Source organism: Streptomyces kurssanovii (genome assembly GCF_040677245.1).
Taxonomy (GTDB): Bacteria; Actinomycetota; Actinomycetes; order Streptomycetales; family Streptomycetaceae; genus Streptomyces; species Streptomyces kurssanovii.
This window is the reverse complement of the sequence record NZ_JBFAQK010000045.1, coordinates 1-57,671: the sequence shown is the minus strand read 5'-3', so window position 1 is coordinate 57,671 and position 57,671 is coordinate 1. Positions and strand designations below refer to the sequence as shown.

Genomic DNA, 57,671 nt, shown 5'->3' with positions numbered 1-57,671 from the left:
CCGCCCCGTCCTCCCCGAACCGCTCGGGCCGCTCAGCGACCTCGCACGCAATCTGCGCTGGTCCTGGCACACCGAGACCCGAGAGCTCTTCCGGACCGTCGACCCCGAGGGGTGGCGGGCCGTCGGCGGCGATCCCGTACGGCTCCTCGGGAACGTGTCCGCCACCCGTATGGCCGAACTGGCCAAAGACCGGCGCTTCCTGCGCAGACTCGCCGCCGCGGCCGACGACCTGGACGACTATCTGCACGGCCGCAGGTGGTACCAGTCCAACGGCGGCGACGGCGGCCCCGACACCCCCGCGTTCCCCGCCGCCATCGCCTACTTCTCACCCGAGTTCGGTGTCACCGCCGCCCTGCCGCAGTACTCCGGAGGCCTCGGCATCCTCGCCGGCGACCACCTCAAGGCGGCCAGCGACCTCGGCGTACCGCTGATCGGGGTCGGTCTGCTCTACCGGCACGGCTACTTCCGCCAGTCCCTGTCCCGGGACGGCTGGCAGCAGGAGCACTACCCCGTGCTCGACCCGAACGAGCTGCCGGTGAGTCTGCTGCGTGAGGTGGACGGCACCCCGGCCCGGGTGTCCCTCGCCCTCCCGGGCGGCCGGTCTTTGCACGCGCACATCTGGGTCGCGCAGGTCGGCCGGGTACCGCTGCTGATGCTCGACTCCGACATCGAGGAGAACGGGCCGGGCGCCCGCGACGTCACCGACCGGCTGTACGGCGGCGGCAGCGAGCACCGCCTGCTGCAGGAGATGCTGCTGGGCATCGGCGGAGTGCGGGCGGTCCGCGCCTACTGCCGCCTCACCGACCGTCCCGCGCCGGAGGTGTTCCACACCAACGAGGGCCATGCAGGCTTCCTCGGCCTCGAACGCATCCGCGAACTGGGCGAGCCGCCCGAGCACGGCGGCAGCGGTCTCGGCTTCGACGCGGCGCTGGAGGCGGTGCGGGCGGGCACCGTGTTCACCACCCACACCCCCGTGCCGGCCGGCATCGACCGTTTCGACCGCGAACTCGTCGCACGCCACTTCTCCGAGGGCGCGGAACTGCCGGGTGTACCCGTCGACAAGGTGCTGCAGCTCGGCATGGAGACCTATCCGGGGGGCGAGCCCGGGGTCTTCAACATGGCCGTGATGGGACTGCGGCTCGCCCAGCGCGCCAACGGCGTCTCGGAACTGCACGGCGCGGTGAGCCGCAGCATGTTCGCCGGACTGTGGCCGGGATTCGACGCCGCGGAGGTGCCCATCACCTCCATCACCAACGGTGTGCACGCCCCGACCTGGGTGGCGCCGGAGGTGTTCCGCCTCGGCGCCCGGCAGATCGGCACAAGCCGTGCGGAGGACGCCCTCTCCGTGGGCGGCTCCGGGCGCTGGGACTCCGTCGGGAACATCCCCGACGCCGACATCTGGGAGCTGCGCAGGTCGCTGCGCGAACAGCTGGTCATGGAGGTGCGGGAGCGGCTCCGCGCCTCCTGGCGCCAGCGCGGCGCGGGCGCGGCCGAACTCGGCTGGATCGACGGGGTGCTCGACCCGGACGTGCTCACCATCGGCTTCGCCCGCCGGGTGCCCTCGTACAAGCGGCTCACCCTGATGCTCCGCGACCGGGAGAGGCTGACGGAGCTGCTGCTGCACCCCACCCAGCCGATCCAGATCGTGGTCGCCGGCAAGGCCCACCCGGCGGACGACGGCGGCAAGCGGCTGGTGCGGGAACTGGTGCGCTTCGCGGACGACCCGCGGGTGCGCCACCGGATCGTCTTCCTGCCCGACTACGGCATGGCGATGGCGAAGAAGCTCTACCCGGGCTGCGACGTCTGGCTGAACAACCCGCTGCGGCCGCTGGAGGCGTGCGGCACCAGCGGCATGAAGGCGGCGCTCAACGGGGCCCTCAACCTCTCGGTCCTGGACGGCTGGTGGGACGAGTGGTTCGAGCCGGACTTCGGCTGGGCGATCCCCACCGCCGACGGCGCGTCCACCGACGAGGACCGCCGCGACGAGCTGGAGGCGGCGGCGCTGTACTCGCTGATCGAGGACCGGGTCGCCCCGCGGTTCTACGACCGGGGCGCCGGCGGGCTGCCCGACCGCTGGATCGAGATGGTCCGCCGCACCCTGACCACCCTCGGCCCGAAGGTGCTCGCGGGCCGCATGGTGCGCGAGTACGTGGAGCGGCTGTACGCCCCGGCGGCGCGGGCGCACCGCGCCCTGGACGCCACCAGCGCCCAGGACCTCGCGGCCTGGAAGTCCAGGGTGCGTTCCGTCTGGCGCCAGGTGACCGTCGACCATGTGGAGGCCGTCGACCAGGACGCGGCCGCGGGTCACGTGGCGTCGGCGGGTCTCGGCTCGACGCTCACGCTCCGCGTACAGGCGGCGCTCGGCGAACTCCAGCCGGACGACGTCGAGGTGCAGGTGGTCGCCGGCCGCGTCGACTCCGACGACGCCATCCGCGACGCCCAGACCTTCCCCCTGAAGCCTGCGAGCGGCCCGGACCTCGAGGGGCGCTGGGTGTACGAGGGGCCCCTCGCGCTGGACCGCACGGGCCCGTTCGGCTACACGGTCCGCATCCTGCCGGCGCACCGTCTGCTGCCGGCGGGTACGGACCTCGGGCTCGTCGCCGTGCCGACGGAGACGGCGGCCGAGGACGCGGGCGTGCTGATGCGCTGATCTCCGACGAGGGCCGCGAGGCCGTCGGTGCGTGGTGAGGGCACCCCCTGTGCCGGGGACCGGGTCGCACCGGTATCCGGGCAGGGGGTGCCCTTCTTCATGCCGTGAACCGCGAGCCTTGACGTGTCCGCGGGACGCCCTGGCTTCCTCGCCCGGTACGGCGTTCACGATCGCACTCGATGTGCATGAAGGCCGCAGGGGCCACGCCATGACGGACACACAGCGCCTGGCCGAGCAGCAGCGGCCGGCCGGGTCCGACAACCTCTTCGTGGCCTGGGGGACCCCGACCCGACCCCGACCCACGACGGCAACCCGGCGTAGGGCGGGGGATCCGTGCGGCCGCGCCTCGGGGCGGCCGCACGTCCGTTGTTTCCGGTACGCGCGCACGTATCCCTTTGTGAAGGAACTGTGACGCCACGTCAAAGACCGTGTGACCAACCTGTGTTCGTGACCGATGGCTCCATGTCGGACATGTGATCTTGTGATGATCGACGTGGCCATGCCATAGTCCCGTTCCGCTTCCGTGGATCGTGGGGGCAGGGAACCGGGCGGTGAGGAGCCCGCGGGGCGGGGAGGCTCTGCGGAAACGCTTCTCCGTGTTCGGACACGGTCTGCCGGAGCACGGGGCTTTCCTGGCCAAGAGCCGGAACGCCCCGACGACCGGTCAACCGAAAGGCCGTCGCCGCTCCTCGCGGAGGCACGGCGCGCGGGGTGGGGGAACTATGCCGTACATCGGCACACGAACGACCCGTGGTGTGACGGCGCTGGCATTCGCCTGCGCCGTCACCCTCCTGGGAAACGGCGCGGCACCGCTGACACAGGCGGTCGCCGCCACCGGCTGCGCCGGCGCCCAGCACGACTTCAACGGTGACGGGATCCGCGACGTCGCGATCGCCGACCCGGAGGCCACGGTCGCGGGCCAGGAGCGCGCCGGGCAGATCCACATCGTCTACGGCGGAGGCAAGGGCACGGTCGCGCTCTCGCAGGCGTCGCCGAACGTCTCGGACGGGGCGGAGGCAGGCGACCAGTTCGGCTTCTCCTACGCCGTCTACGACGCCAACTCCGACGGATGCAGCGACATCGCCGTCGGCATCCCCTTCGAGGACATCAACCTGGCCGACCGCACCGTCAAGGACGCGGGCCTGGTCCACCTGATCTACGGCTCACCGGCCGGCATGGCCGGGAACGGGCTCGGCACCATCGGCTTCCGGCAGGGCAGCGACGGCAAACTCGCAGGAGGCTACGAGGCCGAGGACTGGGTCGGATACGCCGTCGCCGCAGGCAGGTCGGCCACCAACATCCCCTTCCTCGTGATCGGAGCGCCCGGCGAGGACGGCGCCGAGGGCAAGGACATGGGGATGTTCCACTACGTCTACGGCACCGCCTACAACGTCGCGCACGTGGCCCAGGACAGCACCGGCGTCTGGGAGGACCCCGAGCCCAACGACCGCTTCGGCGCGTCGATCGCCGCCACCGACCGCCACTTCGTCGTCGGCGCACCCGGCGAGTCCATCGCCACCACCTCCACGAACGTCGAGTTCGCGGGCGCCGTGGTCGCCTTCCGGCCGTCGATCAACACCTACGGCATCCCCGCCCCGCTGTTCGGCATGGGCCAGGGCCGCAGCGGCAGCGGTGACACCACCGCACAGGCCGGCGACCAGTACGGCACGTCCCTGGCGATGGCGCCCTACCGCCCCGCCGGCGCCACATCGAACTCCGACTCGCTCCTCGCGGTCGGCGTCCCCGGCGAGGACCTCGCGACCACCGTCGACGCCGGCGCCGTGCACACGTACCACCTCAAGGCGGACGGCACCGTCCAGCCCATCACCTGGATCGACCAGAACCAGCCGGACACCGAGGGCGAGGCAGAGGCAGGCGACTTCTTCGGCCAGCGCCTCGCCGCGGTCAACACCGCCCCTACCGCGACCGGCACCGCGGCCACGATGCGTCTCGCCGTGGGCGTGCCGGGTGAGGAGTCCTCCGAGGAGTTCCCGGAGGAAGGCGGCGTGCAGATCCTGCCGCTGCTCGGCGCGCCCGGCGCCGGCGACAGCTGGCTCTCGCCCGGCAACGGCATCCCCGCCGGCCGCGCGCCCCGCATGCTCACGGGCATGGGCCTCGGCACGAGCCCCGGCTCGCTCTACGTGGGTGTCCCGTACGGTCCCGTCGCCGACCGGGCCGTCCACGCCTTCCCCTGGAACACGCCCAACGGCGGTGCGCCGACGCAGAGCTGGCGGCCCGGCGAGGGCGGGATCCCGGTGGGCGGCGTCGCCTTCGGCGCGTACCTGAGCTGACGGCAGGCGGCCGGTCCGCGCCGTGGCCGAAGGGCCACGGCGCTGGTGGACCGTGCCGTGCCGGTGGGCCTCGTGCGCCCCGGACCGACGAGCTGCCTCCGTAACGGAGTTCCCGACAGGGCAGTCCCCCGACCCGGTGTGCCCTCGGCCACGTGTGCCCGTCGTGAAGACCGCCGCCGGGCCCCCCACCGCGAACGGCTCCGTCCCCGGACCGGCCCCTCGACACACGTGGGCGCCGCACGGGCGCCGACGCCGAGAACCTCCGGCGGAAGCCGCCGGCAGCAAAGGGGAGGAACCAACGCAGTGACCAGTCCAACGCGTCGGCCACGACGCACCACGCGACGACGGACGGCGCTCGCCGCCGGCGCGCTCGTCCTGACCGCCTCGGCCCTGGGCGCCGGGCCGGTGACGCCCGCCGCGGCCGTCGCCGCCGCCTGCTCAGGCGTGGAGTCCGACTTCAACGGCGACGGAATCCGGGACACGGCGATCGCCGACCCGGAGGCGACCGTCGGCACCGTGCCCCGGGCGGGGAAGGTCCACATCGTCTACGGCGGCGGCAAGGGCGCCATGGAACTGTCCCAGGAGACCGCGGGCATCCCGGGCGGCGCGGAACCGGACGACCAGTACGGATTCGCACTCGCCGTCTACGACGCCGATGCCGACGGCTGCGCCGACCTGGCCGTGGGCGCCCCCTACGAGGACATCTCCACCAACGCCGACGCCGGCATGGTGCACATCGTCTACGGCTCGGCCGCCGGTCTGAACGGCGGAAAGGCCGCCAAGGAGCACCTCCAGGGCGAGGGCACCACGATCGGCGGCGCCGCCGAACCCGGCGACTGGCTCGGCTACGCGCTCGTCGCGGGCAAGACGTCCACCGGCTCGCCGTACCTCGTCGCCGGAGTGCCGGGGGAGTCCATCGGCACGGTGGAGGACGCCGGAGGCTTCGTCTACATCCACGGGACCGCGCAGACCGTCGTCGGCGTCATCAGCCAGAACGTCGAGACCGGCGGCGCCGTCCCCGGGGACGCCGAGATCGACGACCGGTTCGGCGCCTCGCTCGCCGCGACACCCACGCACTTCGCCGTCGGGACACCGGGCGAGGCACTCGGCACGGTGACCTTCGCCGGCGGAGTGGCCGTCTTCAGCCACACCCTCTCGTCCGGTCACCCGAAGCCGCTCTTCGGGCTGGGCCAGGACCAGGACGCGGTCGCGGGCGCCGAGGAGGTGGGCGACGGATTCGGAACGGCGCTCGCCATGGTCCCCTACCGTCCGAGCGGGGCGACATCGACCACAGAGTCGCTCCTCGCCGTGGGGGTGCCGGGTGAGGACCTCTCCACGACGGTCGACGCCGGCGCCGTCCAGGTCTTCCGCGTCACCGCCGCGGGCTCCTTCACGTCCCACATGTGGATCGAGCAGAACACCGCCGACGTCGAGCAGGCGAGCGACGCGGGCGACTTCTTCGGCCAGCGCCTCGCGGCCGTCAACACCGCCCCGGGCAGCACCAGTTCCGGAACCAACACCCGGCTCGCCATCGGCGTCCCCGGTGAGGAGTCGGCCGAGGAGCACCCGGAGAAGGGCGGCGTCCACATCGTCCCCCTGGTCGGCGCGCCCGGAGCGTCCGACGCGTGGCTCGACCCGGGCTGGGGCATCCCCGGCGAGCCCGCGCCCACCCAGCTCGCCGGCCTGAGCCTCTCGGGCAGCACCGCTGGGCTGTACGTCGGCATGCCCTACGGGCCGGCGGCGGACCACGGCGTGCACCTCTTCCCGTGGGGCACGGCCGGTGGCGGCGCCCCCACGAAGACCTTCAAGCCCGGCTGGGACGGAATTCCCGCCGGTGACACCGCATTCGGTGCGGCGGTCCGCTGATGAACGACAGGGAGAACGGACACGTGTCCAGACGTATACGACGCGGCCTCGTGCTGCGCGGCGCGATCGCCGCCGTAGCGGCCGGCGCCGTACTGACCGGCGGCTTCAACGCGCTGCCGGACGCCTCGGACGGCAGCGACGCCGCACCCGAGCAGGCCGCGGTCGGCACCGGCAGCCCCGTGCAGACGGAGGCGGAGGCGCTCGCCGTCGCGAAGAAGAGCGGCAAGAAGATCGAGATCCTCGGCATGCGCACGGCACGCCGGGAGATCTACGCCGAGCCCAACGGCACCTTCACGGCCCGCGAGTACACCGACCCGATCCGCACCTTCCAGGGCGGTTCATGGGTCGACATCGACCGGACCCTGGTCCGGGGCGCCGACGGCAGCGTGGCGCCGAAGGCGGCCGCGGTCGGCCTGTCGTTCTCCGACGGCACGGCGGGCAAGCCGTTCGTCACCATGAACCAGGCGGGCCGTGAACTGTCGCTGACCTGGCCGCACGGGAAGCTTCCCGCGCCGGTCCTCGACGGTGACACCGCCACCTACCGGGACGCCCTGCCCGGCGTCGACCTCGCGGTGCGCGCCGAGGCGGACGGCTTCGGCCACCTCCTCGTCGTCAAGACCCCGGAGGCCGCCGCCGATCCGCGCCTCGCCAGGCTCGACCTCGGTCTGAAGACCGACGGTCTGAAGGTCAAGGAGGACGCCACCGGTGCCCTCAAGGCCGAGGACGCCGCCGTCGGCGGCACCGTCTTCGAGGCCGGCAGGCCCGTGATGTGGGACTCGGCCGCCGTCAAGGAGGCTGCGGCCAGGAAGCAGGGCCCGAAGGCCGTTTCCAAGGCGCTCGCCGCCGCGTCCGCGGACGCGGCCCCGGCCCCGTCCGTCGCACCCGAGGCCGCGCTCGCCGGCCCCGGCGGCGGTGGCAGGACCTCACCTCTCGGCCTCGAGGTCGGTAAGGGCAAGCTGTCCCTGGTGCCCGACCAGAAGCTGCTGAAGGGCAAGGACACCGTCTTCCCGGTCGTCATCGACCCGATCCAGCGCACCACTTCGCGGACCGCGTGGACCGGCGTGATGTCGGGCATGCCGAGCGAGCAGGACTGGAAGTACTCCGGCAGCGCCGGTGTGGGCAAGTGCCCCACCGACTACAGCCCGGTGTCCTGCAACGGGGTGGGTGTGCGGCGGCTGCTGTTCACCATGCCCATGTCGTTCTACAAGGGCAAGCAGATCCTCGGCGCGACCTTCTCCGCCCGCGTCGAGCACATCTACAGCGCCTCGCCGACCGCCGAGCCGATCCGGCTCTACCGCATCGGCGGCAAGAACTACAGCATCACGTCCTCCTCCAGCTGGTCCAACACCTCGGACGACTGGCTGGACCACATCGGCACGGTCGACAAGGCCATCTCGCCGACCAGCTGCTCGAGCCAGGCCAACCTGCACTTCGAGGCCGGTGCCACCGGTGAGCTGACCAGCGAGGTGAAGACCGCGGCGGCCGAGGGCTGGTCCTCGATGACGCTCGGTCTGCGCGCCGCCGACGAGACCCGGCTGCCCGAGTGGAAGCGGATCTGCGGCAACGCGTACCTGTCGATCAGCTACAACAACCTGCCGCGGAAGATCACCACGCTGTCGCAGAACCCCGGCGGTGTCTGCACCTCCGGCGCCGGCCGTCCGTACGCCGAGGTCCCGCCGCAGCTCCAGGCCGTGGCCAGCGACCCCGACCACACGAGCAGCAGCACCGACAAGGTCAAGGTCGAGTTCAAGGTCGACTGGACCGACCCGGTCACCAAGGAGGCCAAGAGCTACACGTACCTCACGCCCTCCTGGCTGGCACCGACCTCCGGCACCAAGTTCACACACACCGTGAAGTCGACCATCCCGCAGAACACCGTCATCTACTGGAGCGCCCGCGCCTACGACGGTGACGGCTACGGCCCGTGGAGCTACGACGGAGACTCCGTCCGCTGCGAGTTCATCTACGACCGGACGCTGCCGGGCAGGCCGAACGTGCTGTCCAAGCAGTACCCGTCCGACACCGTCTACCACGACGGCGTCGGCACCTACGGCTCCTTCACCTTCTCGCCGAACCCGAACGACTCCGTGCCGGACACGGACGTCGTCAAGTACCGCTACGCGTTCGACAGCACGGCCACGCCGACGACCACGGTCAACGCCACCTCGGCCGGTGGACCGGCGACGGTGAGCTGGATGCCGACGCGCGCCGGACGTCACTGGGTCGACGTCATCGCCGTCGACAAGGCGGAGAACCCGAGCACCAAGGCGCACTACGAGTTCCTCGTCACCGAGGGAACGCCCGTCGCCGCCCAGTGGAACCTCGCCGACGCGCCGACCAGCACCGAGGCGCACGACGAGACCGGAGCCTTCTCCGCGGACGCCGGAACCGGTGTCACCTTCGGGGTGGAGGGCCCCGGCGGCAAGGTCGACTCCGCCGCCCGCTTCGACGGCACCTCCGCCGCCTACGCCGACGTCAACGAGACGGTCCTCGACTCCTCGAAGAGCTTCAGCGTCAGCGCCTGGGTCCGCCCGAAGGGCACGCCCACCCGTGACATGGCCGTCGTCAGCCAGGACGGCACCGGCGAGCCGGGCTTCACGCTCGGCTACGACCAGACGGCCGGCACCTGGGCGTTCTCCGTTCCGGTGACCGACGTGGACACGCTGGGCGAGTGGAAGGCCGTCGCCACCGGCGTCAGCGTCGTCCCCGACCAGTGGGTCCTGTTGACCGGCGTCTACGACGCCACCAAGTCCGAACTGCGGCTCTACATCAACAAGGACTCCAAGGGCGTCGCCTCCCGCCGCTCGGTGTGGCGCTCCTACGGCCCGCTGCAGCTGGGCCGCACCACGGCGAAGAGCGGCTACCGCGACAACTTCCACGGTGACCTCGCCGAGGTCCGCGTCTTCGACCGCGTCCTGCCCGCCGCGCAGGTGGCGGAGATGATGACCGTCAAGCCCGAGCGCAAGAACTACTGGCAGCTCGACTCGGCCACCTCGGGCTCGTCCCCGGACACGGGGGCGGGGCAGGCGCTGACGCTGGCGGGCAACGCCTCCATCCACCTGGCGCCCACCGACCCGCTCTCGGCGGACCCCTTCCCGATGGTCGGGAACGGGCACATGGTCCTCGACGGTGACGGGGACTACGCGACGACGGCGACCGCCCCGGTCACCGGAGCCGCGAGCTTCACGGTCACGGCCCGCACCCAGCTCACCACGCTGAACCCGGAGAAGGCCCAGACCGTGCTCTCACTGCCCGGCACGGCCGCCAACCGGCTCACCGTGCGCTATCGGCCCGGTCCGGACGCGGAGACCCCGTCCATGTGGGAGCTCGCGGTCGCCGAGTCCGACTCGGCCACCGCGTCGGTGAAGTCGTTCACCGACGACCAGGAACTGCCCGACACCGACCCGGCCGGACAGCACCTCGCGGTCGTGTACGACGCGTTCGCCAACGAGATCCGGCTGTACGTGAACGGCATGCTCGCCGACATCGCGCACGGCAGCGACGACACCCTGTGGGCCGCCACCGGCGCGCTCCAGGTGGGTCGTTCGGCACTCGGCGGCGGCAGCGAGTACTTCGCGGGCGCGATCGACGAGGTCCGTGTCTACAGCGGAGCCGCGGACAAGACCGCGATCCAGCAGATGTCCAACCCGATGGCTGTGCCGGACATGTGATCCCAACGGGCGGGTGTGCCGGACTGCCCGGCACACCCGCCCGTTGCCTGTCCCATCCCTATCTACGTGCGGAGACACGAGATGCCATTTCGTGGCCGGTTGATGAACCGGCGCATACCCGGGCGGTTGCTCGCAGCAACCGCCCTCGGGGTGACCATCGCCTTGACCGGCACCACGGTCGAGGCCGTGCCGATCGAGGAACCGGGCCGCGGCCGGCCCGGCGTCCAGGATCTCGACCCGCTCAAGGGCAGGGACGCCAAGGCGAAGCCCCGGCCGGGTGACCCGGCGAAGAAGGCCGCCGTCACCCGCCTCGACAAGGCCACCTGGCCGAAGGGAGGCAGCGGCGAGGTCGCCGTGGCCGCGAGCACCGCGCGGGCCGTCGAGGTCGGCGGCCTGCCTGTGGCGGTCGCCGCCGTCCGGCCGAAGGCGAAGACGGGCCGCGCGGCGGCCTCCGGCGCGCAGTCAGGGCCCGGCCGGGTCAAGGTCGACGTCCTGCCTGCGAAGCGGGCCGCGGACCTCGGTGCCGGTGCGGTACTGCGGGTCCAGCGTACGGACGACGCGAAGACCGGCGCCAAGGTCCGCCTGTCCGTGGACTACTCGGCCTTCGACGAGGCATACGGCGGCTCCTACGGAGCCCGGCTGCGCCTCGTACAGCTGCCGGCGTGCGCCGCGGTCGCCGAGCCGGGCAGCAAGGCGTGCCCCGAGCTCGCCACCCCGCTGCCCACAGAGAACGACCCGGTGCGCAACACCGCGTCGGCCGAGATCACGGCCGCGGCCGCCGACCCGGCCGGCACCTCCACGATGGCGGTGCAGGGCGCGTCCCTCGTGGCACTGGCCGCGGGGACCTCCTCGTCCCAGGGGACCTACGGAGCGACTTCCCTCTCGCCGTCGGCGAGCTGGAGCGTCGCGCGCTCCACCGGTGGCTTCTCCTGGTCCTACCCCATGCGCACGGTGCCGGTGGCCGGAGGGCTCGCACCGTCCGTCGGGCTCTCGTACCAGTCCCAGTCCATCGACGGGCGTACGTCCGCCACCAACAACCAGGGCTCCTGGATCGGTGAGGGCTTCAGTTACGAGTCCGGGTACATCGAGCGTCAGTACAAGCCGTGCACCGAGGACGGCCACGACGGCTCGGCCGAGCAGTGCTGGGCGTTCGACAACGCCACCATCATGCTCAACGGCAGCGCGTCCCAGATCATCAAGGACGACGCGACCGGCCAGTGGCGGCTGTCGAACTCCGACGGCTCCAAGGTGGAGAAGCTGACCGGAGCCACCAACGGCGACAACGACGGTGAGCACTGGCGGATCACCACCCCGGACAGCAAGGAGTACTACTTCGGTCTGAACCGGCTTCCGGGCTGGGCGGCCGGCAACGAAGAGACATCGTCCGTGTGGACGCTGCCCGTCTTCGGCGACGACTCCGGGGAGCCCTGCTACAACGCGACGTTCACCAGCGCCCACTGCAAGCAGGCCTGGCGCTGGAACCTCGACCACGTCAAGGACCCCCACGACAACGTCGTCTCCCACTACTACGCCAAGGAGGTCAACCACTACGCCCTGAACAGCAAGACCGACGTCAACGGCACGGCGTACGACCGCGGCGGGTACCTGAAGCGGATCGACTACGGTCAGCGTGACGGGCAGGCGTACGCGGCCAAGGCACCGGCGCGCGTCGTCTTCGACGTCACCGAGCGCTGTCTGCCGGACACCTCCTTCGACTGTGACGAGAGCAAGCGGACATCGGCCAATGCCGCACGCTGGCCGGACGTGCCGATCGACCGGGAGTGCAAGGCGTCGGTCAAGTGCGGCTCCGACCAGGTCTCGCCGACGTTCTTCACCACGAAGCGGCTCAAGGCCGTCGTCACCCAGATGCGCAAGGACGCGACGGCCTATCAGGACGTCGACGCCTGGCTGTTCACGCACCTGTTCCTGGACAACGGTGACGACTCGAAGACGCTGTGGCTGTCCCGGATCGACCACGAGGGCCGGGTCGGAACCGTGGCCAAGGTGCCCTCGCTGGAGCTTTTCGGCGAGCAGCTCGACAACCGGGTCGACGCGATCGGCGACAACATCGCACCGTTCAAGCGCTACCGTCTGGCGACGGTGATCAGTGAGACCGGCGCCCAGCTGGACATCAACTTCGCCCCCGCCGAATGCACCGTGCCCACCCTGCCGCAGCCGGGTGGGTCGACCAAGCGCTGCTACCCCGTCAAGTGGGCGGCCCCCGGGCACATCGAACCGATCGACGACTGGTTCCACAAGTACGTCGTGGCCGAGATCGTGGAGACGGACCGCACGGGCGGCGGCGACAAGATGGTCACCCGCTACGACTACAACGGCCCCGCGGGCTGGCGGCACTCGAAGCCGGACGGCATCACCCCCGAGAAGTTCCTCACCTGGGGTGAATGGCAGGGATACGGCAAGGTCACGGTCACCAGCGGCTCGGAGGACGTGCAGCGCAGCCGCGTCGACTACACGTACTTCCAGGGCCTGAACGGTGACAAGAAGGCCGGCGGCGGTACGGTCGCCGCCACGGTCACCGACTCCACCGGAACCGTTCACACGGACGACGAGGACTTCACCGGCTTCGAGCTCGAGACCCAGGCGTTCAACGAGGGTGCGGTCGCCACCAAGGTGATCAAGAAGCCGTGGAAGCATCACAGCGCCACCCAGACCAAGAGCTGGGGCACCCTGCGGGCGACGCTCGTCAAGCCTTCCGTCACGCGGGGCTTCACCGCCCTCAAGGCCGGTGGATGGCGCGAGTCGCGCTCCGAGACGACGTACGACACGGCGACCGGCACGGGACGCGTCACACAGCTGAACGACTTCGGCCGGGTCGTCCCGGCGGGGGCCACCCAGGCCGAGAAGGACGCCGCCGCGAAGGACGACACCTGTACCCGCACCTGGTACGCGGACAACACCGGCGCGGGTCAGAACTTCCTCGACCGCGTCAAGCGGGTGGAGGAGGTGTCCGTCGCCTGCTCGGTCACGCCCGACCGTAGGACCCAGGTGCTCTCCGACGTCCGTAGCTACTACGACAACCTGGCCCACGGCGCGGCCCCGACGCGCGGTCTCGAGACGTCCGCCGAGCGTCTGGCGTCGCACGACGGCACCACGGCGACCTACCAGGAGTCCTTCAAGAACGGCTACGACAGCTACGGACGCCCGACGTCCGCCACCACCCCCGGCTCGGGGCGCACCACGACCAGCTACACGATGGTCAACGGACTGACGACGCAGGTCAAGGCGACCAACAGCCTCGGCCACGCCACCCTGACGGACTACGAGCCGGCCTGGGGGCAGTCGAAGGGCCAGCAGGACCCCAACGGCAAGCGCACCGACATGACGTTCGACGGCCTCGGACGCATCTCGGGTGTCTGGTTGCAGGACCGCAAGAAGGCGGAGAACCAGACCCCCAACACCAAGTACAGCTACCTCGTCCGCAAGGACGCACCCTTGGCCGTCAAGACGGAGATCGTCGAGGAGGGCGGCTCGTACTCCACCGAGTACAGCCTCTACGACAGCCTTATGAGAGCGCGTCAGCGCCAGGCCCAGGGGCCGAACGGCACACGGCTGGTGGCCGACACCTTCTACGACAGCCGCGGCAAGCTCAAGGTCGCCTATGACACCTACAACGCCGCCGGAGCGCCGTCCGATCAGCTGCTGATCGTGCGGAACGGCGAGGTCGAGTCGCAGACGCGCCAGGAATACGACGACATGGGGCGTCTGACCGCGACCGTCTTCGCGGTGGCCGGTGTCGAGCAGTGGCGTACGACCACCGTGCACGAAGGCGACCGTACCCACGTCGTCCCGCCGCAGGGCGGTGTGCCCACCACTTCGCTGACCGACGCGTCCGGGCAGGTCACGGAGGTGCGTCAGTACCAGAGCGGCAGCCCGCTGTCCTCGGGCCCCTCGTCGTACACCGCGACGAAGTACACCTACACCCCCTCCGGGCAGCTCGAGACGGTGACCGACGCCCAGCAGAACGTCTGGTCCTTCGACTACGACCAGCGCGGCCGCCAGGTGAAGAGCGTCGACCCGGACGCGGGGACCAAGACCACCGCTTACGACGACGCGGACCGGGTCGTGTCCGTCACGCACGAGGGTCGCAGGACCACCGTGTCGACGGCCTACGACGGTCTCGGCAGGGTCCTGGCCACCTACGACGGTCCGGTCTCCGGGGGCAAGAAGCTCACGGAGAACCGCTACGACCGCGTCGGCGCGCTCGGCAAGCAGTACGCGTCGCTGCGGTACACCAGCGCCACCGAATACTTCGGAACGGCCGTCCAGGCATTCGACGATCAGTACCGGCCCTTGAAGACGGCCCACGTCGTGCCGGCCTCCGAGGGGGCCCTGGCGGGCACCTATCTGTTCACCAACACCTACAACAGGGACGGCACAGTCCAGACCGCGGGCCTTCCCGCGGCCGGCGGCCTCCAGGCCGAGGTGCTCACCTACGGGTACGACGAACTTCAGCGTCCCGTGACCATGCAGGGCCTGTCCACGTACATCACGGGGACCGTGTGGTCGCCGACCACCGATCTGCTGCAGCTGGAGCAGAACACCGGCGGCAAGAAGGTCTGGCAGACCTTCGACTACGAACGCGGCACCAAGCGCGTCACCCGCTCCGTGGTCGACGTCGCGGGCTCGACGGGCGGACCGGTCAAGGAGACCGGGTACAGCTACGACAAGTCCGGCAACGTCCTCGCCATCTCCGACATCGGCGCTGGGGCGCCGACGCCCGACGTCCAGTGCTTCCAGTACGACCAGAACCGGCGACTGTCGGAGGCGTGGACCCCGGCCGCGAACACCGAGGCGGCCACGGGTTCAGGCACGGTCGGCACGACCGCGCCCGTCGACGGAACCGCGCCCGCCGCGTGCTCCGCGGCGCCGGGCAGCCAGGCCCTCGGAGGCCCGGCCGCCTACTGGACGTCGTACCGGAGCGACGAGATCGGGAACCGCACCCAGGACGTGTCGCACGACATCGGCCTGGACGCGGCCAAGGACGTGACCCGGACCTTCACCTACGGTGAGGGCCCGGCCGGACCGCACGCGGTGACCAAGGTCGTCGAGCAGACGCCGACAGGCGACCGCCAGTCCTCGTACGGCTACGACGCCGCGGGCAACACCGAGACCCGGACCATCGGCGGCAACACCGAGACGCTGTCCTGGGACGTCGGAGGCAAGCTGACCAAGGTCGCACACCCCGACGACGTCACGACTCCGCAGAACGAGGCGTCGGAAACCACCTTCGTCTACGGCCCCAACGGTGACCGCCTCAAGCGCAAGGACGCGGACGGCACCACCGTCTACCTGCCGGGCATGGAGCTGCGCCTCAAGCCCGGGGCCACCAAGGCCGAAGCCACCCGTACCTACTCGCACGCGGGCCAGGACGTCGCCGTACGCACCGACGACAACATGGTCACCTTCCTGTCCGCCGACCACCACAACACCGGTGACCTGTCCGTCCACGCGACGACCGGCGCCGTGACGCAGAGGCGTTTCGACCCGTACGGCAACGCACGTGGTGCGGAGCCCGGTTCGTGGCCCAACGAGAAGGGCTTCGTCGGAGGCACGCTCGACAGGAGCACGGGGCTCACACACCTGGGCGCACGTGAATACGACGCGTCCCTGGGCAAGTTCATCTCCGTCGACCCGCTGATCGACTTCGGCAACGCGCAGCAGATGAACGGCTACGCGTACGCCAACAACTCTCCCGTCACGTTCTCCGACCCGACGGGTGCGATTCCCGCCGAGTGCTGGGAAGGGCTCATCACCTGCCGTATGGGCCCGAACGGATGGGAGTTCGGGGACCCGAAGCCCCAGCCGTCCGAGGAGGAGAAGGAAGTCGCGGCGGCGGAGTCCAACCACCGGGCCGCGGAGTACGCCGTCTCGCAGGTGACCGAGAAGATCATCGAAGAGGTCAAGGACATCGTCGGGGTCAGCGCGCTGCAGGACTGCGCCTCGAACCCCGCGATCGGGACCTGCCTGAAGGCCGCCGCGGAAGTGGCGTCCCTCCTGCTCGGATCGGCGCTGAAGGTGCTGATCAAGGGCAAGAAGGTCTACAAGGCCCTCTCGCTGATCGACGACCTGTACGACTCGATCAGCAATCTGCGCAAGGCGGAGAAGAGGGTCGACAAGGCCAAGGACGCCCTCGAGAAGTCCAAGAAGGCGAAAGCCAAGGAGGACAAGAGGAAACGGGACAAGGACTCATGTGAGAACCACAGCTTCCTGCCCGCCGCGAAGGTGTTGATGGCCGACGGGTCGACCAAACAGATCAAGGACGTCGTACTCGGTGACAAGGTCACCGTGACGGACCCCGGCACGGGAGAGAACTCGGCCCGCGACGTCGTCCGGACGATCGTCACGGAGGACGACAAGCACTTCGTGGAGCTGAAGGTCGCCGCCCCCGACGGCGTCTCCCGGCTCACCACTACGGTCACCCACCCCTTCTGGGTGGCGTCCGAGCAGAAGTGGATCGAGGCGGGCGACCTGCGGCCCGGTATGGAGCTGCTCACTCCGGAGGGCCGGCGGATCCAGCTCACCGGTCAGGACTTCTTCGACCAGCGGCAGCGCACGCACGACCTCACCATCGCCGGCGTCCACGCCTACTACGTGGCGGCCGGGACGACTCCCGTCCTCGTCCACAACTGCGACGACATCGCCCTCGGCAAGCAGGATGTCGACGGCGACGAGATGGCCCTGGACATCTTCGCCATGGAGCGCGGGGCCACCACGTACAAGGAGTGGGACGACAGCTCCTGGTGGTACGAGCACATCAACAACTTCCTCAAGGACGGGAAGACCCGCATCCACGTCAACCTCGACGGCATCGACGACCCCGTGGCCTATGCCAAGCTGGGAAGTTCGCTCAAGCCGGCCCCGGAGATGCAGGGAGCGACGCGCTGGGAGATGTACCGGCTGAGCCAGTCCTCGGGTGCCTGGAACCGGGTCACCTGGTACCGCAACGGGAGAAAGGTGGCGAATCCCTTTGAATGACGGCCCGAACGCCGGGGGGCACGTCCTCTGGTCGAGTCCACTCAGGTTCCGCCTGTGGATCTACGGGGTGGGGCACTCGCAGCTCCTCATCCGTACCCCGGGTGGACAGGGACAGGACATGGAACCGATCGGTCTCCGTTTCGAAGCCGTGGAGCGGATGAACATCGGCCGGTCCTTCCGCGGCCTCAGCCTGGAGACGGCTGATGACACCGTCATGGCGGAGATCGCCGCCACGGGAGTTCTGAAGCCGCGTCCGAACCCGCTGCTGGCACTCGTGCTGCGCAGCGAGGACTCGCTCAGCTGGGTCGTCTGCTCGAAGGTGGCCGTCGGGGTGTCCCGGTTCACGGACGATCAGCCCGGTTTCCGGCTCGATCCCGTGCACTTCGCCACCCGGGCCGTCCGGACGCAGTGACCTGAGCCGGCGTACGGCCGGAGAGGACCGCCCCGGGGGGCACCCCGGGGCGGTCCTCCTTGGTACCTGGCGGATCGCGCACGGTACGCGGACCCCACGGCCCTGACGGCCCGTCGCACCGCCCGCGCTGGGCGGACCGACGGGCCACAGGGCCCGCCCTGTCCCGGAAAGGACAGGGCAAGGCAGCAGTGCTCCGGTGCGCCCCGCGCACGGCCGGCAGGTCCGGGCGGGGACCGTCCGCACTGTGCCTCCGGACAGCCGGCGGAAGAGGCCGCCGGCCCAGGGGAGGGATCACATCAGTGAGCAGTCCAACACGCCCGCGCTCGCGGCCGGTCCGGCGACGGGGCGCGCTCGCCGCGAGCGCGCTCGTCCTGACCGCGTCCGCCCTCGGGCTCGCCCCTGCGCCGGTCGCCGCGGTCGCCGCCGGATGCTCCGGCGTGGAGTCGGACTTCAACGGCGACGGCATCCGCGACACGGCGATCGCCGACCCGGAGGCGACCGTCGCCGACCGGGCGGAGGCGGGGCTCGTGCGGATCGTCTACGGCGGCGGCAAGGGAACCTACGAACTCACGCAGGACTCGCCCAACGTTCCGGGCGGGCCGGAGGAGGGTGACCGGTACGGCTTCGCCCTCGCGGTCTACGACGCCGACCTGGACGGCTGCGCCGACCTCGCCGTCGGCATGCCCTACGAGGACATCGGCACCGCCGCGGACGCCGGCGCGGTCCACATCGTCTACGGCTCGGCAGCGGGCTTCAACGGTGGCAAGGTGCCCAAGGAGCACATCCAGGGCGAGGGAAGAACGCTCGCCGGGGCGGCCGAGGCGGGTGACTGGGTGGGCTACGCGCTCGCCGGGGGGAAGACCTCCACAGGTGTCCCGTACCTGATCGCCGGCATCCCGGGCGAGTCGATCGGCACGGTCGAGGACGCCGGGGGCGCGGTCTACATCCACGGCACGGTACAGACCGTCGCCGGCATCAACCAGGACTTCGAGAACGCCGGCGGAGCGGTGCCCGGCTCCGCGGAGACCGACGACCGGTTCGGCACGTCGCTCGCGGCCACCCCCACCCATTTCGCGATCGGGTCCCCCGGGGAAGCCCTCTCCACCACCACCTTCGCCGGCTGCGCCACGGTCTTCAGCCACACGCTCGTGTCCGGCTGGCCCAAGCCCCTCTTCGGGCTCGGCCAGGACCAGAGCGACGTCGCCGGCGCGGAGGAGTTCGGCGACGGCTTCGCCACCGCCCTCGCGATGGTTCCGTACCGGGCGTCCGGGGCCACGGTGACCAACGAGTCGCTGCTCGCGGTCGGCGTGCCGGGGGAGGACCTGTCCTCCACCGTCGACGCGGGGGCGGTGCAGGTCTTCCGGGTCACCGCGTCCGGGACGTTCACCGAGATCGCGTGGATCGCGCAGGACACGGCGAACGTCGAGCAGGAGGGCGAACCGGGTGACTTCTTCGGCCGGCGCCTCGCCGCGGTCAACACCGCCCCGAACAGCACCACATCGGGCACGACCGCGCGCCTGGCGATCGGCGTCCCGGGTGAGGAGTCGGCCGAGGAGCACCGCGAGAAGGGCGGTGTCCACGTCGTTCCCATGGTCGGCGCGCCCGGCGCGTCGGACTCCTGGATCGACCCGGGACAGGGCATTCCCGGCGAGCCCGCCCCGGTGCAGCTGGCAGGCCTGAGTCTCGCGGGCTCCACGGCGGGGCTGTACGTCGGCATGCCCTACGGCCCGCAGGCCGGTCACGCCGTCCACCTGTTCCCGTGGAACGTCGCGAGCGGCGGCGCCCCCACCCAGACTTTCAAGCCCGGCGAAGGCGGTATCCCCGCAGGCGGCACCGCCTTCGGCGCGACGGTCCGCTGATGAACAGCGCGGCGGCGCCGCGCCATCGAACGAACCTGTCCGGCAGGGCCGCACGGCCCTGCCGGACAGGTCGGCAGGAGGGGCGAATGCCGCGGCCGCCGAGGCCGGGGCATCCGCCCGACACCATCCGTCCCTTATCGACGTGCGGAGACACGTGATGCCATTTCGCGGCCGGTTGATGAACCGGCGCATACCCGGGCGGCTGCTCGCAGCGACCGCCCTGGGGGTGGTCGTCGCCCTGACCGGCAGTACGGTCCAGGCGATGCCGCTCACCCTGGAGGAACAAGGCCGGGGCAGACCCGGTGTGCAGGACTTCGGCGATCCCGTCGAGGGCAGGAACGCCAAGGCCGCGCCCCGCCCGGCCGACCCGGCGAGGAAGTCCGCGGTCACGGCGCTCGACAAGGCGGTCTGGCCGGGCGGCGGCAGCGCGGAGCTCGCCGTGGCCTCCGTGGCGCCGAAGGAGACGACCGTCGGCGGTCTGCCGGTCACGGTCACCAAGGACCCGGCGAAGCCGGCACGCGCCGGCCGCACCTCCCGCCCGGCCGCGCCCACCGAGGTGCAGGTCGACGTGCTGCCGGCGAAGCGGGCCGCGGAGCTCGGCGCCGGCGCGTTGCTGCGCGTCGAACGCTCCGACGGACAGGCCCATGAGGCCCCGGTCCGGCTGACCGTCGACTACTCCTCCTTCGCAGAGGGCTACGGCGGCTCCTACGCCTCCCGTCTGCACCTCGTGCAACTGCCCGCCTGTGCGGCCGTCGCCGCACCCGGGAGCAAGGCGTGCCCGGAGCTGCCGAAGCCGCTGCCGACGGTGAACGACCCCGAGGACCGCACGGTCTCGGCCTCCGTGACCGCGGCCCCCGCGCCGGAGTCCGGTCCGTCGACGATGGCCGTCGAGGCCGCGCCGCTGGTCGCGCTGGCAGCCGGCCCGTCCTCCGCCCAGGGCAGCTACAAGGCGACCTCCCTCGCGCCGTCGGCAAGCTGGAGCGTCGCCAACTCCTCCGGCGGGTTCAGCTGGAACTACCCGATGCGGACGGTGCCCACGCCGGGCGGGCTGGTCCCGACGGTCGGTCTCGGCTACTCGTCCCAGTCGGCCGACGGCCGCACCGCCGCGACCAACAACCAGGGTTCGTGGATCGGCGAGGGCTTCTCGTACGACGCCGGCTACATCGAGCGCCGCTACAAGCCGTGTGCCGACGACGGCCACTCGACCTCCGGTGAGCAGTGCTGGGCGTTCGACAACGCCTCGATCATGCTCAACGGAAACTCCAGTGAGCTGATCAAGGACGACAAGACCGGCGACTGGAAGTTCTCGTCCGACGACGGCACCAAGGTCGAGAAGCTCACCGGGGCCACGAACGGCGACAACGACGGCGAGCACTGGAAGGTCACCACCGCCGACGGCACCCAGTACTGGTTCGGGCTCAACCGCTTGCCCGGCTGGGCCACGGGCAACGAGACCACCGGCTCCGCCTGGACGGTCCCCGTCTTCGGTGACGACTCCGGCGAGCCCTGCTACAACGCCACGTTCACCAGTGCCCACTGCAAGCAGGCCTGGCGCTGGAGCCTGGACCACGTCAAGGACACCCACGGCAACGTGATGTCCTACTTCTACGCGCCCGAGACGAACCACTACGCCCTCAACGGCAAGACGGACGTCAACGGCACCGCGTACCACCGCGGCGGCTACCTGAAGCGCATCGACTACGGCCAGCGCGACGGCTCCGTGTACGCGGCGAAGGCTCCCGCCCGTGTCGTCTTCGACGTCGCCGAGCGCTGCCTCCCCACGACGGACTTCGACTGCGCCGAGGACAAGCGGACCAAGGCGAACGCGGCGCACTGGCCCGACACACCCGTCGACCAGGAGTGCAAGGCCGCCACCAAGTGCACCGTCGGCCAGACCTTCTGGACCACGAAGCGCCTGACGGGCATCACCACGCAGATGCGCAAGAGCGCCACCGAGTACCAGGACGTGGACGCGTGGTCGTTCACGCACCTGTTCACGGACAACGGTGACGACTCGAAGACCCTGTGGCTGTCGAAGCTCGACCACGAGGGCCGGGTGGGCACGGCGGCCAAGCTGCCCGCGCTGGAGCTCTACGGCGAGCAGCTCGCCAACCGTGTGGACGCGATCGGCGACAACATCGCGCCGTTCCACCGCTATCGCCTCGCGGCCGTCCTGAGTGAGACGGGCGCCCAGCTCGACATCAACTACGCGCCGACCGAGTGCACCAAGGAAACGCTTCCCAGAGCGGGCGCGTCGGTGAAGCGCTGCTATCCGGTCAAGTGGGCCCCGCCGGGCACCATCGAGCCGATCACGGACTGGTTCCACAAGTACGTCGTCGCCGAGATCGTCGAGACCGACCGCACAGGCGGCGGCGACTCCCTCGTCACGCGCTACGACTACAACGGTGACGCGGCCTGGCGGAAGGCCGAGCCGGACGGCATCACCGAGGACAAGTACCTCACCTGGGGCGGCTGGCAGGGCTACGGCCAGGTCACCGTCACCTCCGGCAGTGCCGACAAGCAGACCACCCGCATCGACTACACGTACCTCCAAGGCATGGACGGGGACAAGGACCCGGACGGCGGCACCCGCACCGTCAAGGTCAAGGACTCGACCGGCGCCGAGTGGACCGACTCGGAGGAGTTCACGGGCCACCAGCTGGAGGCGCAGACCTGGGACGGCGGCAAGGTCGTCTCCAAGGTCATCAGCACCCCGTGGAAGGTGAACACCGCGACGCAGACGCGCAGTTGGGGCACCACCCACGCGTCGATCGTGCGCACGGAGACGGAGCGCGGCTTCGAGCTGCGGTCCGGCGGGACCTGGCTGGAGTCCAGGTCCGTCACGAAGTACGACACCGCGAACGGCACCGGCCGGGTCACGGAGGTCGACGACCAGGGCGACGTCTCCACGCCGTCCGACGACACCTGCACCCGCACCTGGTACGCCGACAACACGGCCGCCAACATCCTCACGCTGCCCTCGCGCAGCGAGTCGGTGGGGGTGAACTGCTCGGCCACGCCCGACCGGAAGACCCAGGTCCACGCCGACGAGCGCACCTCGTACGACGGCCTGGCCTTCGGAGCGGCCCCGACCAGGGGTCTCGCCACCACCACCGAGCGTCTGACCGCGCACAACGGCACGACCGGCACCTACCAGGTCACCGGCACGACCACGTACGACGCCTTCGGCCGCCCGCTGTCCCAGACGGACGCATCGGGCGCTGTGACCAAGACGGCGTACACCGACGTCAACGGCCTGATCTCGCAGGCCAAGAACACCAACGCGCTGGGCCACGTCACGACCACCGACTACGTCCCGGCCTGGGGCATGTCGGCCGGCCAGACGGACCCCAACGGAAAGCGCACGGACCTGGCCTACGACGGCCTCGGCCGCCTGACCTCGGTCTGGCTCCCCGACCGCGCGAAGACGCAGACGCCGAGCATCAAGTACTCGTACAACGTCCGCCGCGACAAGGTCACGGCGATCAGGACGGAAAAGATCGAGAACGACGGCTCGTACGGCTCCGAGTACGAGCTGTACGACAGCCTGCTGCGCCCGCGCCAGCTCCAGACCGAGGGCCCGGGCGGCACCCGCATGGTCGCCGACTCGTTCTACGACGGCACGGGCAAGGTCAAAAAGACCAACGCCACCTACAACGCGGCGGGTGCGGCTTCCGGCGAGCTGCTGATCGTCCGCAACGGCGAGGTCGGTCAGCAGAGCCTGATGGAGTACGACGGCCTCGGCCGTCCGACGGCGCAGATCATGGCGGTCTCGGGCGTCGAGCAGTGGCGCACCACCACGATGTACGACGGTGAGCGCACCACGGTCGACCCGCCGAAGGGCGGCGTGCCGACGACGTCCATCACGGACGCCAAGGGCAACACCAAGGAGATCTGGCACTACCGGGGCGATTCTCCCGACCCGCTGTCCGGCTACGACGTCACGAAGTACACCTTCACCCCGAAGAACGAGCTGGAGACCGTCACCGACGCCAAGGGCAACGTGTGGCGCTACGAGTACGACCTGCTGGGGCGGAAGACGAAGAGCGTCGACCCGGACGCGGGGACGTCGACGACCTCGTACGACGCGCTCGACCGTCCCGCCTCGGCCACCGACGGCCGGGGCAAGAAGATCTCCACGGTCTACGACAAGCTGGGCCGGACGCTCTCCACCTGGCAGGGCGAGCCCACCACGGGAACCCGGCTGACCGAGACCCGGTACGACAAGGCGGGAATGCTCGGCCGTGCGTACGCCGAGCTCAGCTATGTCACGCCTACGGAGTACTTCGCCACCGTCACCCAGACCGCGGACGACTTCTACCGCCCGCTGCAGACCAACTACATCGTTCCCGCCTCGCAGGGCTCACTCGCCGGGACGTACTCCTTCACATCGGCGTACAACCGGGACGGCACCCTGCAGTCCAGCGGCATGCCCGCCGCCGGCGCCCTGCCGGCCGAGGTGCTCGTCAACGGCTACGACGACCTCCAGCGCCCGAAGACGCTCACCGGTGCCACGTCGTACATCACGAACACGGTCTACTCGAACAAGAGCCACGTCCAGCAGCTGGAACTGAGTAACGGCGGCAAGAAGGTCTGGCAGACCTTCGACTACGAGACCGGCACGGACCGTCTGAAGCGCATCGTGGTGGACGTCTACGGCGCGCCGGCCCCGGTGAAGGAGGCCAACTACTCCTACGACCAGGCCGGGAACGTCCTGTCCATCGCCGACACGTCCGACACCGCCTCACCGGACGTGCAGTGCTTCGGCTACGACTCGCGCAAGCGCCTCGCCGAGGCGTGGACACCCGCGGCCACTGTCGCGGAGGCCTCGGGCAGCGGTTCAGCAGGCTCGGTCGCCCCGGTCGGGGGATCGGGACCGGCCGCCTGCCAGGCCGCCCCCGGAGCGAACCCGCTGGGTGGCCCGGCTCCGTACTGGAAGTCGTACGTCACCGACGCCATCGGCAACCGTACGTCGGAGACGATCCACGACACGGGCCTCAACCCGACGAAAAACATCAGCCGCACCTACACCTACGGCGGGGCGGGCGCGCTCGGCGACGGTCCTCACCAGGTGACCAAGGTCGTCGAGAACACCCCGACGGGAGACCGGCAGTCGACGTACGAGTACGACGACTCGGGCAACACCACCAAGCGCACCATCGGCGGTGACGCCCAGACGCTGACGTGGACCGATACGGGCAGTCTCGCCGGCGTTGCGAAGGGCGACGGTTCCGCGACGACCTACCTGTACGACGCCGGAGGCAACCGGGTCCAGCGCAAGGACTCCACCGGCACCACGGTCTACCTGCCCGGCATGGAACTGAAGCTCTCCGCCGACGGCACGAGGAAGACGGCCACCCGTTACTACTCGCACGCCGGCCGGACCGTGGCCGTGCGAACGGACGGCGGCACGGTGTCGTTCCTCGCCTCCGACCACCACGGCACGGGTGAAGTCGCCGTCGACGCCACGACCGGCGCCGTCAGCCGGCGGCGCTTCGACCCGTACGGCGTCGAACGGGGTGCTGCGACCGGCACATGGCCGGGCGAGAAGGGCTATGTCGGCGGCACGATCGACAAGTCGACCGGCCTGACCCATCTCGGCGCGCGTGAATACGACGCGGTCCTCGGCAAGTTCGTCTCCGTCGACCCGATCATCGAATACACGCAGCCTCAGCAGATCAACGGATACGCCTACGCCAACAACACGCCGGTGACCCATGCCGACCCCAGCGGTATGGCGATTCCGGAGTGCATGCAAGGCCTCATCGAGTGCCGGGGCGGTCTGCCGGTGTCGGGAGGCAAGTCGGACCCCGTCAAGACGGCTTCCAACAACGTCGACGGCGCCTCGAACGTCCTGGCCGGCGCCCAGGAGCAGCAGTCGGCGGCCAAGCAGCGGATCAAGTCAGCGGGCAAGGCGCTCGTCAAGATCGCCCGGGACATCCTGGGCGTGGACGCCGCGCTCGACTGCGTCTCCAGCGGGGACATGGGCGCCTGCGGCGAGACGCTGCTCAACATCGCGGGCAGCTTCGCCGGCGGCCTCGCCGGCAAGATCCTGGCGAAGTACGGCGCGCCGTGGAACTGGGCGAAGGGTGCCAAGCTCGCCAAGCGCGTCGTCGGCCTCGTCGGCGACCTGATCGGTGGCGTCAAGGACCTGTGGAAGGCGAACAAGGCCGTCGACAAGGCGGCGGACGGGTTGTCCAAGGCCAAGGACGCGCTGGCGGCGGCGAAGAAGAAGGCCGCGGAGACGCTCAAGAAGAAGAAGGTGGAGGCGGATTCGAAGCCGGATGCGGACCCGGATCCCGGACCGGCGTGTCACAGCTTCCTGCCCGGCACCACGGTTCTCATGGCCGACGGTACGTCCAAGCCCATCGAGGACGTCGAACTCGGCGACAAGGTGACCGTCACCGATCCGGAGACCGGCGAGACGACGGTCCGCGAGGTCGCGGGCACGATCGTCACCGAGGACGACAAGCACTTCGTCGACCTCACGATCACCGGTGGGTCCGGCTCGGCAGAGGCTCTGATCTCCACCACGACGCACCCGTTCTGGGTGCCGTCGGAGGGCGAGTGGGTCGAGGCGGGTGACCTGCGGGCCGGCATGACCCTGCGCACCGCGAGCGGTGGAACGGCGGAGGTCACGGACACGCGCCACTTCGACAGGCGCCAGCGCACTCACGACCTCACGGTCACCGGAATCCACACGTACTATGTGTCGGCGGGCAACACGCCGGTCCTCGTGCACAACTGTGACATTTCGATGGACGAGGCCGTGAACCGTGCCGTCGCGCACGTGGGCGACGATGCCACGGTGGTGCGGTCCGGAAGCGGCGGCGTTCAGTTCATGAGCGTGACGACCGACGATGCGGGCAACGCGGTCAGGAAGATTGCGCGGTTCGATGTGAACCCCCACAGTCCTCATGTCCAGAAGCTCGGACCGCACCTCAATCTGGAAACCCAGGTCAACGGAAAGACAGTGACAAGTGGTCCACTCAAAGACCCGCACACCCCCATCGATCCATCCACGATCCGGCCGGGTGACTACTGGCCGTAGACGACCGGCGGAGACGTGATGCTGAAAGTCCTTCGCGAGGATGCGACCCGGGAGACGGAAATCTCCGGTACGCGCTCCGAGTTGCTGGCCCTGGGGCAGTTGCTTCGGAGCGGTCATGGGGAGCTTCCCGCGGCGACGGTCCCGAACCCGGCCCCGTACGGCAGATCCCTGTCGCGGATCGGACTCCTTCGAGCGGACGGAAAGGCAAGGGTCGCCCTCTCCGAGGACGGCGAATCCCTGGAGATCCAGGGCGATGCGGAGTCACTTGCTCTGTTCGCCGACAATCTCGAGGGGTTCGCCCTGGAAGCGGATCAGGACGACCATCTCCACGTGGAGTATTTCCCCGAACACGACTATCTGGCCGAAGAGTCGCAGCCGTTGGTCTTCGGCATGGACTCGGATGCGCCGCAGCCGTCGTGAGGCGGCTGTGACGCAGTGATCCGTCAGTGAGTTCACCACGCAGAGGGACCGTCCCCGGTGTCACCGGGGGCGGTCCTCCTCGTTCGCCTGGTACGGCCCGCAGAGATACGAGTCCCGCCTGGACCTGACGACCGTCTCCCGTCGCGACTTGCGGTGGCACTGCTTCCAGGGACTCGTCCTCGGTGCGAGACAGAAGCCCCTGCCTCTGTGTGAAGCAGCTCCGTAGCCGTTCGGCCGCGCGCCCCGCTCAGTGGTCCGGGAGCAAGGTCCAGAAGTGGTCGACGATCTCGTCGAGGTAGCGCCGTCCGTCCTCGCCGGAGGCCGTGCTGCCGCCGGCCCGGCTGAGGGTGGCCGCCAGGAGGGTCTGGTAGTCCTGCTGCATGGTGCGCAGGGGGTCCTTCAGGTCGCGGCGGTCGATGGCGACGAGCTTGGCGATGGCGCGGATGTGGGCCTGCCAGCGGGTGGAGACGGCCTCGGTGAGGAGGCGGGCCAGTTCGTTCTCGAGTCCGGTGATGGCGATGAAGTCGCGTGCGGGAAGGCCGAGAACGCTGCCGAGAGCGGCGGACTGGCGCGTGTCCCCGGTCCACACGCCGGTCTCTTCCATGTGGTGGTAGGCGTCGAGCGTCAGTCCCGTGGCGCGTGCGACGTCCTCGACGGGAAGTCCGCGGGCGAGGCGGTGCTCGCGCAGGGTACGGGCGTGACCCATGAGCTCGCCGGGGGCGCACCACAGGGCACCGGCCAGGGCGGTGAGTTCGTCTGCGGTGGGCAGTGCCGTGCCGCGTTCCCACGCCGCGACGTGGTCGGATGTGATGTGGGTCATGCCGTAGGAGGCGCGCATGCCGTAGGCGACGTGGCCGTGCGCCATCCCGAGTTTCTCGCGCAGAGTGCGGGCGGCGCGCGCGTTGAAGGGGAGGGGTGGATGCACGGTGCGAGAGTAGGCAGTTACTCGCCGCTACTCCATGGCCACTGTCGCCTGCATCCCGTTATGCGGGATAGGTCGTCAGGGATTTCGTAGGAAGCCACAGGGGGTCGCCGAGCAGCCGAATTCCCTTTCGTTACGGCCTGGTTGTGTACCGCGTCGCGCCACGTATGATCCGCTCGCGAGGTGCCGCATGTGTGTTCGCACAACAGTCGTGAACGCTCTTTCCCCGCGGCGCCGTCATCCTTCTCCCTCCCACTTGCAGGCCCAGGAGACGCCGTCATGCAGAACAGCGCGACCAGCCCGGCCGACGCGCCGCCCACCGGAACCGGCGGCCCGTTCGACCGGTTCTTCGGCATCACCGAACGTGGCTCGACGTACGGCCGGGAGATACGCGGCGGCTTCGCCACGTTCTTCACCATGGCGTACATCCTCGTGCTCAACCCGATCATCCTGAGCAGCGCGAAGGACAAGTTCGGTGAGCAGCTGGACGCCGGTCAACTGGCCACCGTCACGGCGCTGGTGGCGGCGGTCATGACCCTGATCATGGGTGTGGGCGGCAATCTGCCGCTCGCCCTGGCCGCGGGCCTGGGCATCAACGCCGTCGTCGCCTTCCAGGTCGCCCCCCTGATGGGCTGGGACGACGCGATGGGCCTCATCGTGCTGGAAGGCCTGCTGATCTGCGTCCTGGTGGTGACCGGTCTGCGCGAGGCCGTCATGCACGCCATCCCGCAGCCCCTCAAACAAGCCATCAGCGTCGGTATCGGCCTGTTCATCGCGTTCATCGGGTTCGTGGACGCCGGGTTCGTCACCCGTATCCCGGACGCCGCGAACACCACCGTGCCCGTGCAGCTCGGCACCGGCGCGCTCACCGGCTGGCCCATGCTCGTCTTCTGCCTCGGCGTGCTGCTGACGATCGTGCTCCTGGCGCGCAAGGTCAAGGGCGCCATTCTCATCAGCATCGTCCTGATGACGGTCGTCGCCGTCGTCGTCAACGAGTTGGCGGACGTCAAGTCCTGGGGCCTGACCACGCCCTCGCTGCCCGACAAGCCGTTCGCCGCCCCTGACTTCGCCCTGCTCGGCAACTTCGATCTGTTCGGCTCGTTCGGCCAGGTCAGCGTGCTGACCGTGGTTCTGCTCGTCTTCACCCTGGTCCTGTCGGACTTCTTCGACACCATGGGCACCGTCGTCGGTGTCACCGCCGAAGCCGGACTTCTCGACGAGCGCGGTCAGGTCCCCGGCCTGGGCCGCGTTCTTCTCATCGACGGTGCCGCCGCCGTCGCGGGCGGCGCCGCCTCCTCCTCGTCCGCCACCACGTACATCGAGTCCGCCGCGGGTGTCGGTGAAGGTGCGCGTACCGGTTTCGCCAACCTGATCACCGGCGGTCTGTTCGCTCTCGCCCTCTTCCTCGCCCCCGTCCTGACGATCGTGCCCCTCCAGGCCGCGGCCCCGGCCCTCGTCGCCGTCGGGTTCCTGATGATGACCCAGGTCAGGCACATCGACTGGGACCGCTACGACGTCGCCGTCCCCGCCTTCCTGACCATCGTCGTCATGCCGTTCACCTACTCCATCACCAACGGCATCGGCGCCGGCTTCATCGCCTACGTGGTCATCAAGGCGTGCCTGGGCAAGGCCCGCGAGGTGCACTGGCTGCTGTGGGGTACCGCCGCGCTGTTCCTCGTCTACTTCGCCATCGACCCGCTGGAGCAGCTCCTCGGCATCAAGTAGCCGTCGCGGCGGGCCGACAGGCCCGGGTGGAAAGCGCGGTTCCATGACGGGTGAGGGCCGTCCCCGGTGTCACCGGGGGCGGTCCTCCTCGTTGTCGACGTCCGTCACGATCGTCTTCGAGGTCAGGCGGTCGTCCTTGAAGCAGAGCCGGTACGCCGGCGTCGTCTCGTACTTCTTCGCGCGGTAGTACTCGCAGCGGCCCGCGTCCGCCGGCTCCCGCTGGACGCCCGACGGCGGCCCGTCCAGGGAGAGGCGGGGGAGGCGGGTGAGGACGTCCGCGCGGGTGTCGCCCACGCGGATGCGGTCGTACTGGGCGCGTTCCATCACGGTGCGGGAGTCGCTCCAGAAGCGGAAGCCGAGGATCAGCAGGGCAAGCACCGCGCCGACCGCTACCGGGACGGTCAGGGCCTGGAGCAGGCCGCGCCGTACGCGGCGGCGGGCGTCGTCGAGTTCGCGGGCCGCCGTGGGGGCCGTCGGCGGTGTGGGGGCGGCGCCGGACGAGAGCGGGAGACGCGCCGTCACCGTGAAGCCGTCAGCGCTCGGACCGTGGGTGAGCGTGCCGCCCGCCAGGCGCACCCGTTCGTCCAGGCCGACGAGGCCCGTTCCGCCGGCGGAGGGGGAAGCAGCGGACGGTGGAAGGGGGTTGGTGACGCGGACGGTGACGTCGGCGTCACCGCAGGACAGCCCGACGCGCACCGCCGCGCCGGGCGCGTGCTTCGCCGCGTTCGTCAGGGACTCCTGGACCACGCGGTGCACGGCCCGGGCGGTCATCGGCGGAAGGCCGGCGCGCGGGCCGTCCTCGTGGAGGTGTACGTCCAGCCCCGAGTCGCGGGCCCGTTCCACCAGTGCGCCCACCGTCTCCCCGCTGGGCGCGGTAGGGGCGGGCTCCCCGTCGGCGCGCAGCACGCCGACGATGTCCCGCAGCCGGGCGGTCGCCTCCGCCGCCGCCTCGCGGAGTTCGCGGGCCGCCTGCTGCTGCCGGGGTCCGAGGCCCGCGTCGACCTCCAGGGCCGCGGCCCGTACACCGATCAGCGACAGGTCGTGGCCGAGCGAGTCGTGCATGTCCCCGGCGATCCTCGACCGCTCCCGCAGCCGCTCCCGGTCGGCCACCGCCTGCTGTTCGCGTTCCATACGGTCGGCCAGCTGCCAGCCGGCCGAGACGAGTTGGGCGTACTGGCGCACGTAGCGGCCGACCAGCCAGGGGACGACGATCGTGAACAGCAGGGTGATCAGGAGGGCGAACCAGGTCCACAGGTCCTCCAGCGCCAGGCCGAGTGCCAGCCCCGCCGACGCGATGCCGGCGAAGGTGAGCAGCGCCGGGCGGGCGGTCGCCGTGCGGCGGCCGGAGAGATATCCGAAGGCGGCCATGGCGGGTGCGTAGGAGGCGGTGAAGAGTTCCGGTGTCTGCCAGGCGCTGAGGGAGACGGCGACGACCAGGGACAGCAGCGGCCACGACCGGCACAGCAGGACCGCGAGGCCGAGCAGGGGGACGCCGGTGCCGACCCACCACCACGAGCCGCCGTCGTTCGGGTCGGAGCGGAGCAGGACGCAGCCGGCGAGCACCACCCACAGGGCGAGGTCGGTGAGGCGTTCGCGGGCGTTCTCTCTGCGCATGCCCCCACCCTGCCAAAGGCCCCGTGCCCGGGGCCTCTGACGAAAGTGGGGGCGCAGCCTACTGCTGCTGCTTCGCCGCCATGAACGCCGCGAGAGTGTCGGTCACCCACTGCTCGGCGGCCTCCTTGCCGACGCCGAGCGACGCCAGCGGACCGCTGCCGTCCTCCGCCTCCAGCAGGGCGAGCAGGATGTGCTCGGTGCCGATGTAGTTGTGCCCGAGGCGCAGTGCCTCGCGGAAGGTCAGCTCCAGCACCTTGCGGGCACGCGCGTCGTACGGGGCGATCTCCGGGAGTTCGTCGGCGGCCGGCGGGAGTGCCGTCGTCGCCGAGGCGCGGATCCGTTCGGGGTCGGCGCCCTGGGCGGCGAGCGCCTTCACGGCGAGGCCGTCGGGCTCGGCGAGCAGGCCGAGGACGAGGTGCTCGGGGCCGACGAAGGCGTTGCCGGCGGTGAGCGCCTCGTTGGCGGCCGCCGCGACGACGTTCCTGGCGCGGGGGGTGAAGCGGGCGAAGCCCTGACTCGGGTCGAGGTCGAGCGGCTGGTCGGACTGCTTGGTCACGAAACGCTTCTGGGCCGCCTGCTTGGTGACGCCCATGGAGGTGCCGATCTCGGTCCAAGAGGCGCCGGAGCGGCGGGCCTGGTCGACGAAGTGGCCGATGAGGTGGTCGGCGATGTCGCCGAGGTGACCGGCGGCGAGCACCGCGTCGGACAGCTGGTCGAGCGGCTGGGAGTGGACCTTCTTGATCGCCTCGATCAGATCGTCGAGGCGCACGGGATGCGTGAGACGCACAGGATCGGTCATGCGACAACCTTAGGTTGACGCACGAGGATCGTCAACCCGAAGTTGACGATCACGGTGTGTCCGCCACCAGCCCCGCCTCGTACGCCAGAATCGCCAGCTGCACCCGGTTCCTGAGCCCGAGCCTGCCGAGGACGGCGCTGACGTGTGCCTTGACCGTGCCCTCCACCACGTACAGCCGCGCCGCGATCTCCGCGTTGGACAGGCCGGCACCGACCAGCGCCACGACCTCCCGCTCACGGCCGGTCAACGGCTCCAGTGCCGTCCGGGCCTCCGCCGCCCGCGACATCCGTCCCGCGCCGAGCCGGTCGAGGACGCGACGCGCGATCTCGGGGGACAGGCAAGCGGCGCCGTCGGCCGCCGCGCGGACGCCCGCGATCAGCTCCCTGGGATCCCCGGACTTCAGCAGGAACCCGCTCACCCCCGCGCCCAGGGCCCGCTCGATGTACTCGTCCTCCGAGAAGGTGGTGAGCATGACCACCGCCGTCCCGGGCGCCACGTGCCGCAGCTCCTCCGCGGCGGCGAGCCCGTCGAGCCGTGGCATCCGGATGTCGAGCAGGGCGACGTCCGGCCGGTGCCCCAGGGTGAGTTCGACGGCCTGACGCCCGTCACCGGCCTCCGCGACCACCTCGACGCCCGGGTCGGCGGCCAGGATCGCCCGCACCCCGGCGCGCATCATGGTCTCGTCGTCGGCGAGCAGGACCCGTACGGGAGCGGCGCTGGTGCCGGTCGGGCCGGCGGAGGTGGTCATGCGGTCAGCCTAGACATCCCGCCGACCGCGGCGGATCAACTCCCGCTCGGCGCCCATGCGGACGGGCCGGCGGACGGGCCGGTGGACGGGCCGGCGGAAGGCCGGCGGACGGGCCGGCCCTTGTACGTGGAAGGGCGCTGTCCGGGAGCCGGTGCGGCGTCCCGGGCAGCGCCCCGGATCAGGGATGTGCGGTCAGCCTCAGAAGGTGAGCTTGAAGCTGTTGATGTAGCCGGTGTCGTAGCGGGCCACGTCCTGCACCCGCAGCTTCCAGGTGCCGTTGGCGACCTCGCTCGAGGCGTTGACCGTGTAGGTCGCCTTGACGTTGTCCGCCGAGTCCGAACCGCTCGAGTTCTTCAGGCGGTACGCGGTGCCGTCCGGGGCGAGCAGGTCGATGACCAGGTCACCGCGCCACGTGTGAACGATGTCGACGCCGACCTGAAGGGTGGACGGGGCGTTGCCGGTGCGGCCGGTGACGTTGACCGATGAGGTCACCGCGGCGCCCGCGTCCGGGATGCTGACGTCCGCCGTGTTCTCGAAGACCGTGCCCGGGTCCGGGTCGGGGTCGCCGCCGCCGGGGCGGGAACCGACGTTGATGCCGGCCCAGGCGTCGGTGACCGCCTTGACCTCGGCGCTGGCCGCACCGTACAGCTCCGTCGCGACCGCGAGGGTGCCGGTCCTGGCGCCCGCGTAGTCGGTGCGGGAGCTGAACTTGGTGGTGAGCGCCTTGTACCAGATCAGCGCGGCCTTCTCACGGCCGATGCCGGTCACCGGCAGGCCGTCGGAGGTCGGCGAGTCGTAGTTGACGCCGTTGACCGTCTTGGCGCCGCTGCCCTCGGAGAGCAGGTAGAACCAGTGGTTCGCCGGGCCCGAGGAGTAGTGGACGTCGACGTTGCCGATGCCCGAGTACCAGTAGTCCTTGGAGGAGCCGTCCCTGCTCGGCTTGTCCATGTAGCGGAGCGGGGTGCCGTCGCTGCGGATGTCGATCTTCTCGCCGACGAGGTAGTCGCCCACGTCCTGGGAGTTGTTCGCGCTGAACTCCACCGCCGCCGCGAAGATGTCGCTGGTGGCCTCGTTGAGACCGCCCGACTCGCCGCTGTAGACCAGGCCGGCCGTGTTGGAGGTGACGCCGTGCGTCATCTCGTGCGCGGCCACGTCGATCGAAGTGAGCGGCTTGGCGTTGCCGGACCCGTCGCCGTACGTCATGCAGAAGCAGCTGTCCTGCCAGAACGCGTTGACGTAGTTGTTGCCGTAGTGCACACGGGAGTACGCGCCGACGCCGTCACCGCGGATGCCGCTGCGGCCGTGCACGTTCTTGAAGTAGTCCCAGGTGAGGGCAGCACCGAAGTGGGCGTCGGCGCCGGCGGTCTCCAGGTTCGACGGCGAGCCGTTGCCCCAGATGTCGTCGGGGCCGGAGAAGAGCGTGCCCGTGCCGGACGTGCCGCGGTTGAGGTTGTACGTCTTGTGGTTGCCGCGGGTGGTGTCGGTGAGCGTGTACGAGGGGGCCGTGCCGAGGGTGACCTGCCCGCTGTACTGGGTGTTGCCGGTTCCGTTGTGGACGGCCTGCCACTCGTAGAGCTTCTCGCCGGTGGCCGCGTCCGTCACGACGTGCAGCTCGTTCGGGGTGCCGTCGTGCTGGAGCCCGCCGACCACGGTCTCGTAGGCGAGAGTCGGACTGCCGGTGCCCATCCAGACGACCTTGCGCGGGGCCCGCTCGGCCTTCGTCGCCTTCGAGCCCTCGGCCTTGGCGGCGCCGAGCGCCTGCCTCTCCGCCGTGGCCGGTGCGACGTCCGCGCTGGTGTCGACGCCCTTCAGGGCGGCGCGGGACGCCTTGGTGACCGCCTCGGTCGCACCCGTGGCGGACTCGGCGACCACGAGGTCGCCGCCGAGGACGGGCAGCCCGTCGTAGGTGCGCTCGTAACGGGTGTGCGTGGTGCCGTCGCGGTCCTGGGTGACGTCCCGGACGACCAGCTTCTCCTTGGCGGTGAGGCCGAGTTCCTTCGCGGTGGCGGCCGTCGTGGCGGACGCCTGGCGTATCAGCTCCGCGCGCTGGGCGGGGGACAGACTCTTGGGCAGTGCGCCCGGGTCGGCCTTGCCCGCCTGCGCGGCGGTGGGTGCCTCGGGCTGGGCGGCGGCCGAGGTTCCGGTCTGGAAGCCGACCGCGAGCAGGGCGGCGGTGGCGATGAGAGCTCCGGTCGCGGTGGCGCGCCGGCGATGCGTGGGTCTCACGCGGACTCCTTCTGCGAGGGGGGTACCGGTCGGCTGGGTGGGTCGGCCGGGCAGAGCATGCGGAGCTGTGGTGCGTGGATCGGGGGAAGACTGGCAGCCGTGGACATGTTCTGTCAGGAGCGCGACAAGAAGTTGGCCGGAATTCGTCCGTTGCCCGATAGGTCATGTTCGGTCAGCGGACGTTTCGCGGGTCGTTGCCCGCCGGGGCCCGGGCATTCGCCCCGGCCCGACCCGGAAAGCCACCGGATGTTCACGGCGAAGTCTGCATCTGTGAAGGCGGCGTAGCGGCGCGGCTGCTCGCGCTCCGGTACGGGCCTTCGAGGCATGGCTCATTCCGTACCGGGCGGGCGGCACGGGCGGCGTCGGGCGGTCTGCCCTGCGGGCCCCGGGGCCGCCCGTGCGACGGACCGGGCCCGGCGGCCCGGCCCGCCGAGCGGCTCAGCCGACCACGCTGTCCCGCCAGGCCCTGTGCAGTTCCGCGAACCGGCCCTCGCCGCCGATCAGTCGGGCGGGCGCGCCGTCCTCGACGATCCGGCCGTGCTCCATCACCAGCACCCGGTCCGCGATCTCGACCGTCGACAGCCGGTGCGCGATGACCACCGCCGTACGGCCCTGGAGCACCGTGTCCATCGCCCGCTGCACCGCCCGCTCACCGGGGATGTCCAGCGAGCTCGTCGCCTCGTCGAGGATCAGCACCGCCGGGTCGGCGAGCAGCGCCCGCGCGAAGGACACCAACTGCCGCTGCCCCGCGGAGATCCGTCCGCCCCGCTTGCGCACGTCCGTGTCGTAGCCGTCGGGCAGGGACTCGATGAAGTCATGGGCGCCGATCGCCTTGGCGGCCTGCTCGATGTCCGCGCGGCTCGCTTCCGGGCGCCCGAGCGCGATGTTCTCCGCGACCGTCCCGGAGAACAGGAACGCCTCCTGGGTCACCATCACCACCCCCCGGCGAAGGTCCGGCACGGCCAGGTCCCGCAGATCGGTCCCGTCGAGCAGGACCCGGCCCTCGGTGGGGTCGTAGAAGCGGGCCAGCAGCTTGGCGAGGGTCGACTTGCCCGCGCCGGTCGAGCCGACGACCGCGACGGTCTGCCCGGCGGGGATCGTCAGGTCGAACCGGGGCAGCACCTCCCCGCCCGTGCGGTAGGCGAAGCCGACCTGCTCGAACACCACCTCGCGGCCCGGCGTGCCGGACCTGCGCACCGGCAGTTCACGGGGTGCGCGGGCCTCCGGGACCGTCGGCTCCTGCGCCAGCAGGCCCGCGATCTTCTCCAGTGAGGCAGCCGCCGACTGGTAGGAGTTGAGGAACATCCCGAGCCGGTCGATCGGGTCGTACAGCCGCCGCAGGTACAGCACGGCCGCGGCCAGTACACCCAGGGCGAGCGTGCCCTGAGCGACCCGGTAAGCGCCCCACAGGACCATCGCCGCGACAGCGGTGTTGGCGACGAGCCGGGAGCCGACGACGTAGCGCGCCATCTCCAGCAGGGCGTCGCCGTTGGTGCGTTCGTGGCGGTGGTTGAGCTGCTCGAAGTCGGCGTCGTTGGCCCGTTCGCGGCGGAAGGCACGCACCGGGCGGATGCCGTTCATCGTCTCCGCGAACTTCACGATGACCGCCGCGATCGCCGTGGAGCGGTTCATGAAGACGGACTTGGCCCGCCGCTGGTAGACCCGCACCAGCAGATAGAGCGGCACGAACGACAGGACCGCCATGCCGCCGATCCCGAGGTCGAGCCAGAGCAGCATCGCCGAGATGTACACGAAGGCGAGCACGACGCCGATGAGTTCCTGAAGCCCCTCGCTCAGCAGCTCGCGCAGTGACTCGACGTCGGTCGTGGAGCGGGAGATCAGCCGGCCCGAGGTGTACCGCTCGTGGAAGTCGACGCTCAGCGCCTGGGCGTGGCGGAAGATGCGCCCCCGCAGATCGAGGAGCACGTCCTGGTTGACCCGGGCGGAGGCCCGGATGAAGGCGTACTGGAGCGCTCCCGCGGCCACCGCGCACAGCGCGTACCCGGTGCCGACGGCGACCAGCGGACCGTAGTCCGCCGCACGGAAGGCCGGGACGCCGCGGTCGATGGCGTACGCCACCAGCAGCGGGCCCGCCTGGACGGCGGCCTGCTGGAGGAGCAGCAGCACCGCCGCGAGCGCGACACGCGCACGGCGGGGCGCGAGGAGGGAACGCAGCAGGGCGCCGGTCGCGCCGGCCGGCGCGGGCAGGGCGTCCCGGTCGAACGGGTCGCCCGCCGGTTCACCCTCCCCGGGCGGCGCCGTGCCGTCGAGGGGGCCGGCAGCGGCCGCAGGGCCGCTCGTCGCGGGCCCGGTCGCGGTGCGGGCCGCCCCGCGCGTGTCCGGGCCGGTCGCCGACGTGTCCGCCGGGCCGCCCGCAAGCTGGTCCGCCGACGTGTCCGCCGGGCTGCCCCCGGGCTTGTCCGCCGCCCTCTCCGCCGGTTCACCCGCAGTTGCCGCGCCCTCTGCCGGCCCTGCCGTCGCCGGCCCCTTTGTCGACCCTGCCGTCACCGTGCCGTCCCTTCGGTCCCCGCGATCGCGTCCGCGTCCGTCCGGCCCTTCGGCGTCTTCGCGCGGTCGCGGTCACCGGCCACCGGCCCGCACGTGCCGGTCCCGGACCGGCCTGCCATGTCGGCCGGACCGTCTGCCCTTTCCACGCCGGTCCCGGACCCGTCCGCCATATCCGCCGGGCCGTCGGGCCCCTCCGTGCCGGACATCAGCCATGCGTACTCGGCGTTCGTGCGCAGCAGTTCGTGGTGCGTGCCGACCGCGGTGATACGGCCGCCCGACAGCAGCGCGACCCGGTCGGCGAGCATCACCGTCGACGGCCGGTGCGCCACCACCAGCGCGGTGGTGTCCTCCAGGACCCGGCGCAGCGCCGCCTCCACCAGGGCCTCCGTGTGCACGTCGAGCGCGGAGAGAGGATCGTCGAGGACCAGGAAGCGCGGCCCGCCGACGACGGCGCGCGCCAGCGCGAGACGCTGGCGCTGACCGCCCGACAGACTGAGGCCCTGCTCACCTACCTGGGTGGCGGCGCCGTGCGGAAGCGCGTCGACGAAGCCGGCCTGCGCGATGTCCAGCGAGCGCCGCAGTGCCGCCTCGCCGGCGCCCTGAGCGCCCATCAGGACGTTCTCCGCGACACTCGCCGAGAACAGCGTCGGCTCCTCGAACGCCACCGACACCAGCTCGCGCAGCCGTTCACGCGGCATGGTGGTGATGTCCTGCCCGTCGAGGGTGATCCGCCCGGACGTCGGCTCGTACAGCCGTGGCACCAGCGCCGTGAGGGTGGTCTTGCCGCTGCCCGTGCCGCCGACCAGGGCCATGGTCTCGCCGGGCCGCACATGGAGGTCGATCCGGGCGAGGACCGGTGCGCTGCCGTCGGGCGCGTCCGGGTAACGGAACCCGACGCCCTCGAAACGCAGTCCACCGGTCTCCGCCGGAACGCCGGCCCCAGCGGCGCCGCCCGTCCCGCGCCGCTGCTCCGTACGGGTCGCGGTCTCCCGTACGTCGTGCGTCTCGCGTTCCTCCGCGGCGTCCAGCACCTCGAAGTAGCGGTCGGCCGCGGTGGCCGCCTCCTGGCTCATGGCCAGCAGGAATCCGATCGAGTCCACCGGCCAGCGCAGCGCCAGGGCCGTCGACAGGAAGGCGACCAGCGTGCCCGCCGACAGCGTGCCGTCCGCGACCTGGATCGTGCCGAGCACCAGCGCCGCGCCGATGGCCAGTTCGGGAATGATCGTGATCAGAGCCCAGACGCTGCCCAGCAGACGCGCCTTGCCCAGCTCCGTGCCGCGCAGCCGTTCCGAGAGCCCCCGGAACGCCTCCGCCTGGCTGCGGTGCCGCCCGAAGCCCTTGATGACGCGGATGCCGAGGACGCTCTCCTCGACGACCGTCGTCAGGTCGCCCACCTGGTCCTGCGCCTTCCGCGCGACCAGCGAGTAGCGCGCCTCGAAGAGCGAACAGACGACCACCAGCGGCAGTACGGGGACGAGGAGGACGAGCCCCAGCGTCCACTCCTGCCCCAGCAGGATCACGAAACCGACGAGGATCGTGGTGGCGTTGACGAGCAGGAAGGTCAGCGGGAACGCCAGGAACATCCGGAGCAGCATCAGGTCCGTGGTGCCGCGCGAGAGCAACTGACCGGAGGCCCAGCGGTCGTGGAAGGCCACCGGGAGCCGTTGCAGATGGCGGAAGAGGTCCGCCCGCATGGCCGCCTCCACGCCCGCGAGCGGCCGCGCCACCAGCCATCGCCGGAAGCCGAACAGCACGGCCTCCGCGACTCCCAGCAACAGCAGGACCAGGGCCCCGAACCAGACCCCGCCCGGATCACCGGCCGCGACCGGCCCGTCGACGATCCACTTCAGCACCAGCGGGATGACCAGGCTGAGGCAGGAGGCCACTATGGCGACGAGAGCCGCGCTGAACAGGCGTGCGCGGACCGGGCGCACATAGGGCCACAGCCGCACGAGCGAACGCACGGCGGAGCGGTCCGTGGTGTCGGAGGCATCCGAATGTGTAGTGGGCATCAGGTGCGAGCCTACGGTTGACCACTGACACCGCTCATGTGGTTTTCCGCCGGGCGGGGCACCTCCGGTCAGGTGACCGCGGGCCCGCCGGGCCGGAGTCGTACGCCCGTATCAACCGATCGGCCGATGCCGGCTCGAGCGTGATGGGCGATGTGCCGGCCACCGGCCGCGCGGGAGTGTCGTGCCCATGGAAATCGTCCAAGTGAACGGCCTGCACAAGGCCTACGGTGGCCGGCCCGTCGTCGACGGGGTGAGCTTCGGGGTCGAGGAGGGCGAGATCTTCGGGATCCTCGGCCCGAACGGCGCCGGGAAGACCACCACCGTCGAATGCGTGGAAGGCCTCAGGACCCCCGACTCGGGCACGGTCAGGGTCGCCGGCCTCGACCCCGTGGACGACCACGAGAAGGTCACCCGGCTGCTCGGCGCGCAGCTCCAGGAGAGCGAGCTCCAGCCCAAGCTCACGGTGCGCGAGGCACTGGAGCTGTACTCGTCCTTCTACGAGCGGCCGGCCGACTGGCGGCCGCTCGCCGAGCGGCTCGGCCTGGTGCCCAAGCTCGGCGACCGGTTCGCGAAGCTCTCCGGCGGCCAGAAGCAGCGACTGTTCATCGCGCTGGCCCTGATCGGCAACCCACGGGTCGTCGTCCTCGACGAGCTGACCACCGGACTCGACCCGCGTGCCCGCCGGGACACCTGGCAACTGATCGAGGAGGTAAGGGACTCCGGCGTCACCGTTCTGCTGGTCACCCACTTCATGGAGGAGGCGCAGCGCCTCTGCGACCGGATCGCGGTCATCGACAAGGGCAGGGTCGCCGCGCTCGACACCCCCGCCGGGCTGATCGGCCGGTCCGCAGTGTCGACCGTCATCTCCTTCACCCCCTCCGGCCCGCTCGACGAGCGGGAACTGGCCGCGCTTCCGCAGGCCGCCTCCGTCGCCACCACCGACGGCCGGATCACCGTCCACGGCACCGACGAGACCGTCACCGCCGTGATCTCCTTGCTGGCCAGGCTCGGCATCACCGCCCGTCAGCTCCGTGTCTCCGAGACCTCTCTGGACGACGCGTTCCTCGACCTCACGGAGGAAAGGCTCTGATGACCACCGCCGCCCCCGCCCCCGCCCCCGGCACGGCCCCGGTGCCCGCACGTGTCCCGGCCTGGGCCGCCGTGCTGCGGACCGAGGCCCGCCTCTTCTCACGGGAACCCGGATCGCTGTTCTGGATCCTCCTCTTCCCGACGCTGCTCATGACGATCCTCGGCCTGATCCCCTCCTTCCGGGAGGCGTCCGACGACATCGGCGGCCGCCGCGTCATCGACCTCTACGTCCCGGTCGCCGTGCTGCTCGCCGTGATCATGGCCGGGCTGCAGGCGATGCCGCCCGTCCTCGCCGGCTACCGCGAACGCGGCATCCTGCGCCGGATGTCGACCACCCCGGTCCGGCCCTCCGTGCTGCTGTCGGCCCAGCTCGCCCTGCACGGCGTGGCGGCGCTCGCGTCCGCCGTGCTGGCGCTGGCCGTCGGACGCGTCGCCTTCGGCGTCGCCCTGCCGGGGCAGCCCGCCGGCTACGTGCTGGCCATGCTGCTGACGACCGCGAGCGCGCTGGCGCTGGGCGCGACGGTCTGTGCCGTCTCCCGCAATCAGAAGGTCGCCACCGCCGTCGGATCGGTGATCTTCTTCCCGTCGATGTTCACCTCGGGCGTGTGGCTGCCCGTCCAGACCATGCCCGGCACACTCCAGCGCATCGTGGAGTTCACACCGCTGGGCGCGGCGTCACAGGCGCTGGACCGGGCGGCGGCGGGCAGTTGGCCCGCATGGACGGACCTCGGCGTCACGGGGCTGTGGGCGGTGCTGCTCACCGCCGCGGCCGTCCGCTGGTTCCGCTGGGAGTGATCACCGTGGCCGTGGTGGGGGACACTTGGCGCATGAGGCTGTCCGACGCGGTGCAGAGGCCGGGAACGGCCGTACCGATAGAGGAGCGCTGGGCGCAGTTCTACCGCTACGGCCCCTACGCCTTCCTGGGTCTCGCGACCGTGATCGCCGTCGCCGTCGCCGGTGACTTCATGGACGGTACGGAGATGCGCGTCGCGGGCGTACTGGCCCTCGCGGCCCTCGCGCTCCAGGTGTGGTGGGGCGTGCGCCGGCCGGACCAGGAGGAGCACGCCAGGGCCGGGCAGATCTATTACGCCCTGCGGACCGTCATCGCCTTCGCCCTCACCTGGCTGAATCCGCTCTTCTCCGTCTACGCCGTCCTCGGTTACTTCGACGCGGGCCATCTGCTGCCCGGCCGCAGGGCGTACGCGGGACTGCTGGCCACCGCCGTGACCATGGCGGGCTCCCAGGCCGGCGGCCTGCCGCCCGCGTCCACGCTCCAGTGGGTCCTCTTCGGCGGTCTGTACGTCCTCAACGCCTCCCTGTGCCTGATATTCGCCCGCTTCGGCGTCCAGGAGGCGGAGCGGGCCAAGGAACGCCTGGCCACCATCCAGGCGCTGGAGCTCGCCAACGCCCGCCTGGAGCAGGCCCTCGAGGAGAACGCGGGCCTGCACGCCCAACTCCTCGTGCAGGCACGCGAAGCGGGCATCGCGGACGAACGCGGCCGGCTCGCCGCCGAGATCCACGACACCATCGCGCAGGGCCTGGCCGGCATCATCACCCAGCTCCAGGTCGTCACGTCCACCGACGACCCGGACGTCGCCGGCGAACATCTGAGCCGGGCCTACGCCCTGGCCCGCCACAGCCTCGGTGAGGCCCGCCGCTCCGTGCAGAACCTCGGTCCGGCGGCCCTCGAGCACGCCACCCTTCCCGAGGCACTGGAGAAGACGGTCGCCGACTGGTCCCGGCGCACCGGCGTGCAGGCCCGCTTCACCGTCACCGGCACCGAGGAGCACCTGCACGACGAGGTCGCCGCCACCCTGCTGCGGATCGCGGAGGAGGCCCTCGCCAACACCGCCCGGCACGCGGACGCCGCACGGGCCGGCGTCACCCTGTCCTACATGGGCGACGAGGTCACTCTCGACGTCCGCGACGACGGCCGGGGCTTCGACCCCCTCGCCGTCGCGCCGCGTTCCGGCTCCGGCGGCTTCGGGCTGGACGGCATGCGGGCGCGCGCCGAGCGGATCGCGGGCACCGTGGCCCTCGAATCGGAGCCGGGCCAGGGCACGGCGGTGTCCGCTCGCGTACCGTTGGTGCGCCATGGCTGAACACCCTGTCAACGAGCGCGCCGTCACGCTGATCGTCGTCGACGACCATCCCGTCGTACGGGACGGCCTGCGCGGCATGTTCGAGGCCGGGGCGGGCTTCCAGGTCCTCGGCGAGGCGGCGGACGGCCCCGCGGGCGTCGAACTCGCCACCCGTCTCGACCCCGACGTGGTCCTGATGGATCTGCGCATGCCCGGCGGCGGGGGAGTGGCCGCCATCGCCGAACTGGCCCGCCGGGGCGCCCGGTCGAGGGTCCTCGTCCTCACCACGTACGACACGGACTCCGACACCCTGCCCGCCATCGAGGCGGGCGCGACCGGCTACCTCCTCAAGGACGCGCCCCGCGAGGAGCTGTTCACGGCGGTACGGGCCGCCGCCGAGGGGCGTACGGTCCTCTCGCCCGCGGTCGCCTCACGCCTCGTCTCGCATGTCCGCACCCCGGCGGCGCCCGGCAACGAAGGTCTGTCGGCGCGTGAGCGGGAGGTGCTGGAGCTCGTCGCCAAGGGCACCTCCAACCGGGCGATCGCCCGCGAACTGTTCATCAGCGAGGCCACGGTGAAGACCCACCTCACCCATATCTTCGGCAAGCTCGGCGCCAAGGACCGGGCCGCGGCGGTGGCTCTGGCGTACGACCGCGGCATCCTCGGCTGAACCGCCGGGCCGCGCCACCGGCCCGGCGGCGTGTCAGGTCCGCACTCTCAGCAGCAGCACCGACCTCCCCGGCACCCGCACCACGCGACCGCCCTCGTGCACGGTGCCCGGGGCCGTGCTCTGGTCCTCCAGCGAGGTGTCCACGACCAGTTCGTACGCCGCCGCCCACGGCGGCCCCGGCAGCCGGAAGTCCACCGGCTCCGCCGCCGCGTGCAGCACCGTCAGGAAGCTGTCGTCCGTCACCTCGCAGCCCCGCGCGTCACGGCCGGGGATGTCCCGGCCGGAGAGGTAGAGGGCGACTGTGGCGGACGGCGCGTACCAGTCCTCCTCGGCCATCTCGGTGCCGTGCGGCGTGAACCAGGCAAGGTCCCGCAGCCCGTCGGCGGCCTGCGGCCGGCCGGAGAAGAAGGCGCGTCTGCGCAGCACCGGATGGCTGTGCCGCAGCGCCAGCAGCCGCCGGGTGAGCTGCAGCAGACCGGCGGGCCCGGGCTGCTCGAGCAGCGACCAGTCCACCCAACTGACTTCGTTGTCCTGGCAGTAGGCGTTGTTGCTGCCGCCCTGTGTGCGGGCCATCTCGTCGCCGGCGACCAGCATGGGCACGCCCGTCGACACCAGCAGGGTGGTCAGCAGGTTGCGCAGCTGCCGGCGGCGCAGGGCCAGGACGGCCGGATCGTCGGTCTCGCCCTCGGCGCCGCAGTTCCAGGAGCGGTTGTCGTCGGTGCCGTCCCGGTTGCCCTCGCCGTTGGCCTCGTTGTGCTTGCGTTCGTAGCTGACCAGGTCGCGCAGGGTGAAACCGTCGTGGGCGGTGATGAAGTTGATGGACGCGTACGGCCGCCGGCCGCCCCAGGCGTACAGATCGCTGGAGCCGGACAGCCGGTAGCCGAGATCACGCACGTCGTGCAGCGCACCGCGCCAGAAGTCGCGCACGGAGTCCCGGTAGCGGTCGTTCCACTCCGTCCACAGCGGCGGGAACGCCCCCACCTGGTAGCCGCCGTTGCCCACGTCCCACGGCTCGGCGATCAGCTTCACCCGGCGCAGCACCGGGTCCTGCGCGATGACGGCGAGAAACGGGGAGAGCATGTCGACGTCGTGCATCGAGCGGGCCAGCGCCGCCGCCAGGTCGAAGCGGAAGCCGTCGACGCCCATCTCGGTCACCCAGTAGCGCAGCGAATCGGTGATCAGCCGCAGCACATGGGGCTGCACCACATGCAGGGTGTTGCCGCACCCCGTGTAGTCCGCGTATCTGCGGGCGTCCGCCTGGAGACGGTAGTAGCCGCGGTTGTCGATCCCGCGCAGGGACAGCATCGGCCCCAGCTCGCCGGCCTCCGCCGTGTGGTTGTAGACCACGTCGAGGATGACCTCGATCCCCGCGGCGTGCAGGGCGCGCACCATCCGCTTGAACTCGCCGACCTGCTGACCGGCGGTGCCGGTGGCCGCGTAGGCCGCGTGCGGGGCGAAGTACCCGATCGAGTTGTAGCCCCAGTAGTTGCGCAGTCCGCGGCGCAGCAGATGGTCCTCGTGCGCGAACTGGTGCACCGGCAGCAGTTCCACCGCCGTCACACCGAGCCGCACCAGATGCTCGATCGCCGCCGGGTGGGCGAGCCCCGCGTACGTGCCCCGCAGTTCCTCCGGGATCCCCGGGTGCAGCCGGGTGAATCCGCGGACGTGCAGTTCGTAGATGACCGAGTCGGCCCAGGGCGTCTTGGGCCTGCGGTCGTCCATCCATTCGTCGCCGCCGGCGTCGTCGTGGACGACCACGCCCTTGGGGACGAACGGGGCCGAGTCCCGGTCGTCGCGGACGGTGTCGGCGACGTGCTGCTCCGGCCAGTCGCGCACATGCCCGTAGACCTCCGGGGGCAGGGCGCCGTAGTCGTTGCCCGGGCCCGCGTCGACGGCCCTCGCGTACGGGTCGAGCAGTAGCTTCGCGGGATTCCACCGGGCTCCCGTCCAGGGGTCCCAGCGGCCGTGCACGCGGTATCCGTACCGGGTGCCGGGCCCCACGCCGGGCACGAATCCGTGCCAGATCTCGTGGGTCAGTTCGGTGAGCGGCAGCCGGGTCTCCGCGCCCCGCTCGTCGAAGAGGCAGAGCTCCACACCCTCCGCCCCGCCGGCCCACAGCGCGAAGTTGGTCCCCGCCACCCCGTCCGACCCCACCCGGAACCGCGCGCCCAGAGGGGTCGGCGCCCCCGGCCACACGGGTGGTCTGCGGGAGCCCGCGTCCGTCTCCCGGGCATCCGTCCTCGAACGGCGTGCGGCCGGGCCGGCCACCGCCGAACGGGTGCCGGGCGGTTCGCCCGGCACCTTCTCCCGCACCGTCTCCTGCTCGGCTGCGCTCGACACCTGCCGGCCTCCCGCGGCTCGTCGGGCCCCCGCTCGAGGTGCTCCCGGGCGGCAGGTCCCGCAAGGAGCACTGCCCGCGGCGTCCCGGCCGCGGCACCCCACGCGTGGTCCTGTCACCATTTCTGCCCGCGCCGCCCCGGTCCCAACATCGCCCGCCGTTCACGTTGCCCCCGCCGGGTGGTCGTCGTTGACCGGTACGTGAGACATGTACTGAAGCGGGCAGGGCACAGGGCCGCGGTCGCCCTGGCAGGGGCAGGACTGATCGCGGGCCTCGTCGGCTGCTCCGGCGGGATGCCGGGCATCGGCGACAAACCAGGGGGGACCAAGGACACCATCCGGGTGACTCCCGAGGACGGCGCGAAAGAGGTGCGCCCCCACGACACCGTGGAGGTGCGGCTGCCCAGCGGGCGGCTGGAGCGGGTCGAGGTCACCCGGATCGAGGACGCCACGAAGACCGTGGTCAAGGGGCGGATCTCCGGCGACGGGCTGCGCTGGGCGCCCGAGAAGGGCACCCGGCTGAAGCTCGCCGCCAAGTACAGCGTGGACGTGGTGGCGCTGGACGGCCACGGCCGGCGCTCCGCCCGCCACACGACGTTCACGACCCTGGTCCCGGACAGCCGGTTCATCGGCTACTTCAAACCGGAGAATCGTTCGACCGTGGGCACCGGGATGATCGTGTCCTTCGCCTTCAACCGGAAGATCGAGAACCGGGCCGCCGTGGAGCGCGCGATCCGGGTGAGCTCGCAGCCGCCGGTGGAGGTCGTCGGGCACTGGTTCGGCAAGGAGCGGCTCGACTTCCGGCCCCGGACGTACTGGAGTCCGGGCACCGAGGTCACCGTCGACATGCGGCTGCGGGACGTCGAGGCGGCGCCCGGCGTGTACGGCATCCAGAACCGGACCGTCTCCTTCACGATCGGCCGGTCCCAGGTGTCCCTGGTCGACGCGGCGGCGCACACCATGAAGGTGGTGCGTGACGGAGAGGTCCTCGCGACCGTTCCGATCACCGCCGGCGCGCCCAAGTCCACGACGTACAACGGCAAGATGGTGGTCACCGAGATGTACGACGTCACCCGGATGAACGGCGCGACCGTCGGCTTCACGAAGAAGGACGGCAAGAGCGAGTACGACATCAAGGACGTGCCGCACGCCATCCGGCTGACCACCTCCGGAACCTTCCTGCACGGCAACTACTGGACCCCCGCCGACGTCTTCGGCTCGGACAACGTCTCGCACGGCTGCGTGGGGCTCAGGGACGACAAGGGCGGCAGCGGCGATTCCCCGGCGGGCTGGTTCTTCGACCGCACCCTGATCGGGGACGTGGTGGAGGTCGTGGGGTCCAAGGACAGGACGGTCGCACCGGACAACGGCCTCGGCGGCTGGAACCTCGACTGGCAGCGCTGGAAGGCGGGTTCGGCGCTGCGCTGACCGGGCAGAACCCTCTCGCCTCCCCCTAGGCGGCCCCACCACGGTCCGATGGACGACTTGGGACCGAACGGTGACATTCGGGGGCACATTTGACGACCTGCGGTGTGATTATCTATCGCCGTGCGTGCGTGAGGCGCGCGGGGGTGGGGGCCGTGGCGGTGCCAGGCCGTGCGAGGGGAGTACACGACTGTGAACGGGCAGCCGATATCGGGGGCATCGGCCGGAACCGGACGCGGGCGCGGGGGCGCCGTGCTGTCCGCTCTGGTCATGGGGGCGATGCTGGTTCTGACCGCCTGCGGAGGCGGGAGCTCCGCCAAGGGCGGTGACAAGGACCCGGGCAGCAAGGACGGCAGCGGCAAGGTCGGGAACGCGGCGTCCCAGGCGGTGGTCACCATCTCGCCGAAGGACGGCGCGGACGCGGTCGCGACGATGGGCGCCCTGAAGGTGACCGCGGCGAAGGGCAAGCTGACGACGGTCACCGTGCAGGACGACAAGGGCACGAAGATCGAAGGCAGGATCGCCGCGGACGGCGCCAGTTGGCAGCCGCTGCAGCACCTCGCGGGCGCCACCAAGTACAAGGTTCACGCCGTCGCCGAGGACACGGACGGCCGTGAGTCCGCCAAGGACACCACCTTCACCACGCTGGTTCCCAAGAACACCTTCATCGGCCACTACACGCCGGAGGACGGTTCCACCGTCGGCGTCGGCATGCCGGTCTCCATCAACTTCACCCGCGGCATCACCGACCCGGCGGCGGTCGAGAAGGCCATCACGGTGACCGCCGAGCCGTCCGTGCCGATCGAGGGCCACTGGTTCGGCAACGACCGCCTCGACTTCCGTCCCGAGGAGTACTGGGCCGCGGGCACGAAGGTCACCGTGAAGCTCAACCTGGACGGCGTCGAAGGCCGCCCCGGCGTGTACGGCAAGCAGGCCAAGACCTTCTCGTTCACCATCGGCCGCAGCCAGGTCTCCACCGTCGACGCGAGCGCCAAGACCATGAAGGTCGTGCGCGACGGCAAGGAGATCAAGAACATCCCGATCACCGCCGGAGCGCCGTCGACCACGACCTACAACGGGCAGATGGTCATCAGCGAGAAGTACAAGGTGACCCGGATGAACGGCGCCACCGTGGGCTTCGGCGGCGAGTACGACATCAAGGACGTGCCGCACGCGATGCGGCTGTCCACCTCGGGCACCTTCGTCCACGGCAACTACTGGGCCTCGGCCGGGACGTTCGGCTCGGCGAACGTCAGCCACGGGTGCATCGGACTGCGGGACGTGCGCGGCGCGTACGACAAGAACACCCCGTCGGCCTGGTTCTTCAACAACTCGATCATCGGCGACGTGGTGATCGTGAAGAACTCCAAGGACAAGCAGATCGCTCCGGACAACGGCCTCAACGGCTGGAACATGTCCTGGTCCGAGTGGACCAAGTAGGACGCCACGCGGGGCCCGGTGCTGTGAGCAACAGCACCGGGCCCCGACGCGTTAACGCGCACTAACCTCTGCTGCATGACCGTTTCACTGGAAGTCTCCGAAGGCGTCGGCACCATCAGGCTCGACCGCCCCCCGATGAACGCCCTCGACATCGCCGTCCAGGACCGGCTGCGCGAACTCGCGGAGGAGGCCGGCCGCCGCGACGACGTGCGGGCCGTGATCCTCTACGGCGGCGAGAAGGTGTTCGCGGCAGGCGCGGACATCAAGGAGATGCAGGCCATGGACCACGCGGCGATGGTCGTGCGCTCCCGGGCCCTGCAGGAGTCCTTCACCGCCGTGGCCCGTATCCCGAAGCCCGTCGTCGCGGCCGTCACCGGCTACGCCCTCGGCGGCGGCTGTGAGCTCGCGCTCTGCGCCGACTACCGGATCGCCGCCGACAACGCCAAGCTCGGCCAGCCGGAGATCCTGCTGGGCCTCATCCCGGGAGCGGGCGGCACCCAGCGGCTGTCCCGGCTGATCGGCCCCTCCCGCGCCAAGGACCTGATCTTCACGGGCCGCATGGTCAAGGCGGAGGAGGCGCTCTCCCTCGGCCTGGTGGACCGGATCGTTCCCGCCGCCGAGGTGTACGAGCAGGCGCGCGCCTGGGCCGGGGCGCTGGCCAAGGGGCCCGCGCTGGCGCTGCGCGCGGCGAAGGAGTCGGTGGACGCCGGGCTCGAGACGGACATCGAGACCGGGCTCGCCGTGGAACGTAACTGGTTCGCGGGCCTGTTCGCCACGGAGGACCGGGAACGCGGCATGCGCAGCTTCGTCGAGGAAGGCCCGGGCAAGGCCAAGTTCCTCTGACCGCCCCGGCCGGGCCGGCCCGCCGCGTCCGGCCCCGGTTACCTGTGCGTACCGCACGCTCGGAAGGTGACAGCGGTGACTGTCGGGCGCCTGACGGCGCGTGACACCGTCACTCCTGTCACCGACCGAGGGAGTGCGCGTGAACAAGGGGTACGCGGTCTACTGCGACGCCGACCGGCACTTCTACGACGCGCCGCACCGCCTGGAGTTCGCAGAGGAGACCGCACACGGTTCCCTGTACGAGGCGGCGCGGCTGCCGGTCCCCGAGGGCTGGCTCAGCCACCGCACGGGCGACTGGCTCGCCCTGCGGCCCGTGGACCAGGCACTGCCGCCCCAGGGCTGGAAGATCCATGTCTCAGCCTCCCTCGCCAACGCGGAGTCGGTGCTCGCCGAGGTCCGGACGTACTGCCTGACGCACGAGGTCGCCTTCAAGTTCGTCCCGAGCCGCTACCTGCTGCACCAGCGCAACGCCAAGTACGCCGACCGGGCGGCGAGCGGCAAGTTCATCACGGTCTACCCGGCGGACGAGGACCGGTGCGGACGGATCGCGGGCGACCTCGCCGCGCTGCTCGACGGCGAGCCCGGCCCGTACATCCTCAGCGATCTGCGCTGGGGCGCGGGGCCGGTGCACCTGCGCTACGGGAGCTTCACCCGCCGCCACTGCTACGACGAGCACGGCGAACTGCGCCCCGCGATCGAGAACGGTGCCGGCACGCTGGTGCCCGACCCGCGCGAACCGGTGTTCCGGATACCCGAGTGGATCACCCCGCCCGGTTATCTGCGGCCCCATCTCGAGGCCCGCGGCGCGGTGGCCGTCACGGACCTGCCGTACCCCGTCGACAAAGCGCTGCACTTCTCCAACGGCGGCGGTGTCTACGAGGCACACCACAAGACCACCGGCAGGCGGGTCGTGCTCAAGGAGGCCCGCCCGTACGCCGGCCTCGCCGCCGACGGCGCCGACGCGGTGACCCGCCTGGAACGGGAACACCGGGCGCTTCGGCAGCTGTCGGGGCTCGCCTGCACGCCGGAGGTCGTGGACAGCTTCGTGCTGGGCGAGCACCACTTCCTCGCGCTCGAGCATGTGGCCGGCCGGCCCCTCAACTCCTTCTTCGCCCGCAGGCACCCACTGATCGACGCGGACCCGTCGCCCGAACGGCTTGCGGAGTACACGCGGTGGGCGATGCGGATGCACGGCCTGGTCGAGCAGGCGGTGGCCGACGTCCACGCGCGCGGAGTGGTCTTCAACGATCTGCACCTGTTCAACATCATGGTCGCCGAGGACGAGGAGTCCGTCGTCCTGCTCGACTTCGAAGCGGCACGCCCCGTGGAGGAGCGCGGCAGGCAGATCGTCGCCCACCCGGCGTTCGTCGCACCCGCCGACCGGCGCGGCACCGACGTCGACCGCTATGCGCTGGCCTGCCTGCGGATCGCCCTGTTCCTGCCGCTCACCAGCCTGCTCGCCGTCGACCGGGACAAGGCCGCACACCTGGCCGACCTCGCGGCACGGCACTTCCCGGTGCCCCGCGACTTCCTCGACGAGGCCGTACGGGAGATCGGACGCGACCCGGCCGGCGGGCCGCTCCACGCACCGGCGGAAGGGCCTGCCCGGTTCCTCCCCGTGGAACCGGACGACTGGCCGCGCAGCCGCGACTCGATGGCCGAGGCGATCCTCGCGTCGGCGACCCCGGAGCGCGAGGACCGGTACTTTCCCGGCGACATCGCGCAGTTCGCGACCGCGGGCGGCGGAGCGGGCTTCGGCCACGGTGCCGCCGGAGTGCTCTACGCACTCCACGAGAGCGGCTCCCCGGCCTGCCCCGCCGCCGAGGAGTGGCTGCTGCGCCGTGCCAAGGCACCCGACTCCGGCACTCCGCTCGGGTTCTACGACGGCCTCGCCGGCATCGCCTGGACCCTGCACCGGCTGGGACACACGGACCCCGCCCTGGAACTCGCCCACCGGATTCTCGAACAGGACTGGTCGGCGCTCTCACCCGACCTGCACAGCGGCACGGCCGGGATCGGCCTCGCCTTCGACGCACTCGCCGCCGCCACCGGGGAGACGGCCCTGCACGACGCCGCCCTTCACTGCGCGGAGCTGACGGCCCGCCCCGTCCCCGCCGGGGCCGGGACCGGGCGGAGCCCACGGCGCACCGGGCTGCTGCACGGTTCCGCGGGCCGGGCGCTGCTCTTCGTGCGGCTGCACGAACGCACCGGGAACACGGCGCTGCTCGACCTCGCGGCCGAGGCGCTGAACGACGACCTGTCCCGGTGCGTACGCGGTGCCGCGGGCACCCTCCAGGTGGACGAGGGCTGGCGCACGATGCCCTACCTGGGAGCGGGCAGCGTCGGCATCGGCATGGTGCTCGACGACTACGCGGCCCACCGCCGCGACGACACCTTCGACCAGGCACGCCGCGAGATCGTCCGGGCCGCGCAGGCCACGTTCTACGCACAGCCGGGCCTCTTCCGCGGCGCCGCCGGCATGGTCCTGCACCTCGCGCGTACCACCACGGGCGGCCCCGGCACAGCAGCGGAGGACGTACGCCGTCAGATCCGCTCGCTGGCCTGGCACGCCATGTCCTACGAAGGCCGACTGGCCTTCCCCGGTGAGCAGATGATGCGGCTGTCGATGGACCTGTCCACCGGCACGGCCGGCTGCCTGCTGGCGCTCGCGTCGGCGCTCGGCGACCGCCCCGCGCAGCTGCCGTTCCTGCCGCCGCTGCGGCACCCCCAAGAACCGGCCCCGTCACGGGGTCGTCCGTAGCACCGTCCCCGACAGAGAGGAAAAGATCATGACCCTGCTCGACCTGCAGTCGATGGAGACCCCGAAGGAAGAGGCCATCGGCGACGTCGAGACCGGCAGCCGCGCCAGCCTGCTGCTCTGCGGTGACAGCAGCCTCAGCGTGACCACCTGTCACTGATCCGGCGCGGCTCCGCGCGCGGCGGGAGTCGCGGCGGAGTCCCGGCGCCCCCGGAGCACATCTCCGGGGGCGCCGCGGCGTCCGGACCGTCGGGACCGGGCGGCGGACGGCTCTGCCCGGCCGAGCGCCGGAGACGGGTGACGGAGAGGGGTGACGAGGCTGTATCGGGCCGAACGACCGCGGGGCCGGCGACAGCGGGACGAGGAACGGCGTGACCAGGGCCGGCCGGCCGCGAAGCCCCGGGACGAGGGCCGGCGGGAGAAGGGCCGTACGGCGCCGGTGGGCGGAGGAGACGCACTCCTGCGCGGCACGGTGCGGCACACCTGGTTCATCGCCGCCGTCCTCGGCTTCTGCTCGACGGCCGCCGCCGGGTGCGCGCTCGCGGTACCCGCCGTCATCGGGCACGCGCTGGACCTGATGCTGGACCGACGCCCGGGGGCGGGGCCATGGCTCGCGCTCAGCGCCGTGCTGCTGGCGGGTGAGGTCCTCCTGGAGGCAGCACGCGTCCTGCTGAGCCAACTGGCCAACGCCAGCGCCACCGCCTGGGTACGCGTCCGGGCGTTGACGGGGCTGCTCGGCGGTCCGCTCGAGAGGGCGGCCTCGTACTCTCCCGGCGACGTCGCCGCTCGGCTGTGTGTGAACGCGGCGGACAGCGGCGCCGCGCCCGCGGCGCTCGCCACCATCGTCTCCTCACTGCTCGCCCCCGTGGGCGCCCTCGTCGCCCTCGCGCTCATCGATCCGTGGACCGCTGCCGTGTTCCTGGCCGGTGTTCCGCTGCTGCTTCTGCTGCTGCGGGCCTTCGCCCGTCACTCGTCCGACAGCGTCGGCCGCTACCAGCGGGTGCAGGCCGACATCGCAGCCCGGCTGGCGGAGGCACTGGAGGGCGCCCGAACGGTCGCCGCGGCAGGAACCGTCGGACGCGAGGCGCGGCGCGTCCTTGCCCCGCTCGACGAACTGGCCCTGCACGGACGGCGTATGTGGACCGTCCACGGCCGTGCCGTGGCGCACAGCGGCGTGCTGCTGCCGCTGCTCGTCACAGCCGTCCTCGCCGTGGGCGGGGTCCGCGTCTCCCAAGGGGCCCTGAGCGTGGGGGAACTGCTGGCGGCCTCTCGTTACGCGGCGCTCGCCGCCGGTGTCGGCGGGGTCGCGTCCCCGCTCGGCGCGCTCGTACGGGCCCGTAGCGCGGCCCGTCGCACGGCCGAACTCGCGGACCTGGAGCCGATGTCCCACGGCCGCGAGGTCCTGCCGGCCGACGGAACGGGTGCCCTGGAGCTCAGAGGGGTCGGTGTGACGCGCGGTGGCGTGCAGGTGCTCACGGACGTGACGCTGGAGGTGCCCGGAGGCGCGACGGCCGCCGTGGTGGGCCGGTCCGGCTCCGGCAAGTCCAGCCTCGCCGCCGTCGCCGGCCGGCTCGAGGATCCGGACGTGGGACAGGTGCTTCTCGACGGCATCCCGCTGTCCGAGGTGGCGCGGAGCGACCTTCGCGCCTGCGTCGCCTACGCCTTCGCACGACCGGAGTTCCCCGGCGGCACGGTGGCCGAGGCCGTGGCGGCCGGAGCCGTCCCCACGAGCGGTGAGCAGGTCCGGCACGCCGCGGACCTCGCGCACGCCGACGGCTTCGTACGCCTGCTGCCCCAGGGGTACGAGACACCGCTGGACCAGGTGCCGTTGTCCGGGGGCGAGCGGCAACGCCTCGGTCTGGCGAGGGCCTTCGTACGAAGAGGGCGTCTGACGATCCTGGACGACGCGACCTCGAGCCTCGACACGGCCACGGAACGGCAGGTGGAACTCGCGCTGTCGCGTTCCTCGCTCTCCGGCACGCGGCTGGTCGTCGCGCACAGGGTGTCCACCGCCGCCCGTGCCGACCTGGTGATCTGGCTGGAGGCGGGCCGCGTCCGACGCGTCGCGCCGCACGGCGAGCTGTGGCGGGACCCGGACTACCGCGCGGTGTTCGCCCCCGAGCCGGAGCCGCGACTGCCGGCCGGCCCGTACCCGGCGACAGCGGCGGACCCGCTGTCCGCGCCGGATGCTCCGGCCGCGCCCGACCGCGCGCCCGCGCGGGACCCGTCACGTTCCGCGGGCGCGGCCCCGCCGTCACGGACCGGGTGGTCACGCGCCGCCTTGGCCGCACGCCGCGGCCGGGGGGCCGGGCGATGAGCCGGACCGCCGCCCGGCCCGGTCACGGCCACGCCGTCACGGACCGGGTCGCAGCCCGCCGCCTGGCGGGACCGGCCCGGCGCTTCCTCCTGGGCAGGAAGCGGACCCTGCTCGGCCTCGCGGCCCTTTCCGCCGCCGAGTCCGTGCAGACGTTCCTCGGTGGTTACGGAGTCGCCAGAGCGCTCGACGACGGTTTCCTGCGGGCGGACACCGCGACGGGTCTTCTCTGGCTGGCACTGGCGGCCGGGGTGATTCTGCTCGGCGCCCCCGTCACCCGCGGGGTGTTCGCCCTGCTCGCCGACCTGACGGAGCCCTTGCGCGACGCTCTCGTCCGCCGCGCGGTGATGCACGCGCTGCGCAAGGCCACCGCCCCCGGCGGCTCGGTCGACGGCACGGCCGTCTCCCGGCTCACCAGCCAGACGGAGATCGCCCGGGACAGCTTCGCGGGGCTTGTGCTCACCGCGCGCTCCTTCCTCTTCGTCGCCACCGGGGCCGCGGTCGGCCTGCTGTCGCTGGCACCGCAGTTCCTGCTGATCGTCCTGCCGCCGCTGCTGCTGGGAGTCACGCTGTTCGCGATGTCGCTGCTGCCGATGGCCCGCGCCCAGCACCGGTACCTCGACGCCGACGAGGTGATCGCCCGGCACGCGCAGGGCGTACGGACGGCCCTGCGCGACATCATCGCCTGCGGCACGCAGGACGCGGCCGCCGCACAGGGGCGGCTCGACGTCGGCGAGGCCGCCGCCGCGGCACGGTCGATGGCCCGCTGGGCGGCCGTACGCACGCTGGCCGTGGCCGTGGCCGGTCAGTTGCCGGTCCTCCTCCTCCTGGTCTGCACACCGTGGCTGCTGCGGCAGGGTGTCTCGGCGGGGGCGCTGGCGGGTGCCCTCACCTATCTGCTCCAGGCCTTGCTTCCCGCCCTGCATTCGCTGATGACGGTGCTGGGCGCCGCGGGCGCCCGGCTGCTCGTGGTCCTGGGCCGGCTCACCGAGCCGTACCCGGACACGGCCGTCGTCCCTCCCGCGGGCTCCGGACCCGGACCCGGTCCCCGGACCGGCCGGGCGGCGGTGGAACTGCGGGGCGTCCGGGTCTCCTTCGGGTCGCGGGCGCGTCCCGTCCTGGACGGACTGGACCTGTCCGTCGCCGAGGGCGAGCACCTCGCGGTGGTCGGGCCGAGCGGCATCGGCAAGTCGACCCTTCTCCAGGTGGTGGCCGGCACGCTGGCGCCGTCCGAGGGGGCGGTGCGGCTGGCCGGGCACCCGCTCGCGCCGGCGCCGCCCACGGACCTGACGGGCCTGCGCACCCTCCTCCCGCAGGACGCGTACGTCTTCACCGGCACGCTCCGGGACAACCTGCGCTACCTGAGCCCCCAGGCTCCGCGAGCCGCCGTGGAGGAGACCGTGCGGGCGCTGGAGCTGGAGCCGCTCGTGGCCAGGGTCGGCGGTCTGGACGCGACGCTGACACCACGGACCCTCTCCCAGGGCGAACGGCAGCTGATCGCCCTCGGTCGTGCCCATCTCTCCCCGGCGCCCGTGCTGCTGCTCGACGAGGCGACGTCCCATCTCGATCCCTCGACGGAGGCGGTGGCGGAGCGGGCTCTCGCCGCCCGTCCGGGGACCCTGGTGGTGGTGGCCCACCGGCTGTCGTCGGCGCTCCGGGCCGACCGTGTCCTCGCCCTCGACGGCACGCACGCCCGGTGCGGAACGCACGAGGAACTGCTCGCGCGTTCCGCCCTGTACCGGGACCTGGTGGGGCACTGGCACGGCACGGGCCGCTGAAGCGGCCGGTACACCGTTCAGCGGCCGCGGTCCGTGTACGCGCCGGAGCGGCCGCTCCGCCGACCCGGATCAGGTCCAGCCGGCTCCCTGCGCGATGCGGATCGCGTCCACCCGGTTGCGGGCCCCCACCTTGCGGATGACGCTCGCCATGTAGTTCCGGACCGTCCCCTGGGACAGGTGCAGCGACGCGGCGACCTCCGCTATCGGCTGCCCCTTGGCGGCCAGCGCCAGCACGCTCAACTCCCGCTGTGTGAGGGGCATTTCCGCTGCCGCCAGGAAACCGGCGGCGAGTGCCTCGTCCACGAACCGGTCGCCCTTCGCCGCGCGGCGCACCGCTGTGAGTAATCGGCTCTTGGAGCCGCCCTTGTCGACGAACCCGAGGGCACCGGCCTGATGGGCCCTTCTCAGCACCCCTGGTCGCTGCGCCGGGACGAGTGCCACGAGGGCGACCTTTCCGGCCGCCGTCCGGTCGGCGGCCCTGGCCGGCTCGAGGCACTCGGCGTCGATGACGTACACGTCCGGCACCGGCGCGCCAGGGGCCGGTCTCTGTGGCCAGTGCGCAACGGAGGAGACATCGAACTCGCCTCCGCAGCGCAGCAGTTCCTCGAGCGCCGCCCGCAGCAGCCCGGCCTCGTACACCACGGTCACGCGTATCATTTCCCACCCTTGGTATGCCCGTCGCACCTGTTCGGCGTGACGCTCCTGACCCGCCCCTCCTCTGAGTGCCCCCGCGATGGTCCGGGGAACGGGGCATTCGGAAGCACAGGGGCGCACGAGGTGGCGGATTGGCCGGATGCGTACCCGGACGGTTGAGCCGGTGCAGGCCATCGAGGGGCCGGCCGCAGGGCACCGCGCGACAAATGGCCTGATACAGCGCGCCGGTGAGCTGTGCGCGGAGGGCCGGCACGCCGGCATCGGCCGGATGCCGTGGGCAGCGGCGTCACTCGTAGGGGTGGCCGTCACCCATGTTCAGGCGGGCGGGCCGCGCCGTGCCGCGTCGGGGCCGGACGCCGTTCGAGCCGGTCGGACGGTCCTGCCCCGAGGGGCTCCGTTCCGCGGTAACGGCCACGCGGACGGGCGGCAGGGGCCATGATGGAGACATGGCGGGCCTCGAAGGTGTGGGACAACCGCGGCAGCGCGTCGGCGCGACCGCCGCACGGTGGGTA

Annotated in this window: 30 protein-coding genes (1 of these 30 running past the window's edge); 21 read left to right on the top strand and 9 right to left on the bottom strand. The window is 71.4% G+C overall.

Annotation, left to right across the window (positions count from 1 at the left end; all coding sequences use genetic code 11):
• The 9 genes from glgP to AB0K36_RS25700 all read left to right on the top strand — a co-directional run.
• On the top strand, nucleotides 1-2,650 hold the 3' portion of the coding sequence (glgP, locus tag AB0K36_RS25740) for an alpha-glucan family phosphorylase (RefSeq protein ID WP_364598707.1). Its footprint begins 26 nt before the window's first position; 2,650 of the gene's 2,676 nt are visible here — the last part of the coding sequence; the start codon falls outside the window, past its left edge; the stop codon is at nucleotides 2,648-2,650.
• A gap of 755 nt (nucleotides 2,651-3,405) precedes the next feature.
• Nucleotides 3,406-4,941 carry an FG-GAP repeat domain-containing protein gene (locus AB0K36_RS25735; RefSeq protein WP_364598704.1) on the top strand — a complete coding sequence of 512 codons (1,536 nt, stop codon included), beginning with the start codon at nucleotides 3,406-3,408 and terminating at the stop codon, nucleotides 4,939-4,941.
• Nucleotides 4,942-5,244: 303 nt separating this feature from the next.
• Nucleotides 5,245-6,807: a VCBS repeat-containing protein gene (locus tag AB0K36_RS25730; protein WP_364598702.1), complete on the top strand. Its 1,563-nt coding sequence runs from the start codon at nucleotides 5,245-5,247 to the stop codon at nucleotides 6,805-6,807.
• 23 nt (nucleotides 6,808-6,830) lie between these two features.
• Nucleotides 6,831-10,478, top strand: a complete 3,648-nt coding sequence (locus tag AB0K36_RS25725; protein WP_364598699.1) for a LamG domain-containing protein — start codon at nucleotides 6,831-6,833, stop codon at nucleotides 10,476-10,478.
• A gap of 126 nt (nucleotides 10,479-10,604) precedes the next feature.
• Nucleotides 10,605-17,474 carry an RHS repeat-associated core domain-containing protein gene (locus AB0K36_RS25720; protein WP_364598696.1) on the top strand — a complete coding sequence of 2,290 codons (6,870 nt, stop codon included), beginning with the start codon at nucleotides 10,605-10,607 and terminating at the stop codon, nucleotides 17,472-17,474.
• 118 nt (nucleotides 17,475-17,592) lie between these two features.
• A complete protein-coding gene (locus AB0K36_RS25715) occupies nucleotides 17,593-17,886 on the top strand; it encodes a hypothetical protein (RefSeq protein ID WP_364598694.1) in 294 nt (97 codons plus the stop codon).
• Between the two features lie 299 nt (nucleotides 17,887-18,185).
• On the top strand, nucleotides 18,186-19,745 hold the full coding sequence (locus tag AB0K36_RS25710; RefSeq protein WP_364598691.1) for an FG-GAP repeat domain-containing protein: 1,560 nt from the start codon (nucleotides 18,186-18,188) through the stop codon (nucleotides 19,743-19,745).
• A 178-nt stretch (nucleotides 19,746-19,923) separates the two neighbouring features.
• Nucleotides 19,924-26,796, top strand: a complete 6,873-nt coding sequence (locus AB0K36_RS25705) for a polymorphic toxin-type HINT domain-containing protein (RefSeq protein ID WP_364598688.1) — start codon at nucleotides 19,924-19,926, stop codon at nucleotides 26,794-26,796.
• A gap of 18 nt (nucleotides 26,797-26,814) precedes the next feature.
• Nucleotides 26,815-27,216 (top strand): Imm32 family immunity protein, encoded by a 402-nt coding sequence (locus AB0K36_RS25700; RefSeq protein ID WP_435877932.1) that lies wholly within the window; start codon nucleotides 26,815-26,817, stop codon nucleotides 27,214-27,216.
• A 247-nt stretch (nucleotides 27,217-27,463) separates the two neighbouring features.
• Here the strand turns inward: AB0K36_RS25700 and AB0K36_RS25695 are convergent, their stop codons facing one another.
• A complete protein-coding gene (locus tag AB0K36_RS25695; RefSeq protein WP_364598682.1) occupies nucleotides 27,464-28,141 on the bottom strand; it encodes a helix-turn-helix domain-containing protein in 678 nt (225 codons plus the stop codon).
• 276 nt (nucleotides 28,142-28,417) lie between these two features.
• On the opposite strand from AB0K36_RS25695, the gene AB0K36_RS25690 reads away from it, so the two are divergent.
• On the top strand, nucleotides 28,418-29,863 hold the full coding sequence (locus AB0K36_RS25690; RefSeq protein ID WP_364598679.1) for an NCS2 family permease: 1,446 nt from the start codon (nucleotides 28,418-28,420) through the stop codon (nucleotides 29,861-29,863).
• A 69-nt stretch (nucleotides 29,864-29,932) separates the two neighbouring features.
• Here the strand turns inward: AB0K36_RS25690 and AB0K36_RS25685 are convergent, their stop codons facing one another.
• The 6 genes from AB0K36_RS25685 to AB0K36_RS25660 all read right to left on the bottom strand — a co-directional run bounded on the left by AB0K36_RS25685 (nucleotide 29,933) and on the right by AB0K36_RS25660 (nucleotide 39,770).
• Complete coding sequence (locus tag AB0K36_RS25685) at nucleotides 29,933-31,477, bottom strand: sensor histidine kinase (RefSeq protein WP_364598676.1); 1,545 nt, start codon at nucleotides 31,475-31,477, stop codon at nucleotides 29,933-29,935.
• Between the two features lie 58 nt (nucleotides 31,478-31,535).
• Nucleotides 31,536-32,276: a Clp protease N-terminal domain-containing protein gene (locus tag AB0K36_RS25680; protein WP_364598673.1), complete on the bottom strand. Its 741-nt coding sequence runs from the start codon at nucleotides 32,274-32,276 to the stop codon at nucleotides 31,536-31,538.
• 49 nt (nucleotides 32,277-32,325) lie between these two features.
• Complete coding sequence (locus AB0K36_RS25675; protein WP_364598670.1) at nucleotides 32,326-33,024, bottom strand: response regulator; 699 nt, start codon at nucleotides 33,022-33,024, stop codon at nucleotides 32,326-32,328.
• Nucleotides 33,025-33,222: 198 nt separating this feature from the next.
• Complete coding sequence (locus AB0K36_RS25670; RefSeq protein WP_364598667.1) at nucleotides 33,223-35,250, bottom strand: M4 family metallopeptidase; 2,028 nt, start codon at nucleotides 35,248-35,250, stop codon at nucleotides 33,223-33,225.
• Nucleotides 35,251-35,688: 438 nt separating this feature from the next.
• Nucleotides 35,689-37,758: an ATP-binding cassette domain-containing protein gene (locus AB0K36_RS25665; RefSeq protein ID WP_364598664.1), complete on the bottom strand. Its 2,070-nt coding sequence runs from the start codon at nucleotides 37,756-37,758 to the stop codon at nucleotides 35,689-35,691.
• Complete coding sequence (locus AB0K36_RS25660) at nucleotides 37,755-39,770, bottom strand: ABC transporter ATP-binding protein (protein WP_364598661.1); 2,016 nt, start codon at nucleotides 39,768-39,770, stop codon at nucleotides 37,755-37,757. Before AB0K36_RS25660 ends, AB0K36_RS25665 begins: the two co-directional genes overlap by 4 nt.
• Nucleotides 39,771-39,957: 187 nt before the next feature.
• Here AB0K36_RS25660 and AB0K36_RS25655 point away from each other — a divergent pair, with 187 nt between their 5' ends.
• The 4 genes from AB0K36_RS25655 to AB0K36_RS25640 are packed head-to-tail and all read left to right on the top strand — an operon-like array spanning nucleotide 39,958 to nucleotide 43,610.
• Nucleotides 39,958-40,860: an ABC transporter ATP-binding protein gene (locus AB0K36_RS25655; RefSeq protein WP_364598658.1), complete on the top strand. Its 903-nt coding sequence runs from the start codon at nucleotides 39,958-39,960 to the stop codon at nucleotides 40,858-40,860.
• The gene (locus tag AB0K36_RS25650) at nucleotides 40,860-41,654 is read left to right on the top strand and encodes an ABC transporter permease (RefSeq protein WP_364598656.1); all 795 of its coding nucleotides are present in this window, start codon (nucleotides 40,860-40,862) and stop codon (nucleotides 41,652-41,654) included. The genes AB0K36_RS25655 and AB0K36_RS25650 overlap by 1 nt, the downstream gene beginning before the upstream one ends.
• A gap of 32 nt (nucleotides 41,655-41,686) precedes the next feature.
• The gene (locus AB0K36_RS25645) at nucleotides 41,687-42,961 is read left to right on the top strand and encodes a sensor histidine kinase (protein ID WP_364598653.1); all 1,275 of its coding nucleotides are present in this window, start codon (nucleotides 41,687-41,689) and stop codon (nucleotides 42,959-42,961) included.
• A complete protein-coding gene (locus AB0K36_RS25640; RefSeq protein ID WP_364598650.1) occupies nucleotides 42,954-43,610 on the top strand; it encodes a response regulator in 657 nt (218 codons plus the stop codon). Before AB0K36_RS25645 ends, AB0K36_RS25640 begins: the two co-directional genes overlap by 8 nt.
• Before the next feature lie 33 nt (nucleotides 43,611-43,643).
• On the opposite strand, the gene glgX is transcribed toward AB0K36_RS25640, so the two are convergent.
• Nucleotides 43,644-45,950 carry a glycogen debranching protein GlgX gene (glgX, locus tag AB0K36_RS25635; protein ID WP_364598647.1) on the bottom strand — a complete coding sequence of 769 codons (2,307 nt, stop codon included), beginning with the start codon at nucleotides 45,948-45,950 and terminating at the stop codon, nucleotides 43,644-43,646.
• Between the two features lie 198 nt (nucleotides 45,951-46,148).
• Here glgX and AB0K36_RS25630 point away from each other — a divergent pair, with 198 nt between their 5' ends.
• From AB0K36_RS25630 to AB0K36_RS25600, 7 genes are all read left to right on the top strand, one after another.
• Nucleotides 46,149-47,375 (top strand): L,D-transpeptidase, encoded by a 1,227-nt coding sequence (locus tag AB0K36_RS25630; RefSeq protein WP_364598644.1) that lies wholly within the window; start codon nucleotides 46,149-46,151, stop codon nucleotides 47,373-47,375.
• Between the two features lie 189 nt (nucleotides 47,376-47,564).
• On the top strand, nucleotides 47,565-48,812 hold the full coding sequence (locus tag AB0K36_RS25625) for a L,D-transpeptidase (protein ID WP_364598642.1): 1,248 nt from the start codon (nucleotides 47,565-47,567) through the stop codon (nucleotides 48,810-48,812).
• A 75-nt stretch (nucleotides 48,813-48,887) separates the two neighbouring features.
• On the top strand, nucleotides 48,888-49,655 hold the full coding sequence (locus tag AB0K36_RS25620; protein ID WP_364598639.1) for an enoyl-CoA hydratase/isomerase family protein: 768 nt from the start codon (nucleotides 48,888-48,890) through the stop codon (nucleotides 49,653-49,655).
• A gap of 139 nt (nucleotides 49,656-49,794) precedes the next feature.
• A complete protein-coding gene (lanKC, locus tag AB0K36_RS25615) occupies nucleotides 49,795-52,416 on the top strand; it encodes a class III lanthionine synthetase LanKC (RefSeq protein ID WP_364598636.1) in 2,622 nt (873 codons plus the stop codon).
• Nucleotides 52,417-52,444: 28 nt separating this feature from the next.
• Nucleotides 52,445-52,573, top strand: a complete 129-nt coding sequence (gene ramS / locus AB0K36_RS25610; protein ID WP_364598633.1) for a mycelium formation morphogenetic lantipeptide SapB — start codon at nucleotides 52,445-52,447, stop codon at nucleotides 52,571-52,573.
• A gap of 150 nt (nucleotides 52,574-52,723) precedes the next feature.
• A complete protein-coding gene (locus tag AB0K36_RS25605; protein ID WP_364598630.1) occupies nucleotides 52,724-54,730 on the top strand; it encodes an ABC transporter ATP-binding protein in 2,007 nt (668 codons plus the stop codon).
• Nucleotides 54,727-56,505 (top strand): ATP-binding cassette domain-containing protein, encoded by a 1,779-nt coding sequence (locus tag AB0K36_RS25600; protein ID WP_364598627.1) that lies wholly within the window; start codon nucleotides 54,727-54,729, stop codon nucleotides 56,503-56,505. The genes AB0K36_RS25605 and AB0K36_RS25600 overlap by 4 nt, the downstream gene beginning before the upstream one ends.
• 69 nt (nucleotides 56,506-56,574) lie before the next feature.
• Here the strand turns inward: AB0K36_RS25600 and AB0K36_RS25595 are convergent, their stop codons facing one another.
• Nucleotides 56,575-57,162: a response regulator transcription factor gene (locus AB0K36_RS25595; RefSeq protein WP_364598624.1), complete on the bottom strand. Its 588-nt coding sequence runs from the start codon at nucleotides 57,160-57,162 to the stop codon at nucleotides 56,575-56,577.
• Nucleotides 57,163-57,671 lie beyond the last annotated feature (509 nt).

Coding starts and splice junctions, on each gene's coding strand:
- AB0K36_RS25715 (WP_364598694.1), top strand. CDS start 17,593: ATGGAACCGATCGGTCTCCGTTTCGAAGCCGTGGAGCGGATGAACATC.
- AB0K36_RS25705 (WP_364598688.1), top strand. CDS start 19,924: ATGAACCGGCGCATACCCGGGCGGCTGCTCGCAGCGACCGCCCTGGGG.
- AB0K36_RS25700 (WP_435877932.1), top strand. CDS start 26,815: ATGCTGAAAGTCCTTCGCGAGGATGCGACCCGGGAGACGGAAATCTCC.
- AB0K36_RS25690 (WP_364598679.1), top strand. CDS start 28,418: ATGCAGAACAGCGCGACCAGCCCGGCCGACGCGCCGCCCACCGGAACC.
- AB0K36_RS25685 (WP_364598676.1), bottom strand. CDS start 31,477: ATGCGCAGAGAGAACGCCCGCGAACGCCTCACCGACCTCGCCCTGTGG.
- AB0K36_RS25680 (WP_364598673.1), bottom strand. CDS start 32,276: ATGACCGATCCTGTGCGTCTCACGCATCCCGTGCGCCTCGACGATCTG.
- AB0K36_RS25675 (WP_364598670.1), bottom strand. CDS start 33,024: ATGACCACCTCCGCCGGCCCGACCGGCACCAGCGCCGCTCCCGTACGG.
- AB0K36_RS25660 (WP_364598661.1), bottom strand. CDS start 39,770: ATGCCCACTACACATTCGGATGCCTCCGACACCACGGACCGCTCCGCC.
- AB0K36_RS25655 (WP_364598658.1), top strand. CDS start 39,958: ATGGAAATCGTCCAAGTGAACGGCCTGCACAAGGCCTACGGTGGCCGG.
- AB0K36_RS25650 (WP_364598656.1), top strand. CDS start 40,860: ATGACCACCGCCGCCCCCGCCCCCGCCCCCGGCACGGCCCCGGTGCCC.
- AB0K36_RS25645 (WP_364598653.1), top strand. CDS start 41,687: ATGAGGCTGTCCGACGCGGTGCAGAGGCCGGGAACGGCCGTACCGATA.
- AB0K36_RS25640 (WP_364598650.1), top strand. CDS start 42,954: ATGGCTGAACACCCTGTCAACGAGCGCGCCGTCACGCTGATCGTCGTC.
- AB0K36_RS25620 (WP_364598639.1), top strand. CDS start 48,888: ATGACCGTTTCACTGGAAGTCTCCGAAGGCGTCGGCACCATCAGGCTC.
- ramS (WP_364598633.1), top strand. CDS start 52,445: ATGACCCTGCTCGACCTGCAGTCGATGGAGACCCCGAAGGAAGAGGCC.
- AB0K36_RS25600 (WP_364598627.1), top strand. CDS start 54,727: ATGAGCCGGACCGCCGCCCGGCCCGGTCACGGCCACGCCGTCACGGAC.
- AB0K36_RS25595 (WP_364598624.1), bottom strand. CDS start 57,162: ATGATACGCGTGACCGTGGTGTACGAGGCCGGGCTGCTGCGGGCGGCG.